The sequence below is a fragment of the Xanthomonas sp. NCPPB 1128 genome, assembly GCF_001043115.1.
Lineage (GTDB): Bacteria > Pseudomonadota > Gammaproteobacteria > Xanthomonadales > Xanthomonadaceae > Xanthomonas_A.
In genome coordinates, this window is the sequence record NZ_LFME01000018.1 from 1 (window position 1) to 55,654 (window position 55,654).

General features: G+C 69.4%; 49 protein-coding genes and 1 pseudogene (1 of these 50 cut by a window edge). 22 read left to right on the forward strand and 28 right to left on the reverse strand.

The window, feature by feature from the left end; all coding sequences use genetic code 11:
* Positions 1 to 50: 50 nt before the first annotated feature.
* From ACP93_RS12155 to ACP93_RS12180, 6 genes are all read right to left on the reverse strand, one after another.
* Complete coding sequence (locus tag ACP93_RS12155; RefSeq protein WP_048490951.1) at positions 51 to 413, reverse strand: hypothetical protein; 363 nt, start codon at positions 411 to 413, stop codon at positions 51 to 53.
* Entirely contained in the window at positions 410 to 955 is a 546-nt protein-coding gene (locus ACP93_RS12160) for a bactofilin family protein (RefSeq protein WP_048490952.1), read from the reverse strand. The genes ACP93_RS12155 and ACP93_RS12160 overlap by 4 nt, the downstream gene beginning before the upstream one ends.
* A gap of 105 nt (positions 956 to 1,060) precedes the next feature.
* Entirely contained in the window at positions 1,061 to 2,770 is a 1,710-nt protein-coding gene (locus ACP93_RS12165) for a sensor domain-containing diguanylate cyclase (RefSeq protein WP_048490953.1), read from the reverse strand.
* A gap of 130 nt (positions 2,771 to 2,900) precedes the next feature.
* Positions 2,901 to 3,254, reverse strand: a complete 354-nt coding sequence (locus tag ACP93_RS12170; protein ID WP_048490954.1) for an XAC1346 family secretion chaperone — start codon at positions 3,252 to 3,254, stop codon at positions 2,901 to 2,903.
* A gap of 620 nt (positions 3,255 to 3,874) precedes the next feature.
* Positions 3,875 to 4,216: a hypothetical protein gene (locus tag ACP93_RS12175; RefSeq protein WP_048490955.1), complete on the reverse strand. Its 342-nt coding sequence runs from the start codon at positions 4,214 to 4,216 to the stop codon at positions 3,875 to 3,877.
* Between the two features lie 122 nt (positions 4,217 to 4,338).
* Positions 4,339 to 5,514 carry a thiolase family protein gene (locus ACP93_RS12180; RefSeq protein WP_048490956.1) on the reverse strand — a complete coding sequence of 392 codons (1,176 nt, stop codon included), beginning with the start codon at positions 5,512 to 5,514 and terminating at the stop codon, positions 4,339 to 4,341.
* A gap of 202 nt (positions 5,515 to 5,716) precedes the next feature.
* On the opposite strand from ACP93_RS12180, the gene ACP93_RS12185 reads away from it, so the two are divergent.
* Positions 5,717 to 8,479, forward strand: coding sequence for an autotransporter serine protease (locus ACP93_RS12185; RefSeq protein WP_228136025.1), 2,763 nt, complete (start codon positions 5,717 to 5,719; stop codon positions 8,477 to 8,479).
* 115 nt (positions 8,480 to 8,594) lie between these two features.
* Here ACP93_RS12185 and ACP93_RS12190 read toward each other — a convergent pair whose 3' ends face one another.
* Both ACP93_RS12190 and ACP93_RS12195 read right to left on the reverse strand, forming a co-directional pair.
* Entirely contained in the window at positions 8,595 to 9,695 is a 1,101-nt protein-coding gene (locus ACP93_RS12190; protein WP_048491026.1) for a Glu/Leu/Phe/Val dehydrogenase dimerization domain-containing protein, read from the reverse strand.
* A gap of 778 nt (positions 9,696 to 10,473) precedes the next feature.
* Entirely contained in the window at positions 10,474 to 10,791 is a 318-nt protein-coding gene (locus ACP93_RS12195) for a YXWGXW repeat-containing protein (protein ID WP_048490957.1), read from the reverse strand.
* Positions 10,792 to 11,009: 218 nt separating this feature from the next.
* Between ACP93_RS12195 and ACP93_RS12200 the strand changes: the two genes are divergently transcribed.
* The 3 genes from ACP93_RS12200 to ACP93_RS12210 all read left to right on the forward strand — a co-directional run bounded on the left by ACP93_RS12200 (position 11,010) and on the right by ACP93_RS12210 (position 16,604).
* Positions 11,010 to 14,582, forward strand: a complete 3,573-nt coding sequence (locus ACP93_RS12200; protein ID WP_048490958.1) for a methylmalonyl-CoA mutase family protein — start codon at positions 11,010 to 11,012, stop codon at positions 14,580 to 14,582.
* A 156-nt stretch (positions 14,583 to 14,738) separates the two neighbouring features.
* The gene (locus ACP93_RS12205; protein WP_048490959.1) at positions 14,739 to 15,224 is read left to right on the forward strand and encodes a nuclear transport factor 2 family protein; all 486 of its coding nucleotides are present in this window, start codon (positions 14,739 to 14,741) and stop codon (positions 15,222 to 15,224) included.
* A 321-nt stretch (positions 15,225 to 15,545) separates the two neighbouring features.
* Positions 15,546 to 16,604 carry an HDOD domain-containing protein gene (locus tag ACP93_RS12210; RefSeq protein WP_048490960.1) on the forward strand — a complete coding sequence of 353 codons (1,059 nt, stop codon included), beginning with the start codon at positions 15,546 to 15,548 and terminating at the stop codon, positions 16,602 to 16,604.
* Positions 16,605 to 16,753: 149 nt separating this feature from the next.
* On the opposite strand, the gene ACP93_RS21770 is transcribed toward ACP93_RS12210, so the two are convergent.
* Complete coding sequence (locus tag ACP93_RS21770; RefSeq protein WP_131721621.1) at positions 16,754 to 17,017, reverse strand: hypothetical protein; 264 nt, start codon at positions 17,015 to 17,017, stop codon at positions 16,754 to 16,756.
* On the opposite strand from ACP93_RS21770, the gene ACP93_RS12215 reads away from it, so the two are divergent.
* Positions 17,010 to 17,924 (forward strand): zinc metalloprotease, encoded by a 915-nt coding sequence (locus ACP93_RS12215; RefSeq protein ID WP_131721622.1) that lies wholly within the window; start codon positions 17,010 to 17,012, stop codon positions 17,922 to 17,924. The genes ACP93_RS21770 and ACP93_RS12215 overlap by 8 nt on opposite strands.
* A gap of 54 nt (positions 17,925 to 17,978) precedes the next feature.
* Here the strand turns inward: ACP93_RS12215 and ACP93_RS12220 are convergent, their stop codons facing one another.
* Positions 17,979 to 18,467 carry a pyridoxamine 5'-phosphate oxidase family protein gene (locus tag ACP93_RS12220; RefSeq protein WP_048491027.1) on the reverse strand — a complete coding sequence of 163 codons (489 nt, stop codon included), beginning with the start codon at positions 18,465 to 18,467 and terminating at the stop codon, positions 17,979 to 17,981.
* A gap of 322 nt (positions 18,468 to 18,789) precedes the next feature.
* Here ACP93_RS12220 and ACP93_RS12225 point away from each other — a divergent pair, with 322 nt between their 5' ends.
* From ACP93_RS12225 to ACP93_RS21175, 3 genes are all read left to right on the forward strand, one after another.
* The gene (locus tag ACP93_RS12225) at positions 18,790 to 19,761 is read left to right on the forward strand and encodes a lipase family protein (RefSeq protein ID WP_048490962.1); all 972 of its coding nucleotides are present in this window, start codon (positions 18,790 to 18,792) and stop codon (positions 19,759 to 19,761) included.
* A 105-nt stretch (positions 19,762 to 19,866) separates the two neighbouring features.
* Entirely contained in the window at positions 19,867 to 20,442 is a 576-nt protein-coding gene (locus ACP93_RS12230) for a glycoside hydrolase family 108 protein (RefSeq protein ID WP_048490963.1), read from the forward strand.
* Between the two features lie 163 nt (positions 20,443 to 20,605).
* Positions 20,606 to 20,779 carry a DUF1328 family protein gene (locus ACP93_RS21175; protein WP_048490964.1) on the forward strand — a complete coding sequence of 58 codons (174 nt, stop codon included), beginning with the start codon at positions 20,606 to 20,608 and terminating at the stop codon, positions 20,777 to 20,779.
* 104 nt (positions 20,780 to 20,883) lie between these two features.
* Here ACP93_RS21175 and ACP93_RS22140 read toward each other — a convergent pair whose 3' ends face one another.
* Both ACP93_RS22140 and ACP93_RS12240 read right to left on the reverse strand, forming a co-directional pair.
* Positions 20,884 to 21,051: a hypothetical protein gene (locus ACP93_RS22140; RefSeq protein WP_204243682.1), complete on the reverse strand. Its 168-nt coding sequence runs from the start codon at positions 21,049 to 21,051 to the stop codon at positions 20,884 to 20,886.
* Between the two features lie 135 nt (positions 21,052 to 21,186).
* Positions 21,187 to 22,587 carry a trypsin-like serine peptidase gene (locus ACP93_RS12240; RefSeq protein ID WP_048490965.1) on the reverse strand — a complete coding sequence of 467 codons (1,401 nt, stop codon included), beginning with the start codon at positions 22,585 to 22,587 and terminating at the stop codon, positions 21,187 to 21,189.
* A 732-nt stretch (positions 22,588 to 23,319) separates the two neighbouring features.
* Between ACP93_RS12240 and ACP93_RS12245 the strand changes: the two genes are divergently transcribed.
* Positions 23,320 to 26,232 (forward strand): TonB-dependent receptor domain-containing protein, encoded by a 2,913-nt coding sequence (locus ACP93_RS12245; RefSeq protein ID WP_048490966.1) that lies wholly within the window; start codon positions 23,320 to 23,322, stop codon positions 26,230 to 26,232.
* A 240-nt stretch (positions 26,233 to 26,472) separates the two neighbouring features.
* On the opposite strand, the gene ACP93_RS12250 is transcribed toward ACP93_RS12245, so the two are convergent.
* On the reverse strand, positions 26,473 to 28,074 hold the full coding sequence (locus tag ACP93_RS12250; protein ID WP_082143452.1) for an outer membrane protein assembly factor BamB family protein: 1,602 nt from the start codon (positions 28,072 to 28,074) through the stop codon (positions 26,473 to 26,475).
* A 504-nt stretch (positions 28,075 to 28,578) separates the two neighbouring features.
* Here ACP93_RS12250 and ACP93_RS12255 point away from each other — a divergent pair.
* Entirely contained in the window at positions 28,579 to 29,385 is an 807-nt protein-coding gene (locus ACP93_RS12255) for an SGNH/GDSL hydrolase family protein (RefSeq protein ID WP_048490968.1), read from the forward strand.
* Positions 29,386 to 29,479: 94 nt separating this feature from the next.
* On the opposite strand, the gene ACP93_RS12260 is transcribed toward ACP93_RS12255, so the two are convergent.
* Together ACP93_RS12260 and ACP93_RS12265 are read right to left on the reverse strand one after the other, a co-directional pair.
* Positions 29,480 to 30,190: an rRNA pseudouridine synthase gene (locus tag ACP93_RS12260; RefSeq protein WP_048490969.1), complete on the reverse strand. Its 711-nt coding sequence runs from the start codon at positions 30,188 to 30,190 to the stop codon at positions 29,480 to 29,482.
* A 71-nt stretch (positions 30,191 to 30,261) separates the two neighbouring features.
* Positions 30,262 to 30,768, reverse strand: coding sequence for a YgjP-like metallopeptidase domain-containing protein (locus tag ACP93_RS12265; RefSeq protein ID WP_048490970.1), 507 nt, complete (start codon positions 30,766 to 30,768; stop codon positions 30,262 to 30,264).
* 115 nt (positions 30,769 to 30,883) lie between these two features.
* On the opposite strand from ACP93_RS12265, the gene ACP93_RS12270 reads away from it, so the two are divergent.
* The gene (locus tag ACP93_RS12270) at positions 30,884 to 31,417 is read left to right on the forward strand and encodes a DUF2058 domain-containing protein (RefSeq protein ID WP_048490971.1); all 534 of its coding nucleotides are present in this window, start codon (positions 30,884 to 30,886) and stop codon (positions 31,415 to 31,417) included.
* A gap of 115 nt (positions 31,418 to 31,532) precedes the next feature.
* Positions 31,533 to 31,799 carry a DksA/TraR family C4-type zinc finger protein gene (locus tag ACP93_RS12275; protein ID WP_048490972.1) on the forward strand — a complete coding sequence of 89 codons (267 nt, stop codon included), beginning with the start codon at positions 31,533 to 31,535 and terminating at the stop codon, positions 31,797 to 31,799.
* 3 nt (positions 31,800 to 31,802) lie between these two features.
* Here ACP93_RS12275 and ACP93_RS12280 read toward each other — a convergent pair whose 3' ends face one another.
* The 8 genes and pseudogenes from ACP93_RS12280 to ACP93_RS12315 form a co-directional block, all read right to left on the reverse strand.
* Positions 31,803 to 32,066: a DUF2789 domain-containing protein gene (locus tag ACP93_RS12280; RefSeq protein ID WP_048490973.1), complete on the reverse strand. Its 264-nt coding sequence runs from the start codon at positions 32,064 to 32,066 to the stop codon at positions 31,803 to 31,805.
* A gap of 109 nt (positions 32,067 to 32,175) precedes the next feature.
* Positions 32,176 to 32,754, reverse strand: a complete 579-nt coding sequence (locus ACP93_RS12285) for a mechanosensitive ion channel family protein (RefSeq protein WP_048490974.1) — start codon at positions 32,752 to 32,754, stop codon at positions 32,176 to 32,178.
* A gap of 94 nt (positions 32,755 to 32,848) precedes the next feature.
* Positions 32,849 to 33,643, reverse strand: a complete 795-nt coding sequence (locus ACP93_RS12290) for an EAL domain-containing protein (protein ID WP_048490975.1) — start codon at positions 33,641 to 33,643, stop codon at positions 32,849 to 32,851.
* A 221-nt stretch (positions 33,644 to 33,864) separates the two neighbouring features.
* A complete protein-coding gene (locus ACP93_RS12295) occupies positions 33,865 to 34,065 on the reverse strand; it encodes a hypothetical protein (RefSeq protein ID WP_048490976.1) in 201 nt (66 codons plus the stop codon).
* 16 nt (positions 34,066 to 34,081) lie between these two features.
* Entirely contained in the window at positions 34,082 to 34,408 is a 327-nt protein-coding gene (locus ACP93_RS12300; RefSeq protein WP_048490977.1) for a YkgJ family cysteine cluster protein, read from the reverse strand.
* Between the two features lie 327 nt (positions 34,409 to 34,735).
* Positions 34,736 to 36,094 (reverse strand): Hsp70 family protein, encoded by a 1,359-nt coding sequence (locus tag ACP93_RS12305; protein ID WP_048490978.1) that lies wholly within the window; start codon positions 36,092 to 36,094, stop codon positions 34,736 to 34,738.
* Between the two features lie 121 nt (positions 36,095 to 36,215).
* Positions 36,216 to 36,686 carry an FKBP-type peptidyl-prolyl cis-trans isomerase gene (locus ACP93_RS12310; protein WP_017908237.1) on the reverse strand — a complete coding sequence of 157 codons (471 nt, stop codon included), beginning with the start codon at positions 36,684 to 36,686 and terminating at the stop codon, positions 36,216 to 36,218.
* A gap of 125 nt (positions 36,687 to 36,811) precedes the next feature.
* A pseudogene (locus tag ACP93_RS12315) lies at positions 36,812 to 37,753 on the reverse strand (cation diffusion facilitator family transporter); the annotation flags it as partial.
* Between the two features lie 97 nt (positions 37,754 to 37,850).
* Here ACP93_RS12315 and ACP93_RS12320 point away from each other — a divergent pair.
* On the forward strand, positions 37,851 to 38,192 hold the full coding sequence (locus ACP93_RS12320) for a zinc ribbon domain-containing protein YjdM (protein ID WP_048490980.1): 342 nt from the start codon (positions 37,851 to 37,853) through the stop codon (positions 38,190 to 38,192).
* 337 nt (positions 38,193 to 38,529) lie between these two features.
* Complete coding sequence (locus tag ACP93_RS12325) at positions 38,530 to 41,064, forward strand: alpha/beta hydrolase family protein (protein WP_048490981.1); 2,535 nt, start codon at positions 38,530 to 38,532, stop codon at positions 41,062 to 41,064.
* Positions 41,065 to 41,105: 41 nt separating this feature from the next.
* Here the strand turns inward: ACP93_RS12325 and ACP93_RS12330 are convergent, their stop codons facing one another.
* Positions 41,106 to 42,194 (reverse strand): alkene reductase, encoded by a 1,089-nt coding sequence (locus tag ACP93_RS12330; protein WP_048490982.1) that lies wholly within the window; start codon positions 42,192 to 42,194, stop codon positions 41,106 to 41,108.
* A 264-nt stretch (positions 42,195 to 42,458) separates the two neighbouring features.
* Between ACP93_RS12330 and ACP93_RS12335 the strand changes: the two genes are divergently transcribed.
* Entirely contained in the window at positions 42,459 to 43,661 is a 1,203-nt protein-coding gene (locus ACP93_RS12335) for an MFS transporter (protein WP_048490983.1), read from the forward strand.
* Positions 43,662 to 43,740: 79 nt separating this feature from the next.
* Here the strand turns inward: ACP93_RS12335 and ACP93_RS12340 are convergent, their stop codons facing one another.
* Positions 43,741 to 44,784, reverse strand: a complete 1,044-nt coding sequence (locus ACP93_RS12340; protein ID WP_228136026.1) for a tetratricopeptide repeat protein — start codon at positions 44,782 to 44,784, stop codon at positions 43,741 to 43,743.
* Between the two features lie 577 nt (positions 44,785 to 45,361).
* Between ACP93_RS12340 and ACP93_RS12345 the strand changes: the two genes are divergently transcribed.
* From ACP93_RS12345 to ACP93_RS12365, 5 genes are all read left to right on the forward strand, one after another.
* Complete coding sequence (locus ACP93_RS12345) at positions 45,362 to 45,817, forward strand: PA2169 family four-helix-bundle protein (RefSeq protein ID WP_041500455.1); 456 nt, start codon at positions 45,362 to 45,364, stop codon at positions 45,815 to 45,817.
* Positions 45,818 to 45,960: 143 nt separating this feature from the next.
* A complete protein-coding gene (thpR, locus tag ACP93_RS12350) occupies positions 45,961 to 46,581 on the forward strand; it encodes an RNA 2',3'-cyclic phosphodiesterase (RefSeq protein WP_048490984.1) in 621 nt (206 codons plus the stop codon).
* Complete coding sequence (locus tag ACP93_RS12355; RefSeq protein ID WP_048490985.1) at positions 46,578 to 47,177, forward strand: HD domain-containing protein; 600 nt, start codon at positions 46,578 to 46,580, stop codon at positions 47,175 to 47,177. The genes thpR and ACP93_RS12355 overlap by 4 nt, the downstream gene beginning before the upstream one ends.
* A gap of 78 nt (positions 47,178 to 47,255) precedes the next feature.
* Entirely contained in the window at positions 47,256 to 47,441 is a 186-nt protein-coding gene (locus tag ACP93_RS12360) for an oxidoreductase-like domain-containing protein (RefSeq protein WP_048490986.1), read from the forward strand.
* A 123-nt stretch (positions 47,442 to 47,564) separates the two neighbouring features.
* Positions 47,565 to 48,989, forward strand: a complete 1,425-nt coding sequence (locus tag ACP93_RS12365; RefSeq protein WP_204243683.1) for a virulence factor family protein — start codon at positions 47,565 to 47,567, stop codon at positions 48,987 to 48,989.
* Positions 48,990 to 49,613: 624 nt separating this feature from the next.
* On the opposite strand, the gene mprF is transcribed toward ACP93_RS12365, so the two are convergent.
* On the reverse strand, positions 49,614 to 52,178 hold the full coding sequence (gene mprF / locus ACP93_RS12370) for a bifunctional lysylphosphatidylglycerol flippase/synthetase MprF (RefSeq protein WP_048490987.1): 2,565 nt from the start codon (positions 52,176 to 52,178) through the stop codon (positions 49,614 to 49,616).
* A gap of 501 nt (positions 52,179 to 52,679) precedes the next feature.
* Between mprF and ACP93_RS12375 the strand changes: the two genes are divergently transcribed.
* Together ACP93_RS12375 and ACP93_RS12380 are read left to right on the forward strand one after the other, a co-directional pair.
* Entirely contained in the window at positions 52,680 to 53,372 is a 693-nt protein-coding gene (locus tag ACP93_RS12375) for a DUF998 domain-containing protein (RefSeq protein WP_048490988.1), read from the forward strand.
* Positions 53,369 to 53,713 (forward strand): RidA family protein, encoded by a 345-nt coding sequence (locus ACP93_RS12380; protein ID WP_010342343.1) that lies wholly within the window; start codon positions 53,369 to 53,371, stop codon positions 53,711 to 53,713. The genes ACP93_RS12375 and ACP93_RS12380 overlap by 4 nt, the downstream gene beginning before the upstream one ends.
* A 227-nt stretch (positions 53,714 to 53,940) precedes the next feature.
* Here ACP93_RS12380 and ACP93_RS12385 read toward each other — a convergent pair whose 3' ends face one another.
* Positions 53,941 to 55,017 carry an SAM-dependent methyltransferase gene (locus ACP93_RS12385; protein WP_048490989.1) on the reverse strand — a complete coding sequence of 359 codons (1,077 nt, stop codon included), beginning with the start codon at positions 55,015 to 55,017 and terminating at the stop codon, positions 53,941 to 53,943.
* Positions 55,018 to 55,038: 21 nt separating this feature from the next.
* On the reverse strand, positions 55,039 to 55,654 hold the 3' portion of the coding sequence (locus ACP93_RS12390; protein ID WP_048490990.1) for a DUF1295 domain-containing protein. It continues 167 nt past the right edge of the window; only the last 616 of its 783 coding nucleotides appear in the window; its start codon lies off the right edge, out of view; it ends in the stop codon at positions 55,039 to 55,041.

Here is a 55,654-nt window from a genome sequence, read left to right on the forward strand (position 1 = left end):
CCAATCCCCAATCCCCAATCCCCAATCCCCAATCCCGGCGCCGCAAGGCGCTAATGCCTGCCGCGCTTCCCAGTCCGCACCGGCGTCGCCTCGACCGAAAGCGTGAAGCTGCGCTCCTCGCCGTCGAGCATGGCGCCGACGCCGACCAACTGGCGTTTGATCTCCTCGCCGCGACCGTTGCGGATGCTCACCAGCACGGTGTACTCCCAGGCACTGCCGTCGTCCGGATGGCGGATGCTGCCCTCCACGCGCAGCGGCACCAGCGCCGACGGCGCCGACTGCTGCAGCACCGCCGAATCGAAGCGCAAATGGTGCTTGCACGCCGGGCACACGCTGGCGCTTTCGAGGATGGTGGCCTTGCAGTGCGGGCAGGTCCGGGTCGCCCCCGGACTGCCGGGACGCGGGCTGCTCATGCGCCGGCGTCGGACTCCGCGGGCTTGCCGCCCTTGCGGGCATGTTTGTCGTCATCCCAGCCGAAGTCCGCCTGGCCGCGCATGCGCGATCCGGCGGCCACGGTCAGCGAGCCGGCCTTGACGTCGCCGATCAGCGCGCCGGAGGCGAGCAGCTCCACCCGCGAGGCCGATTCGATGTTGCCCTCGAGCTCGCCGGCGATCACCACCTTGTCGGCGCGCACGCCACCGCTGAGCTTGGCGCCGGTCTCGATGGTGAGATCGCCCTGCACGTTGACGTCACCCTTGAACTTGCCAGCGATGCGGATGTGACCGGTGCCCTCGATCTTGCCTTCGATGCTGATGTCGGCGGCGATCAGCGATTCCTTCGCGGCCGGGGCGGGCGCGGCGGTGCGGGCGGCAGGAGCGGCGGCGGCGACCGCGGCGAGCGGTTCGCCCGCGGCGGCATCGCCCGGCGGGCGCGGCTCCGGCGGCAATGCGCCGTTGCCGGGAACGGGCGGCAGGCCATCCTTGCGCGCGGGACCCTGGTCTTTCCAGATGGACATGGGCTGTCGTCTCCAGTCGGGGGAAGCGCGACTATCGCCGCTCTATCGCGTCGGTTTTGTGACGCTTTCTTCAAAACAACGGCTCGGCCGGGTACCGCCGCCGATTCAGCCCATGCCGTCCAGCGCCGGGTCGTAGGCCTGCACCTGGTTGCGGCCGCAGCGCTTGGCCCGGTACAGCGCCGCATCGGCCTTGCGCAGCAGGGTGGTGGCGACCACGCCGTCGCGCGCATAACTGGCCACGCCGATCGACATGGTCACCGCCGGCAGCGCCTTGCCGTCCACGCTGGCGCTCAGTTGCTGGGCAGCGCCGCGGATCTGTTCGGCGATGGCCAGCGCTTGTTCCGGCCCGGTCTCCGGCAGGATCACCGTGAACTCCTCGCCGCCGTAGCGGCAGGCGATGTCCTCGCCGCGCAGCCGCGTCGACAGCATCTGCCCGAACGCGGCCAGCAGGCTGTCGCCGCCGCCATGGCCGTGCAGGTCGTTGAACTGCTTGAAGTGGTCCACGTCCAGCATCAGCAGCGACAGCGGCATCTGCCGGCGCCCGCAGCGGGCCAGTTCGTGGTTGAGCGATTCTTCCAGATAGCGCCGGTTGAACAGGCCGGTGAGTGGGTCGCGGATCGACTGCAGGCGCAGCGACTCGCGCAGGCGTAGGTTGCTCAAGGCCAGCGACAGCTGCTCGGCGGCGGCCTCGGCGATGGCGATGCGCGGCAGCGGGCCGCTGCCGCGCCCGGCCAGGAACACGAAGCCCAATTGCGTGCCCTGCGCGGAAAGGGGAATGCAGGCGGTGCTGGCCCCGGCGGCGTAGGGATCCTCGCGCAGATGCGCGCACGCCGAGTCGTGGCCCTGTGCGTGCACGAAATGGCTCTTGTCGCGACGCAGGGCCCAGCAGTCCTGCGGCGCCACCGCCGGCTCGCTGCCGACCGGCGGCTGGCCCCAGCTGACGATCTCCTCGGCACGGCCGCGCGAGGCGCGCAGCAGGTAGACGCTGCCGCCGGTGTCCGGCATCAGCGCGGCGAGCAGGCGCGCGGTCACCGTCAGTGCCTCGGCCGGCTCCACGCAACTCTGCAGCAGGCCGGTATACCGGCTGAGCGCGTTGAGGTCCGCACTGGTGCGCTCTAGCTCGTTGATGCTGGCTTCCATCTTCTCGTTGGCGACCGAGGCGGCCTGTTCGGCGTTGCTGCGGTTGCGCAGTTCGCGCAACAGCAGCGCGTACACCACGACGACGCTGCCCAGGCCGAACGGGATGCCGGCGAGGGCGAGCGCCAGCAGCATGTCGGCACTGCGCTGGTTGGACGTATCGCGGCTCTGCAGCAGTTGCAGTTCCACGTCGGTCATCTGCTGCACCTGGTCGCGGACCGCGCTGGAACTCTGGTACACGCTGGGCGCCATCGCCCGCTGCAGCGCTTCCAGACCGTCGCGCTGGTACACCGCCAACATCTGCCGCATCTGCACCAGCCGCGTGTTCGCCAGTTGCTGCAGCATCTGGACATTGGCGATCTGCACGGGATTGTCGGAGACCAGCATGCGCAACTGTGCCAATTGCCGCGGCACGCGTTCGGCACTGTCGTAGTAGAGGCTCAGATAGGCCTGGTTGTTGGTCAACTCGTAGCCGCGCAGCGAGGATTCGGTCATCAGCAAGGTGGACTGCACCTCGTCGATGTTGCGCAGCACTTCGTGGGTGTGGGCGACACGCGCGGCGTCGGAGATCGCGCGCTGCGCGCCGTAGAACACGCCGGCGCCGACCAGCACGAAGACCGCGGCGGAGAACAACAGGGCTAGGCGGGTCTTGGCCCGCACACGTTGGAGAATCGGCATCGCGAAAGTCTACTGTGACGCCGCAAAAGCCCTGGACCGGCGTCACAAAAATACCCGCCACGCCGGCACAGCGCGCGGCACGCGCTGCGCGACAGTGACCGCCCCCGCATGCGCGGGGACGGCCGATGACTCAGTGCTGCTCGCGGTCGCCGTTGTGCGGATCTTCGTTGGCGTTCTCGCGGGCCTTGTCGGCGACTTTCTGCGCCGCATTCGCGGTGGCCTCGCTGGCATCGGCCGCCATTTCCTTTGCCGCCGCCGAGGCATCCTGCACGGCCTCGGAATTGGCGGCGCGGTGTGCGGCGTCGCGCGCGTCGGCGGCGACCTCGCGTCCGGCCTGCGCGACCTGGCCCGCGGCTTCCTTGGCGGCCTCGCCGGTTTGTTCGGCGGCGACCTTGGCGTCGCGTTGCGCCTGCTGCGATTCGGGACCCTGGCAGCCGGCCAGTGCGAGGGCGCCCAGCAGGGCCACGATCGGGGTCTTGTTCATGCGACTTCTCCGTCCACGGGTGGGTGACGCGGCGCAGCCTAGGCGGGGGCGCATGCAGCCTGCGTCAAGGCGGAGCCGTGGCGCGGGGCAATGTTCAGGAAGGCGCTATCGCCGGTGGGAAGGCGCCGCGGGTGTGGGCGCCCGACACTGCGAAGCGCGTGTCCGCGGGCGGGCGCCGGTCACGCGGGCAATGCTGATGTTCGGCTTGGGCTTGGGCTTCGGTTTCGGCGTGCACGCGCCTGCACTTGCGTGGCGCGCGGCGGTGATGCGCATCGAACGCGTCGCTCACCGCTGGCGTCCGGTAGGTCGCGTGGCCGCTGCCGGCAGTGCGATGCGTCGTCCAGTCATGCGGAGGACTGCATGCGCGCAACGCGGTGGCGAGGCGATGGCGCGGGCGAAATCCTGCGCAGGCGCGCGTTGCGAGGCGGTGTCAGCGGCGGACGACGGCGCGGCATTCGCGCGAGGGGAGCATGGATGCGTCGTTGCCCACCCGCCGTTCGGAGACACGCTGCGCCGGTACGGTGGTGGCCCCGTTGCCGCGTTCCCTGACAAACGTCAGGCAAAGAAAAAGCCGCTGGCGGACCAGCGGCTCTTTCAGGACTGCAAAAAGCAAGAAGTGATTACTTCTTGGCTTCCTGAGCAGCGTCCTTCGCCTTGTCGGCGGTGTCTTCCGCAGCCTTGGCGGTGTCGGCAGCCTTGTCGGCAGCGGCATCGGTCGGGGCAGCGGCGGCAGCGGCCGAAGCGTCGGCAGCGGTGTTGGCGGCGGTCGCGGCGGTGTCGGCAGCGGCCTGAGCGGCGTCGGCGGTCGGGGCGCCGGCGGCAGCCGACTGGTCGGCAGCAGCCTGCGCGTCGGTGGCGGCTTCGTTAGCCGAAGCGGCGGCGTCCTGGGCCTGCTCCTGCTTCGAGCACGCGGCCAGGGCCAGGCCCAGGGCCATTGCGATCAGCAGCTTGTTGATGCTCATTGTGTCTATCCTCGTCGTTTAGTTAGGCAACGCGCGAATGCGCGCCCTCAACATGATGACAAGCCAAAGTCGGCTGTCAAGCGCACGCGCATTCATTTTTGTGTTTCAGGGGTTAATCCCAATCAAATCAATTCGATGGCGACTGCTGTCGCTTCGCCACCACCGATGCACAGCGTCGCGATTCCGCGGCGGCCGCCACGGCTGCGCAACGCATTTAGCAATGTCACCAGCAGCCGCGCACCGGAGGCGCCGATCGGATGGCCGAGCGCACAGGCGCCGCCGTGGACGTTGACCTTGGCGTGGTCCAGGCCCAGTTCCTTGATCGGCACCATCGCCACCACGGCGAAGGCTTCGTTGATCTCGAACAGGTCGACGTCGTCCAGACTCCAGCCGACCTGATCGAGCAACTTGCGGATCGCGCCGACCGGCGCGGTGGTGAACCATTCCGGCGCCTGCGAGAAGGTCGCGTGGCCGACGATCCGCGCCAGCGGCGCGACGCCGCGGCGTGCGGCCTCGTCGGCGCCCAGCAGCACCAGCGCGGCGGCGCCGTCGGAGATGCTCGAGGAACTGGCCGCGGTGACCGTGCCGTCCTTCTTGAACGCCGGCTTCAGCGCCGGGATCTTGGTGACGTCGGACTTGCCCGGCTGCTCGTCGCTGTCGACGCGCACTTCGCCCTTGCGGGTGGCGACGGCGACCGGAACGATCTCGTCGGCGAAGGCGCCCTCGCGCTGTGCGGCCTGCGCACGGTTCACCGATGCGATCGCGAACGCGTCCTGATCCTGGCGGCTGAAGCCGAACTTCTCCGCGGTGGCCTCGCCGAACACGCCCATCGCCTGGCCGTCGTCGGGATTGGTCAGGCCGTCCCAGGCCATGTGGTCGACCGCCTGGAAGTTGCCGTAGCGGTTGCCGGTGCGCGAGTTCGGCAGCAGGTGCGGCGCGTTGCTCATCGATTCCATGCCGCCGGCGACGACGATGCTGGCCGAACCGGCCTTGATCAGGTCGTGGCCCAGCATCACCGCCTTCATGCCCGAACCGCAGACCTTGTTGATGGTGGTCGCGCCGGTGCCGTCGGGCACGCCGGCCGCGCGCGCGGCCTGGCGCGCCGGGGCCTGGCCGAGGTTGGCCGGCAGCACGCAGCCCATGATGACTTCGGAGACGTCGGCGGCGGGGATGCCGGACTGCTCCAGCGCGGCGCGGATGGCCGCGGCGCCCAGCGTCGGCGTGGGCACGCCGTTGAACTGGCCCAGGAACGCGCCGATGGCGGTGCGCTTGGCCGCGGCGATGACGATCTCGGTCATGGCAAACCCTTACGAAAGAGGTGCGCCGATTATCGGCCGCGGCGCAGATTCTGCCAATCGCAGGGTCCTGGGCGGGCGTCCCGCGAATGCGGTTTCGGTGTAGATTGGCTTCGGGTCATCGCCGTCGCCGACGGCCGATGAATGGGAATGGCACCGGCCGGTGCGGCAGATCAAGGCAGAGGGGAAGGACATGCGGGTATTGATGGCACGATCGCTGCTGGCGGCCGCGGTGGCGGTTGCGCTCACCTCGTGCGGTGGTGGCGGTGGCGGTGGCGGCAATCTGGTCCACGGCAGTCCGCCGCCGACCTCGCCGCCCCCGCCACAGCCGGCGTTCGACGCGCATCTGACCCTGACCAATACGCTGGCCGCGCACAGCGCCGGCTACGACGGCAGCGGCTACCGCATCGGCGTGGTCGACACCGGCGTCAATCGCAACCATCCCGCGTTGGCCGGGCGGGTGGTGTCGAACCTGATCTACGTCGATCCCAGCCAGAACAACACCCAGGTCGACGACGTCGACGGCCACGGCACCACCGTGGCCCAGCTGGCGGCGGGCAAGTCGGTCGGGCAGTGGCCGGGCGGCATTGCGCCGGGCGCGCAGATCGTGTCGGCGCGCATCATTTCCGACACCCCGCCCAAGGACGACGGCAGCGGCAGCGGCAACCAGGTCAGTGGTGGACTGGGCCTGACCCAGGTGCACCAGGACCTGATCAATGCCGGGGTCAAGGTGATGAACAACTCCTGGGGCGGGATCTACTGGACCGACCTGAGCTCGACCAACGCCATCGCCGCCGAGTACCGCCCGTTCGTGATCGGCAACGGCGGCCTGGTGGTGTTCGCCGCCGGCAACGAATCCAAGTCCACGCCCTCGGACATCGCCTCGCTGCCCAGCAAGTCCGGCCCCAACGGCACGCTGCCGGCGGCGGATCTGGAGCGCGGCTGGCTGGTGGTGGCGGCGACCGATTCGAGCACCGGCACGCAACTGGCCTCGTATTCCAACGCCTGCGGCGCGGCGATGCGCTATTGCCTGGTCGCACCCGGCACCGAGGTGTTCGTCGATCCCAAGGCGACCACCTCCACCAGCAACCCCGACTACTACTACGGCAGCGGCACCTCGTTCGCGGCGCCGCTGGTGTCCGGCGCGGCGGCACTGGTCTGGCAGGCCTTCCCGTACTTCAGCAACGACCTGGTTCGGCAGACCCTGCTCGGCACGGCCACCGACCTGGGCACGCCCGGCGTGGACGCGACCTTCGGCTACGGCCTGCTCAACGTCGGCAAGGCGGTGCAGGGACCGGGCCGCTTCGACTGGGGCGACGTGACGGTGGGGTTCACCGGCAGCTCGACCTGGGCCAACAACATCGCCGGCAGCGGCGGCCTGATCAAGCAGGGCAGCGGCACGCTGACCCTGAGCGGCACCCAGAACACCTACAGCGGCGACACCCAGGTGCAGGGCGGCACGCTCAGTGCGGCCAGCCTGGGCAGTTCGAACGTGGCGATCAGCAATGGCGCCACCTTCGTCGGCACCGGCGCGCTCGGCGGCAGCGTCGCCAACGCCGGCACCTTCCAGGTCGGCGTGGCCACCCTGAGCCTGAGCGGCAACTACGTGCAGAGCAGCAACGGCCGCCTGGCCCTGCTGGTCGGCGACAAGCTCTCGGTCGGCGGCAGCGCCGCTCTGCAGGGCGGTTCGCTGTACGTGCTGGGCAAGCGCGACTACGTGGTCAACAACACCGCCTACAAGGTGCTGGAGGCCAGCGGTGGACTCACCGGCACGTTCGCGTCGGTGACCACGCCGTCGAACGTGTTCCTGACCTCGTTCCTGTCCTACGACGCCACCAGCGCCTCGATCACCGTGCAGTCGCTGAGCGTCACCGCCGCCGCGGCCAGCTTCGGCAACATCACCGCGGCCACCCTGGCGTCGGCGACGCGCGTGGATGCGGCGTTCGCGCAGCTCAACACGCAACTGAGCCACGACCCGGCCACGGTCGACGGCGCCCTGCTCAAGGCGGCCGGCGCGGTGCAGCAGTCGCCGAGCGTGGCGGCGGCGTCGGCCACGCTGCGCAGCCTGTCCGGCGAGGCGCATGCCGCGGCCACCGCCATGACCTTCGACACCATGGACCTGCAGCGGCGCGCGCTGTCCAGCCGCTTCGACATATTGGTCGATCAACCGCGCGTGGTCGGCGCCTGGAGCCAGCGCCTGGGCGAGACCGGGCAGGGCAGTTTCGCCGGCAGCCAGTTCCAGCTCGATGGCTGGCTGATGGGCCAGGACCTGCGCCTGAGCGATCACCTCGTCGCTGGCGTCGCGTTCGGCGAGAGCCGTGCCAGCGACGCCGGCAGCCTGGACCGCAGCCGCAACCGCCAGGTACAGGGCCAGGCCTATCTGGGGGCGATGGCCGGCAATGCCTATGCGCTGGCGCAACTGGGCAGCGGCCAGTACCAGCGCCAGCTCGACCGCAGTTTGCTGCTCGGCGACACCGTCGCCGACGCGTCCAGCCGTTATGCCGGTCGCTTCCTGTCCTCCAGCGTCGAGGTCGGCTATCGGTTCGGGCGTGGCCCGGCGTGGCTGACCCCGTATGCCGGTGCCGACTACAGCCGCATCGACAGCGATGGCTTCCGCGAGCAGGGCGGCGACGGCTTCGGGCTGATGGCCGGCGCCGCCAGTTCCTCGCGCAGCCAGGCGCTGGCCGGCCTGCGGGGCGGGTTCGGCGGGCGCGGCTGGTCGCTGCAGGGGTATGCCGAGTGGCAGCAGACGTTGGCTGCACAGGGACTGGACCGGCAGGCCAGCTTCGTCGGCGTGAACGCCTGGGCGCCGCTGGTGGACCTGCAGCCGGCGCGCTCCGGCGGCCTGTTCGGCGCCAGCCTGCAGACGCGCTGGAACGGGGCGTTGCTGGGGCTGGGCTACGACCAGCGGTTCGGCCCGCGCGGCGACGACCGCGCGGTGTCGCTGCGCTATCGCCTGGGTTTCTGAGTCCGGGTACCCGGTCCGGCGCGTGCTGCGCCGGATCGGGGTCGATCGGTCACATAGGGCCAGGACATCTCAGGCCCTGCGGCATTCCGCCTGCGGCGCAGGCTGCGCGCGCGCGTCACTCGCCGCGCAGATGGCCCATCGAGCGCGGTGCGGTGCGGCCCAGCGGCAGCTTGAGCTTGCCGATCGCCTGCATCCGCGCCTCGGCGATGCGGTCGGCGGCCTGTTGCGGCGGAATGTTCTCGCGTTCGGACAGGTCGAAGATCTTGCCGAGGTTGTGGTACATGCTGCGGATCAGCCGCATCGCGCGTTCGCGGTTGTAGCCGTCGATTTCCAGCGACACGTTCATCACCCCGCCGGCGTTGACCGCGTAGTCGGGCGCGTAGAGGATGCCGCGGCGGTGCAGTTCCTCGCCGACCGCGGGATTGGCCAGCTGGTTGTTGGCGGTACCGCAGACGATCTTGACCTTGAGCCGCGGCAGCTTGGCCTCGTCGAGCGCGCTCTCCATGGCGCATGGCGCCAGCACGTCGGCGGCGACGTCGTAGATGTCGTCCGGGTCCACCGCTTCGGCGCCGTATTCGGCCACCGCGCGCGCGACCAGCGCCGGGTCCAGGTCGGTCACGTACAGCTTGGCGCCGCGTTCCTTGAGCAGCTTCACCAACTCCATGCCGATATGGCCCAGGCCCTGCACGGCGATGCTGGTCTTGCCGATCTCCTCGTGGCCGAACTTGCGTTGCAGCGAGGCCATCAGCGCCTGCAGCGCGCCGTAGGCGGTGAACGGGGCCGGGTCGCCGGAGCCGCCGTGCACCTGGTGCACGCCGGTGACGTACTCGGTCTCCAGGTAGATCTGTTCCATGTCGTTGACGTCGGTGCCGACGTCCTCGGCGGTGATGTAGCGGCCGCCCAGCGAATCCACGTAGCGGCCGAAGGCGCGGAACAGCGCTTCGGACTTGTCGCTCTTCGGGTCGCCGATGATCACCGCCTTGCCGCCGCCGATGTTGAGACCGGCCAGCGCGTTCTTGTAGGTCATGGTGCGGCTGAGCCGCAGCGCGTCCTGCAAGGCCGATTCGGTGTTGGCGTAGGGGCGCATGCGCACGCCGCCCAGCGCAGGGCCGAGCACGGTGTTGTGGATGGCGATGATCGCCTGCAGTCCGACGTCGCGGTTGTGGCAGAAGACGACCTGTTCGTGGCCGGTGTTGGCTAGCGTTTCGAAAAGCATGGGGGCTCCGCTGGCGTTGCAGGTGTCGGACACCATGGGTCCAGGAACGTGCCTGGGGGTGGCGCAAAACAAAAACGCGACGGTTCCGGAACAGGCCCTGAGCGTCGCGATGGCGGCATTTTAAAGCAATTGCCGGCCGCCCGCGCGCCGCCGTCGCGGCCCGCGGTATGGGCATCTCGCCGCTCCGTGCGACGCCAGGGGGCAGCAGCGCGCCCGTTTGCCCGGGCGATGCCTGAGATCGCGGAACAGGGTGGCCCTCGGCGGAGACGGCGGCCGCCACACGAGAACGAGCCGGGCGAACGGTGCCGGTCGGGACCTTGTCCACCCGTGGTGGTGGCCGACAAATGCGATCGCAGTGTGGGAGGGGCTTCAGCCCCGACGGCGTTCAGTCCCACGCGCCGGGACTGAAGTCTCTAAGGAGCAGCGCAGCGGGAGTCAACTGTCATGCAGTCGCGACAGGCGAAGCAGAAAGCCGACTGACACCCTCCGTCGTCGGGACTGAAGTCCCTCCCACAGTGCAGTCCTCCAACAAGGCTGAAGCTGCATCTGTGGGAGCGGCTTCAGCCGCGACGAGCGATGTACAAAACCACCTGGCACCTTCATGCGTCGGGACTGAAGTCCCTCCCACAACATGGCCCCCGACGAGCTGGCGCCGCACCTGCGGGAGCGGCGTGGATTTGGCGGCGCGCCGCGCGTGCCGGCGGCCATGCAGGTATTGGGAACGCCGCCGCGCGTGCCGCCAGCACGGCGATCGCGCGCGGCGCTGCGGGACGCTGAATCAGCGGCGGACCCAGTACCCGGCGTGGAAGCGATAGGCGGGGCCGTGGTGCTCCCAGCGCGGACCGACGTAGACGTAGCCCGGCCGTTCCACCACGTAGCGGCCGGCGACCCAGACGTGGCGGCGCCCGTTCCACTGCCAGTAGCCGGGCATCCAGACATAGCCGGGCCGCACCACCACCCGTTCCACGCGCGGCGGCGGCGGCGCGGTGCGGACCGACAGTTCCACCACCTCGCGCGCCTGCGCGGGTGCGGCCGCCATGCCGCCGGCGAGCGCGCCGCCGAGCAGGGTGGCCAGCAACAAGGGACGAGCGAACATGCGAGTTCTCCGAAGGCATCGGCGGGGTGCCGACGCGGGAGGAAACGTCGCGACCGGCTCGGGTGTTGACGCGCCCCCGAGCGCGCATTCATGCAATGGATAGCCAGGCACGGCGGCACGTGCGCGGCCCGCGGCGCGGACGCGCATGCTGCAGCGCAACCTGCCCGCGTCGCGCTGCGCGCCTAGAATCGCGACATTCTCTTTTCGATGTCCGTACGATGAGCCTTCCCGCGTCCCGCGTTCCGTTGCCGCAGACGGACGCCAGTCCCTTGCGTTTCGTCACCGCCGCCAGCCTGTTCGACGGCCACGATGCGGCGATCAACATCATGCGCCGCCTGATCCAGGCGCAGGGCGCCGAGGTGATCCATCTCGGCCACAACCGCAGCGTCGAGGACGTGGTGCGGGCGGCGCTGCACGAGGATGCCGACGCGATCGCGCTGTCCTCCTACCAGGGCGGCCACGTGGAGTACTTCAAGTACATGGTGGACATGCTGCGCGAGCGCGGCGCCGGCCATGTGCGGGTGTTCGGCGGCGGTGGCGGCACCATCACCCCCGAGGAGATCGCCGAGCTGCAGGCCTATGGGGTGGAGCGCATCTACCATCCCAACGACGGCATGAAGATGGGCCTGGTGGAGATGATCGAGGACGTGGTGGCGCGAGCCGGGCGCGGGCGTGAGGCCGCAACCGACGCGCGCGGCGCGACGCCGGCCGGCTCGCCGCTGCCGGACATCGACGACGAGATCGGGATCGGCCGGATGCTGTCGGCGATCGAGGACGGGGCGTTCTCGGAGGCGGAACTGGCGCTGCTGCGCAAGCAGTGGCAATCCGGCGCGACGTCCGCAGCCGAGCCGCGTAGCCGGCGCACCGCACCGGTGCTCGGCCTCACCGGCACCGGCGGCGCCGGCAAGTCCTCGGTCACCGACGAACTGCTCAACCGCTTCCTGGCCAGCTTTCCGCAGATGCGCATCGCGGTGGTGTCGGTCGACCCCAGCCGGCGCCGCACCGGCGGTGCGCTGCTCGGCGACCGCATCCGCATGAACGCGCTGCGCAGCCCGCGCGTGTACATGCGTTCGATGGCCACGCGGCGCCAGCACGCCGCCACCAACCGGGTGCTGAAGGACTGCATCGCGCTGCTGAAGGGCATCGGCTACGACCTGGTGATCGTGGAAACCGCCGGCATCGGCCAGAGCGACTCGGAGATCGTCGACCTGGTCGATTTCCCGGTGTACGTGATGACCAGCGACTACGGTGCGCCGAGCCAGCTGGAGAAGATCGACATGCTCGACTTCGCCGAGCTGGTGGTGCTGAACAAGTACGACCGGCGCGGCGCCGAGGACGCGCTGCGCGACGTGCGCAAGCAGTGGCGGCGCAACCGTGCGGCGTTCCAGTTGGAGGACGAGGCGGTGCCGGTGTATCCGACCATTGCCAGCCAGTTCAACGACCCGGGCGTGAGCTGGATGTTCGTCAATCTGTGCCGTCTGTTGCGCGAGAAGCTGGCGACGCACGCGGACGCCGCGGCAAACGCGCCGGGTTCGCAGGCCAATTGCGATTTCCGTCCGCAACTCGACACCACGTTGAAGGAACCGCGCGCCACCGTGCTGATTCCCGGCGCGCGCGTGCGATACCTGGCCGAGATCGCCGAGCAGGGGCGGGCGATCAATGCCGGGGTGCTGCGCCAGGCCGAGGCCGCCGACCGCGCGCAGGCGTTCTGGCAGGCGCTGCACGAACTGCAGGATCCGCAGTTGCCGGCGCAACTGGAACTGTATGCGGCGCAGGACCTGCTGCCGGCGTCGCGCGCATCCACCGAGGCGTCCGATGCTGCCGTCGACGCCAGCCTGCTGTTGCTGCGCCAGCGCTACAACGATGCGCTGCAGTCGCTGTCCAGCGAATCGCTGAAGCTGCTGCGCGAGTGGCCGCAGCGGCTGAAGTCGATCACCGATCCGGTCACCGAATATGCGGTGCGCGGCAAGCCGATCCGGGTGGAGAACTACCGGGAGTCGCTGAGCCACCAGTCCATTCCGAAGATCGCCGCGCCGCGCTACAAGAGCTGGGGCGAACTGCTGACCTTCCTCGGCAAGGAGAACCTGCCCGGCAGCTATCCCTATACCGGCGGCGTGTATCCGTACCGGCGCACCGGCGAGGATCCGATCCGCATGTTCGCCGGCGAAGGCACCCCCGAGCGCACCAACCGGCGCTTCCATTACCTGAGCGTCGGCCAGCCGGCCGCGCGCCTGTCCACCGCCTTCGACAGCGTCACCCTGTATGGCGAGGACCCGGCGCCACGCCCGGACATCTACGGCAAGATCGGCAACTCCGGGGTCAACATCCCGACCCTGGACGACATGAAGAAGCTGTACTCCGGCTTCGACCTGTGCGCGCCGACCACCAGCGTGTCGATGACCATCAACGGCCCGGCGCCGATGATCCTGGCGATGTTCATGAACACCGCCATCGATCAGCAGGTGGAGAAACATCTCAAGGCCGATGCGCAGCGCTGGGCGCAGGCCGAGCAGACGCTGGCACGGCTGTTCGAAGGCCGCGAACGCCCGCGCTATCACGGCGCGTTGCCGCCGAGCAACGACGGCCTCGGCCTGGCCCTGCTCGGAGTCAGCGGCGACCAGTTGGTGGACGCGGAGACCTATGCACAGATCAAGGCGCAGACCCTGTCCAGTGTGCGCGGTACGGTGCAGGCCGACATCCTCAAGGAGGACCAGGCGCAGAACACCTGCATCTTCAGCACCGAGTTCGCACTGCGCATGATGGGCGACATCCAGCAGTATTTCGTCGAGCAGAAGGTGCGCAACTTCTACTCGGTGTCGATCTCCGGCTACCACATCGCCGAGGCCGGGGCGAACCCGATCAGCCAGCTCGCCTTCACCCTCAGCAACGGCTTCACCATCGTCGAGTACTACCTGGCGCGCGGCATGCACATCGACGACTTCGCGCCGAACCTGAGCTTCTTCTTCAGCAACGGCATGGACCCGGAGTACACGGTGATCGGCCGGGTGGCGCGGCGGATCTGGGCGCGGGCGATGCGCGAGCGCTACGGCGGCAACGAGCGCAGCCAGATGATGAAGTACCACATCCAGACCTCGGGCCGTTCGCTGCACGCGCAGGAGATCCAGTTCAACGACATCCGCACCACGCTGCAGGCGCTGTACGCGCTGTTCGACAACTGCAACAGCCTGCACACCAACGCCTACGACGAGGCGATCACCACGCCCACCGAGGAGAGCGTGCGCCGCGCGGTGGCGATCCAGATGATCATCAACAAGGAGCTGGGGCTGAACTTCTGCGAGAACCCCTGGCAGGGCAGCTTCATCGTCGAGCAGCTCACCGACCTGGTTGAGGAGGCGGTGTACAAGGAGTTCGAGGCGATCAGCGAGCGAGGCGGCGTGCTCGGCGCGATGGACACCATGTACCAGCGCGGCAAGATCCAGGAAGAGAGCCTGTACTACGAGCACAAGAAGCACGACGGCAGCCTGCCCCTGGTCGGGGTCAACACGTTCCTGCCCAAGGAGCACGCCGGCGAGACCGCGACCGAGATCGAGCTGATCCGCTCCACCGAGCAGGAAAAGGACCAGCAGATCGGCAACGTGCGCGACTGGCAGCAGCGTCGCAATGCCCTGGCGCTGGCCGCCGACGATGCCGGGCTGGGGACGCTGCAGCGCACCGCGCGCGAGCGCCGCAACGTGTTCGCGGCGCTGATGGAGGCGGTCAAGACCCATAGCCTGGGCCAGATCAGCCATGCGCTGTACGAGGTGGGCGGCGAGTATCGGCGCAACATGTAGGCGCCGACGGCGGTAGATGCCGATGGCGGCGCGCCGGGGGCGGCGAGGGCGACTGCGGCGCCTGCCGCTGCGGCGACGCTCCAGCGCATGCGGCGATCTTGCGGCCGCTGCCTGGGCAGTCCCATAGTGTCCCATCGATTCACGCGGAGGGTGCCGATGAAAGCCTGGGGAGTGTTGGCAATGTTGATGGCGTGCGCGGCGGCGACCCGCGCGGCGGAACCGGCCGAGGACGGCGCGGCGGGACCGCTGTTCGACACCGTCGCGGCGCTGGACCAGCGCCTGTTCGATGCCTACAACCGCTGCGACCTGGCCGCGTTCGAGTCCTTGTTCGTGCCGGACGTGGAGTTCTACCACGACACCGGCGGCGTCACCTGGGACCGCGCGAGCGTCGTCGACAGCACGCGCAAATGGATCTGCGGCAAGGTTCGTCGCGAATTGCTGCCCGGCACCTTGCGGGTCTACCCGATCAAGGACTTCGGGGCGATCGAGGAGGGCGAGCACCGCTTCTGCGAGCTGGCCAGCGGCCGTTGCGATGGCATCGCCAAGTTCGTGATGGTGTGGCGCCAGGATCCGGACGGTTGGAAATTGACGCGGGTACTCAGCTACGGCCATCGCGCGGCGCCGACGCCAGCGCCGCACTGAGCGTAGGGGGCGGTCGCCACCGAGAGGGCGGCGGTCAAGCCCCATCGCCTCGGCCAGATCGGCCACGCGTCGTACGCAGCGGGCAGCGGGCAGCGAGTGGCGGACGCGGCAGGCCCGCGGCGTGGTGAGGGGCGTTGTCGGCACGCCGCTTGCTTGCTGTTGAGTGGCGCGATCGCGCGTTGTCCATGACCGCCTCACGGAGGTCTGCGCTCGCATCACGTCGGCGTTGCGCAGAAACCTGCGCGGCGTGCTTGAATGACACGGCGTGCCGCGTGGGTGCGCACCGGTGGCCGGGCGCGGGGACCTGGCGATGTTTTGCGGATGACGACGATCGTGCCGATCATGTGGATTGCCATCAGCGCGGGTGCGTTGGTGCTGGGGGCCGGACTGTGGTGGTGGCTGCGCCGTGGCAGCGGCGATGCGGCGGAGGCGCCGCAGGCGCGTGCCGTTGCCGAGGAGGCCGATCTGCCCGCGGCGCCGGCAACGCCTGCACGCACCGTTCCGGCCGCGCCTGCTGCCGCAGCGGAGCCGGGCCTCGACCCGTTCGCCGACCCCGCCCTGATCGACCTGGAACCGGTGCCGGATGCCGCGATCCTGGCGCACCTGTGTGAACTGGCATTCGCCGGCCGCCCGGTGAGCGCGTCGGCAGCGGCCGCGCCGGCGGTCATGGCCGATGCCGCCGCGGTGCTGGCGCGCATCGACGCGCATCCGCGCTACACGCCGCGGCGTCCGCACCTGTTGCCGCAGCTGACCCGTGCGATCAACGATCCGACCGCCGGCGCCCATTCCATCGCCACGATCCTGGGCCAGGATCCGGCGCTGGCCGGCAACCTGCTGCGCATCGCCAACAGCGTCGTCTACCGCCGCCATCCCGAGCCGATCGAGAACCTGGAGCGGGCGGTGGCCCTGCTCGGCACCGAGGGCCTGCGCCAGATCGTGCTGGCGGCGCTGCTGCAGCCGGTCATCGTCGACGACAGCAGCGTCTTCGGCCGCTGTGCGGCGGTCCTGTGGGAACACACCCTGCTGTCGGCGCACGCCGCCTCCCAGGTGCCCGACCGCGAGGATGCGAACGCCGCGCAACTGCTGGCACTGCTGTGCGGGCTGGGCGCGGTCTCGGTGGTGCAGGTGCTGCGCGATGTCCATGCACGCCACGCCGAAGCAGCGCCCACGCCGGCGGCCATCACCGAGATGCTCGAGGCCTGGTCGGCGCACTGCGCCAAGTCCATCTCTGCGGATTGGGGACTGTCGCCGCGCGTGCAGCGCGCCCTGGAGGAGCAGGCGGGCGACGCCGATGTGGCGAGCATGAGTCCGCTCGGCCTGGCCCTGCGCCGGCATCGTGCCGCCGCGGCCGCGCAGCTGGCGGTGCGCTATCGTCGCTGATCGCGGCAGGTGGGCCATCGGACGGTACAGGCGAACCGTGCAAGCTCTCCGCAGATCGCGACGCAAGCGCTGCGGCGCAGGAGATGGGCGCGGCGAACGTGATCGCAGTGAACCGCTGCGCGAGGCGGGGCCAGGCGCGCTCCACGAGGTCAGGCGCGGATGACTGCCGTAGACCCGCCGGGCACGCCGCGGACCGCACGGTCCTGGCTCGACACCCTGCTCAAAGGCGTGCGCGGTGTGCTGATGATCGTCGGCAGCCTGACGATGCTCGCCGGCTGCCTTGCCCTGGCGCACGTGGTCACGTCCTCGCTGGCGCCTTTTCTGGCGATGTTGCTGATCTTCCCGCTGGCGGCGTTCGCCACGCTCGCCATCCACGAAGGCGGGCACGCATTGGCGGCGCGTGCGATGGGCATGACCGTGTGCCGGGTGCACATGGGGCCGCTGCAGTTGCTCGCGCGCCGTCGCGGCTGGCGGATCCGCTGGAAGCGCCTGCGTCCGGGCGGCAACGCGGGCAGCGTGATCGCGGTGCCGAATCCATACGCGGCGGTGCGCCGGCAGTACTTGGCGCTGATCGCCGGCGGTCCGCTGGCCAACCTGCTGGCAGCGGCGGGGTGCGGACTGCTGGCATGGCATCTGGGACTGGGCAGCAGCAGCGGCGCGTTCTGCACCGGCGCAGCCGCGTTCAATCTGGCAGTCGGGTTGTGCAACCTGGTGCCGTTGCAGAGCGCGCTGGGCGGCAGCGACGGTCTGAAGTTGCTCAAGCATGCGCGGCGGCGCGATCCGGACGCCCTGTCGGAGGTGCTGGCCGAACTCAATGGCCTCTCGCTTCGCGGCGTCACCGCGGACAAGCTGCCGGAACACCGCCTGGCGCTGCTCGCGGACGGTGAGGGATGGTTTTTCTATATCTGGTTCACACTGAAAGCCATGCAGATCCGTGGCGAGTGGGCACACGCCGCCGCCTTGCAGCCGGTTTTCGAAGCGCAGGTGGCGACCCTGCCTGGACCGGTCGCCGAATCCTGGCACAGCCTGATCGCGCTATTGCGCTGCGAACTCGCGTTCTCGCGGGTCATGGCCGGCGACGACGAAGCCGATCCCCTGGACGCGGCGCTGACGGCGGATCTCGACTGGTCGGTGCCGGCGTTGCGGCCGCGCTGCCCGGCGCTGATGGCGGCGCGGCGCGGCGACCACCGTGCCGCACTGGCGGCATTGGCGCGCGCCGAAGCATTGGCAGAGAACGACGTGGACGCGGCGACGCGGCAGTGCGAACGCGGACTGCGCCAGACCATCCGTCAACGTCTGCAGATGCCCATGGAGGCTTGATCGTGTCTGCCAGCCGGCGTGCGGCCGGCTGGCGTGCATTGCGCCGCGCGCCGCTCAGCGCAGCGGCACGTCGGCGACCTTGTCCTGGTAGTCGCGCTTGGGGTCGATGCCGAACAACACCTTGATGCCGGCCATCAGGCTGGAGCCGTTGAGCCAGATCTGTGCGTGATCCGGATCCAGGCGCAGCAATGCCAGCTTGGGATCTTCCTTGCCCTCTTCGTACCAGGCTGCGACATAGCCGTTCCACAGGCGCTCGATCACGGCCTGGTCGTTGTCCACGCTCAGCGTGCCGCTGATGCTGGCGAACAGATCGTGGCCCTTGGCGCTGAACGCCGCGATGACCCGCTGGCTCTGCGCCAGCTTCTGCACCAGCGCGTTGTCCTTGGAGGTGAAGAACCAGATCGGACCGCCGCGATCGCCCTCGAACTGCGCGGTCATCGGACGGGCGTGGCCGTCCTCGACGCCGTCCAGGCCCAGCATCACGGTGCGGTCGGACTTCAATGCCTTCCAGAATTTCTCTTCCAGTTCCTGCGGGCTGGCCATGCGGATCTCCGAGCGGGCGACAGTGCCCGCCTGCACTGTGCCGGGAGGGGCGCGCGCGGTCCGTGATGGAAGGGTGCAAGCGGTGTGCACAGGGGGTGCGGGCTGCGCGCGGAGCGCCGTAGACAAACGCTGTGGTGCGACGTGCGCTGCGATACGCATCGAAGCATTACCGCGATCGGCAGTGCTATCAAGCGATACGCCTCGCCCGCTGCGTTCATCGCCCGATGGACGTGGCCGCGTGGCGGACGGAGCACGGTTCCGCAGGAAGGCGTGTGCCGACCCTTCGCGGCGCATGCCGCACCGTCTGACAGGACGTTCAACGATGAGTGCGATTCCCGCGACGCAACCGCTGTTGCCGCCGCAACTGACCCTGGCGATGGCCGCCGCCAGCATCGCCGCCTACGCGGCCTACGAAGGCAAGCCGGTCTCGGCGCCGTCCGACTATCGCCTGGTCGCCCGCTGGTCCGGCTGGGACGGCGATCCGTTGGGCGGCAGCGAGGAGTTGTTCGGCCTGCTGTTCCGGTCCACCGTCGCCGCCGGTACCTATCTGTTCGCGTTCCGCGGCACCGATTCGGACCTGGACATCTACGAGGACCTGGACTTCTCCACCACCGCCTTCGTGCCCAGCGCCGGTACCGTCACGCCGATGCCGCAGGTGTCGGCCGGGTTCTACGGCATCTACAACGCCAGGGGCGGCGCCATGCGCGCCTCGATGCGCGAGCAGTTGTTCGCGCTGCTGGAGCACTTCGCGCCGACCCAGGTCTATGTCACCGGACATAGCCTGGGCGGCGCGCTGAGCCAGTTGTTCTCGCTGGACCTGGCGCTGAGCCGGCCGGCGTTGCCCAGCCGCAACATCAACTTCTGCAGCCCGATGGTCGGCGACGCGAGTTGGCAACAGGCCTATGCGGCGCATATCGCCGCAGCCGACAGCACGCGTTGCTACAACTACTGGGACTACGTGCCGTCGCTGCCGCCGTCCACCTTCGGCTATGCGCCGGTCGGGCAGGCGTTCCGGACCGCCTACGACGTCAATGGCGCCTGGTTCCCGCATCTGCTGCCGCGGCACTCCATCGCCAACATGCAGGTGGTGCTGCAGCATGCGCTATGGCAGACGCCGCAGGCCTGGAGCGGCACCTTCGCCGACCAGACCGATCCGCAGCGGCTGATGCGCAGCCAGACCCCGCCCACCACGCCGCATCCGGCCTGGGCGGACATGGCGTTGACCGCACGTGCGGCCGAGCAGGCGCTGGGCTTTCCGGAGGGCGCAGCGGCGCCGCCAGTGGTCGCGCCATGACGGCCCGCGCGGCCGCGCCGGTGCAGCGTCATGCCCCGGAGCACTGCGCGGCGTCGCCGCCGGTGTCATCCTGCCGGGGTGCACATCGTTCCCAAGGAGGTCGCCATGGCATCGTTCGATCTGTATCTCCCACAGCTGCTGCGGTTCGAGGGCGGCTTCGTCGATGACCCCAACGATCCGGGCGGCGCCACCAACTACGGCATCACCCTGGCCACCTTCCAGCGCTGCGCGCAGACCTTGCTCGGCGAAGCGCCGACCCTGCAGGCACTGCGCGCGCTGACGGTGCAACAGGCAGCGGCGATCTATAAGCAGGAATACTGGGAAAGACTCGGCGCCGATCAGATCGCGTCGCAGACGCTGGCCGAGCTCGTGTTCGATTTCTACGTCAATGCCGGCGATGTCGCCATCTCGCTGCTGCAGCGTGTCCTGCAGCAGTTGGGCGCGAGCGGATTGGCGGTCGATGGCGAAATGGAGCCAGCGACGCTGGCGGCCCTGGCCAGCGCCGATGCGGCGCAGGTCTACGCGCTGTATCGGCAGCAACGCATCGACTACTACCAGCGCCTGGTGGCGGAGCGTCCGGTCGATGCCGAGTTCCTGGCCGGCTGGCTGCGCCGCACCGAATGGTTCCCGGCGAGCCTGCCGGCCGATGCGTCGGCGCCGACGCAGACCGGCACCGCCTGAGCGATCGGCCCTGCGCCGCGGCGTGCGTGCACGGCGTGTGCATCCGCGTTTCACCGCGTGCGCATGCGGCGCTGGCTAGTCTGCCCGGCGAGCGTCGGCCGTGTGCCGGCGCCATCGCATGCCGTCATGGCGTGCGCCTGTCCTCGTTTCGGGAAGACCGCACATGATCAAGTGGGCCATCATCATCGCCATCATCGGACTCATCGCCGGCGCGCTCGGCTTCAGCGGCGTGGCGGGCGCGGCGATGGGCGTCGCCAAGTTCCTGTTCTGGGCCGGCCTGGCCATCGCCCTGCTGCTGTTCGTGCTGGGCACGATGCTGGCCAAGAAGGTCAGCTGAGCGCAAGACCGGGCGTGTCGCGTCGACGCGGGTGCCTCGCGCGACAGGGTCCGCGGGCGGAAGCCCTACCGTGACCGAAAGGAGTCTGCTGTGCCGCCGACGGCCTAGGCGTCGCTGGCGGTGTCCGCGTCGTTCGTTGCCGCGCTGTCGTCGGAGGCAGGCTTGGCCGCCGCGGCGCGCGCCTCGCGCTTGCGTGCTTCTTTTTCTTCCTGCTGTTTCTTCTTGGCCAGCTCGCGCTGACGCTTTTCGAAGGAGTAGTTGGGCTTGGCCAATGCGCATCTGCCGGTAAGGGGAATGCGTCGAGTGTAGCCGGTGTGCGCCATCGGCGTGCGAAACGGACAGGCCGCCCGTGTGAGACGGCCTGTCCTAGGCGCAGGTGCGGGAGTACGGCCCTCCCGGACCTTGGCTTACGGGCTCAGATACTGCTGGATCGACGAATACACGTCGGCGAAGCGCGAGTAGTAGTCCGGATCGCTCGGCGCGCTGCAGTACGAGGTGCCGCCATACAGGCCACCGCGCAACTGGTAGGTGCCGTTGCTGCTGACGGTGAAGAGGCCGGAGCCGGACGAGCCGCCTTCGGTGACGCCGGTGCTCCACTGCACGCGGTACAACGGCGACTTGCCGTCCGTGGAGGTGGACAGCGCAGTGACCTTGCCCAGCGAATACTTCTTCACGTCGCCGGCGGGGTGGTGGATGCCTTCGATCGCGGTGCCGGTCGAGCCGATCGCCGAGCTGCTCCAGCCCGCATAGAACGCGCCGCTGGGCGGAGCGCTCTTGAGCTCAAGCAGCGAAGTGTCGCGGGTGGTGTTGGCGTGGCGCAGGTAGGCGCCGCCACCGAGCGTGGTGTAGTTGGAATTGACCGTGGAGCCGCCGCAGGTGGTGGCGTCGTAGAACCAGTAGGTCTGCAGCGTGTTGGCCACGGTCTGGGTGCTGATGCAGTGCGCCGCGGTCCAGAACAGCGCCTTCTTCGGTGAGTTGCTGTTGTTGAGCAGGGTGCCGGTGCACAGGTAGGTGCCGCCGCTGGTGGTGAAGGTCATGCGTGCCACCGACTTGGCCGCCGAGGTGAAGCCGGAGGTCGGATTGGCGCGGCAGACGATGTCGCGCTCGCACGAATCGCTCTCGCCGATCATCGGCCGCATCATCGTGTCGCTCGCCACCGGGCTGATGTCCAGGTGCGAGAGCTGCGGGATCTTCAGCGCGAAGCCCTGCGGATACTGACCCGCCGGCAATTCGATCTCCACCACCATGCGTGCGCCGGCGATCACCGCCGACCAGCCGGGCTGGCTGCCGGCGAAATCGGCGCCGCTCTGCTGGAACACGCGGCCGTCCTCGCCGGCGAAGCGCAGCGTGGCCTTGCGCGGGTCGCCGGGCTGGGCGCCGCTGCCGCTGAGTTGCAGCGCCGCGCGCAGTGCCTGCGCATTGGTCGAGACGATTTCGAAACTGGTGACCTGCGCGCCGTTTGGCAGCGTCTGCCAGCGCAGGCGGCGCAGGTTGATGTCGGGCTTGGCGACGTCTCGGGAGAAGCCGATCTGCAGCGGCTGGCCGTTCTTGACCTGTTGTCCGCGCGTCTGCTTCATCGCTGCGGCCTTGCTGCTATCGGGCGCGGCCAATTCGATCAGGCGCGGTGCGTGCGCGCTGCCCGGGGGAAGGCTGCGCAGTTCCGCGCCACCGAGCGCGGCGGCATCCGGGCGTGCTTCGACCGGGGCGGAGTCCATCTCGGCTGCTGGGGGAATGGCAGCCATGGCGACGGGGGACATGCCGGCAATGCCGGCGAGCAACGCCACATACAACGCGTGCTTGCGATTCATCGATCTTCCTTCTGTGAAGAGGGACGAGACCATCCGGCAGGGGACCGGATGCCATTGCACTCGAGTTCAGAGTGCCTGCCGAGGCTACGGGCGACGCCACGACGATTGCGTGCCAGGCGTCACGCTCAGGAGGCCGGTTTCGTAGACAGCTGCTCACATTGCGTGTGATGGCGCGAAAGAAGCGCGCGGCGTTGCCGATAAGTCGACGCGTTTCGGCATGTATCGCAAGTGGCTGCGGATCCTGTCCCTCTGCATCCGGAAAAGCCACAGCGGCGGCCTTGCGACGCGGGGCAGATCGATGCGACACGCGTTCGCCGGCGATATCGCTGCTTCGCAGCCACCTGGCGCGCATACGTCGAAGGGTACCCACTCCCCCGCCTGACGAACCTGTTGAGGGGGGCGGGTCAGGCAGCCGCGGACCGGCAGTGACCTTTCTGTAATCTTTCCGACAAATTTCAGTAGATTCAATTACTTAAATCGGACCGTGGCGTGCTGCGATGCAGCTTGCATCGATTCAAATTCAGCCTATAACGCTGGCGTCACATATATGAACTTTTTGTTCGTGTATGCACCACCTTGCGGATGGCCCGCGCGAGGTCAGGGGAATCGGGCGGGCTCGGCATCACTTCGAACATCGATCGCTCCTGTGGGGGGAGACCAGTGAATAGAACCGCTTTCCGGCGTGGACTCATCGCCAGTTCCGTTGCGCTCGCGCTGTGGGCGCCTTCTCTCATGGCGCAATCCGCGCCCGACAGCGCGGCCCCACCCAGTGGCGCCGGCAAGGCCGACAAGCCGGTCGACCTCAAGGCGGTGACGGTCACCGGCTCGATGATCCCGCGCGTGGAGGTCGAAGGCCCCGCACCGGTGGTCACCATCACCGGCGAGGAGATCAAGAAGCAGGGCTACACCACGCTGTGGGAGTTCCTCGACTCGGTGCCGCAGGTGGGCCAGCAGGTCTCCGACCCGGCGTCGTGGGGGTCCAGTTCGGTCAACGCGCGCTCGGTGAACCTGCGCGGGCTCGGCCCCGGTTTCAGCCTGCTGATGATCGACGGCCATCGCGTGGTCGACTACCCGCAGCCGCTCAACAAGCAGAGCAACTTCCAGAACTTCAACAACATCCCCACCGGGATGATCGATCACATCGAAGTGCTCGCTTCCGGCGCCTCGTCGATCTACGGCTCGGACGCGGTCGCCGGCGTGGTGAACGTGATCCTGAAGAAGAACTACCAGGGTGACCAGCTGCAGGTCACCGCGGGCGGCGCGACGCGCGGTGGCCGCGACTACGGCGACATCAACTACTTCGGCGGCCGTGCGGGCAGCAACTGGCACGTGACCTACAACCTGGAGCACTCCAACCGCAGCGCGCTGTGGGGCATGGATCGGCCCTACCAGGATTCCGTGGCCGATGCGGGCTACGGCGCATGGGGACCGGCCTCGCGCATGTTCGGCTACCAGTACGACGCCGCCGGCGCGATCGCGCTGTCGGCCACGGACGCCAACGGCCGCTACATCACGCCGCCCGCCGGCACCTGCGACAAGTTCACCAACTCGCGCCTGACCCAGTCGCACTCGGTGACCACCAATGGCACCCAGGTCACCGGCGTCACCGACAACGGCTTCTACTGCGCGCAGCCGGCGCTGTTCCAGAACTGGGTGCTGACCCCGGGCAGCCGCAGCAACAACGGCTATGTGTCGGGCGAGTACGACTTCCAGAACGGCCTGCAGTTCTACGGCTCGGCTGCGCTGTACCAGACCGTGGGCATCTCCAACACGCAGCTCAATGTGTTCAGTGCCGGTCCGTTCTACGACCAGACCACTGGGCAGACGGTCAACCAGGTGATCCGCCAGCTCACCCAGAAAGAGATCGGCGTCAGCGCCAATACCTACGACCGCGAACTCAACTGGAACCTGCAGGCCGGCCTGCGCGGCACCGGCTTCGATGGTCGCTTCAACTGGGACCTCAACCTCAACACCCAGAAGTACATCGTCCGCGAGGAGTTCACCGGCTACAACGCCCAGGCCACCAACACCTTCTTCCTCGGCCAGCAGCAGGGCACCACCGCGAACGGCCTGCCGATCTACGCGTTCAACTGGCAGCAGTTCTGGAACCCGATCACGCCGCAGCAGTACGACCAGTTCGCGGTGACTGGCGTGAACACGGCGTCGTCCTGGCTCGACCAGGCGCAGCTGCGCGTCAACGGCGACCTGTTCCAGCTGCCCTGGGCCGATCGGTCGGTGGGCTGGGCCGCGGTGCTCGAAGCCGCGCACAACGGCTTCAAGCTGTCGCCCGATCCACGCGCGGCGGATCCGTCCACGTTCCAGAACCCGTTCGGCGCCTATCTCACCGGTGCCGGCACCCGCCAGCGCTTCTCGCTGGGCACGGAGTTCCGCGTGCCGGTGCTGGAGTCGGTGACCTGGACGCTCTCCGGTCGCCTGGACAAGTACAACGACGCCAGCCGTGCCGACATCGCCCGTACCTGGGGCTCGGGGCTGGAGTGGCGCCCCTACGACGGCCTGCTGCTGCGCGGCAGCTACGGCACCAACTTCAAGGCGCCGGACATGCAGGCGATCTACCTGACCGGTTCGACCTCGCCGGTGGGCTTCTATGCCGATCCGCTGCAGTGCGTGAACGCGATCAAGGCCGGGCAGAACAACAACACCTGGTGCAACAGCGTGCAGCGCCCCGGGTCGCAGTACTACACGCTCTACACCAATGGCAGCCGTCTGCTGCTGCCGCAGACGGGACACTCCTGGACCTACGGCTTCGTCTGGCAGGTGCCGGGCGTGCAAGGGCTTTCGGTGTCGGCCGACTACTGGAACATGGGCGTGGACAACGCCATCCAGTACCTCGGCCAGGACACCGTGCTCGCCGACGAGGCAGGCTGCCTGACCGGCCTGAAGCCGAACGGCACCTCGGGCCTGTCGCCGTACACGGCGCACGTGGCCGGATCGGAGTATTGCCAGATGGTCACCCAAATGGTGAAGCGCGACGCCAACGGCCAGATCGTCTCGGTGCAATCGGGCCCGATCAACGAAGCCTCGCTGTACGTGGCCGGCGTCGACGCGACGCTGGACTACAAGTTCCACACCGACGGCTACGGCGACTTCCGCGCCGGCATCAACTACACCAACAACCTGTCGTACAAGCAGCGCGTGCTGGCGTCCGATCCGTTGCAGAACACCCGCTACCAGAACGTGGCCAGCCGCATGACCTGGATCGCCGACTGGACCAAGGGCCGCTGGAACGTGTCGAACTCCGGCGTGCGCAACGGCCGCATGCGCGCCCCCAACTACGCCGGCTGCGACGTGCTGCCCAACGGCATCCAGCCCGGCATGGTCACGGTGGCCAATGGCGGCGAGACGGTCTCCACCGGTGTCTGTCAGGTCACCCAGGACGGCAACCAGGTCACCGTGCCGGACACCACCTATCGGGGCCATGCGCCGGCCTGGATCACCTGGAACGGCTCGGTCGGCCTGCAGATCACCCCGGATCTGCACGCAAAACTGGCCGTGTCGAACATCTTCGACAAGGTCGGCGCGATTCCTTACTACGCCGGCGGCTTCGAGTTCGTCACCACCGGGCAGACCGCGAGCGAATACAACGGCCGGGAAATGTTCCTGACGCTGGACTACACGTTCGACTGAGCGATCGGCTGATAGGCCGGCGGGTTCCGCGAGAAACGGAACCCGCCAGGGTTTTCATGGGCCTGGCGTGCGTCTTGCCATCTCTCATCGCAGCGCGTGCCGTGCGAAGCGTGCGGACGTCGGGTGATTCTCGCCGGACGTTGGCGCTTCGCGAGGCGATACGCTCTAGCACGATGCGACAACGCCTCTCCCGCTTGCGCAGGAGAGGCGATGCCACCGCGGAGACGACGCCGTGTGCGCTCAGCGGCGCCGGTTCGACGGCACGAACTTGTACAGCTTGTTGACGCCGGTGCCGAAGTTGAAGCGGCTGTAGCCGGCGCCCCAGTACACCGCACCATCGACGATCGCCGGTGCGCTGGACACCGAGCCGCCGGCGTCGAAGCTCCACAGCGTGGCGCCGGTCTTGGCATCGAGCACGGTCATCGCGCCGGACATCGAGCCGGCATAGACCAGGCCTGGCGACGAGGCCAGCGGGCCTCGGCCGCCGGCGCCGAACGCGGTCTGCACCGGGTCGGTACCCGGCACCTTGACCTGCCAGAGGATCTTGCCGCTGATCGCATCCAGCGCGGCCCAGGAGCCGGCGTTCCAGGTTTCGGTGTTGCCCGGCGCCAGCGTGTACGGCTTATGCTCGTTGTTGTTGATGGCCACGTACACGCGCGCGGAGAACGGATCCACCGACGAACCCCATTCGATGCCGCCGGCGGTACCGCCCGGGCCGACCTGGGTCGACCACACGGTCTGCCCGGTGTCGGCATCGAACGCCCAGTAGACGCCACTCTTCTGGCCGGCGCCGACCAGCGCCTGCGGCTTGCCGTTGCGGATCGCCGTGAACAGGTTGGCGCCGCCGCCGCTGAAGTCGTAGTCCGGGCCCTGCGGGTCCTGGCACAGGCCGTTGGTCGGCGCGACCAGGCACGACAGCGACCAGGCGTCGGCGCCCTGCAGGCGGCGCGTCCACACCGGCTTGCCGCTGCGCATGTCCAGCGCCAGTACCGAATCGACGTAGTTGTCCGGCGCCATGCAGGCCAGTTGCGCGGTCTTGTCGCCGTTGGCGTTCTTGACGCAGCTGGCCACCTCGGTCGGCACCGAGTAGTTGTTGCCGGTGGTGGCGTAGACGCGCTGGCGCAGCGGATCGATCGCCAGCGTGCCCCACACCGACGCACCGGTGTAGCCCTCCGGCGTGGTGCGGAAGCTCCACAGCAGCTTGCCGGTCTTCAGGTCCAGCGCGGCGACGCTGCCACGGAAGGAGTACTTGTAGCCCGGCGTCAGGCCGCCCCAGTCGCCGGAGGACACGCCGACGTACACGCGGTCGCCGTAGATCACCGGCGAGGCGGTGATGCGCGCCTGTGGGTTGGACTCGACCAGGGTCTTCCACAACAGCTTGCCGGTGGCCTTGTCGATCGCCAGCACGGTGCCGCTGGCCTGGTCGCCGACCAGCACGCTGTCGCGCGCGATCGCCGGGCTGTTGCGCGACAGCGAACCGGCGATGCCGGTGTAGTCGGCCAGCTTCACCTGCCACACCGCCTTGCCCAGGTCGGTGTCGATGCGATAGAGCTGGCCGCCCCAGTCCGGCACGTACAGCGCCGTGCCCTGCACGGTCGGCGTGGCCGAGACGTCGCCTTGCGTGGTGAAGGTCCACGCGGTCTTCAGGCGCGCGGCGTTGAACGGGGTGATCTGCCATTCGCCAGGCGCGAAGCGGGTGTTGAGGAAGCCGCCGCCGGCGCTGTCCCAGAGGCTGTGCGTGGCGAACGGCGTGCCGCCGGAGAAGGTGCTGCGCCATTGCGCGCTTGCGGCGCTGCTGTCGGTCGTCGCCGCTGCGGTGCCTGCGGACTGCGCCATCGCCATTGCGCTGAACATCAAGCCGGGAATCAACGCCAGCCGCAGGCGGGAGTGGTTCTGGTGTGCATCACGCGTTTTCATGGATGTCCTTCGGGCTTGGGTGAGGATCCCCCCGTCACGTCCGCGGCCATCCTAGAAGTGGAAATCCTTGTGTGTCATGTACTTACGAAAAAGTTAGGGCGTTCGCAAAAGGTTGCGGCGATAGCAAGAAACGATGGCGGTGGCATCGCCCGGTCATCGTGCCGGCATGTGCGTGACGCACGCCGAGGGTTGCTGCGATCGCCGTCGCAGCAGTGTGTTGCTGCGCATCCAGCGGGTGCTGCGACGCATGCCTCGCTGGCGCCTAGCGATATGCGGGATCGATGCTGCGCGCAGGATCCGTGGCGTGAGCGCTGGCTGAATCGCGATGCGAAGCAGGCGATGTCGGCACCGCTCCGGCGACGCCGCATGGGCGACGCGAGCGGTTGGTTACACTGTGCGATCACCGTTGTCCGCACAAGGAATGCCTCGATGAACTGTCCCTCGCTGTTGTCCCTCGCCATCGCACTGTGCGCCACTGCCGCCGGCGCCGCGCAGGCGGCGACGCCCGCGTCCACCGCGGCGCTGGAGGGCAAGGTCGATGCGCTGTACACGCGGGCGCCGGACACGCTCAAGCCCGACGAAGTGAAGGCCATGCAGCAGCGCCTGCTGGACTGGGCGCAATTGCAGCGCTATCGCGCCGACAACGCGTCGCTGCCGGCACCGACTGCGGACGCACCGCGCGTGGTGTTCTACGGCGACTCCATCACCGATGCCTGGGGCCGTCGCGAAGGCACCACGTTCTTCCCCGGCAAGTCGGCCTACGTCAACCGCGGCATTTCCGGGCAGACCACCGCGCAGATGCTGGTGCGCTTTCGCCAGGACGTGATCGAGCTGAAGCCGGCGGTGGTGGTGATCCTGGCCGGCACCAACGATCTGGCCGGCAACACCGGCCTGTCCACGCTGGAGATGATCGAGGACAACCTGCGTTCGATGACCGAGCTGGCCCAGGCCCACCACATCAAGGTGGTGCTGGCCTCGGTGCTGCCGGTCACCGACTATCCGTGGCGCCCGGGCCTGCAACCGGCGCAGAAGGTGCGTGCGCTCAATGCCTGGATGCAGCAGTACGCGCAGCAGCACGACGCGGTGTACCTGGACTACTACAGCAAGCTGAGCAACCGCGATGGCGGCATGGACAAGACCGTGGCCATCGATGGCGTGCACCCCAACAACGCCGGCTATGCGGTGATGGCGCCACTGGCCGAGCAGGCGATCCAACGCGCGCTGGCAAAGCCCTGAGTCACCGCGCGCACTCTAGCCCCTCTCCCCCCGGGAGAGGGGTTGGGGTGAGGGTACGGCTGCCGGTAAAGATTGTCGTCGAGCGCTCGCAACCTCAGAACCGCTCGCCGCTCGGCAGATAACGCCACTCGCCCGGCGCCAGCTTGCCCAGTGGGATCCGACCGATGCGCAGGCGGCGCAGGCCGATCGCCTCCAGTCCCACCTCGGCGCACATGGCCTGCAACTGGCCGGGCTGCACATGCTTGATCGCAAAGCGCAGGCGGTCCTCGTTCTGCCAACTGACCTTGCACGGCGGCAGGCTGCGCTGCTGGTAGACCAGGCCATGCGCCAGCCGCAGCATGCCGTAGGGGCGCAATTCGCCGCGCACTTCGACCACGAATTCCTGTTCGATCGCACTCGCGTCCTCGGTCAGGCGGCGCAGCACGCGGCCGTCCTGACTCAGCACCAGCAGGCCGCTGGCCGCCGGCTCCAACGGCAGCGGCGCGTTCAGACGCAGGAAGTGGCGTTTCAGGACGCGCACCTCGCTCGTGTCCAGGGCGCTGCGCGTGTCCGGCCTGACCAGCGCCAGCGTCGCGTCGAGCTCCAGGCCGGCCGGCTTGTGCAGCAGCAGGGTGGCCGGTTCGACCGCGCCCAGTTCCGCGTCGGCGGCCAGGGTCACCTGCTGCGTGGTCACCGCGGCTTGCGGCTCCTCGACCACCACGCCGTCCACGCTGACCCAGCCGCCCTCGATGTATTGCTGCGCTTCGCTGCGCGAGCACGGCAGCATGGCGGCCACGTATTTGTCGAGGCGGGTGGGGGCGGACATCGAAACGCTCGGCGATCAGGGCAGCGCAGTGTACGTGCTGCTGCCGCTGCGCTGCCACGCGCGGCGCCGCCTCAGCGGTCGGCGCCGCCGACCAGCTCCAACTGCGTCAGGTACAGGCGCAGGTCGAATTCCAGCCGGTGGTAGTCCGGCACCATGTGCGCGCACAGCTGGTAGAAGGCCTTGTTGTGCGCGCTTTCCTTCAGGTGCGCCAGTTCGTGGGCGACGATCATCGGCAGGAACGCCGCCGGCGCATCGCGGAACACGCCGGCGATGCGGATCTCGCGGCTGGCCTTGAGCTTGCCGCCCTGCACCCGCGACACCGTGGTGTGGGTGCCCAGCGCGTGCTTCACCGCCTGCAGGCGGTTGTCGTAGATAACCTTGTGCAGCGGCTCGGCGCTGCGCATGCAGCGGTCCTTCAGCGCCTGCGTGTAGTCGTACAGCTGGCGATCGGTGCGCACCGCATTGGCCTCGGGGTAGCGGCTGCGCAGCCAGTCGCCCAGGCGCTGGCGCGCGATCAACTCACGCACCTGGTCCAGGACCTGGGGCGGGTAGCCGACGAGATAGCGCAGAGTGTCCATGCCGCTACCTTAGCGTGCCACGCGGCGTGGCACCCGCCGTGGGCGGCCTTCGCGGGCGTGCGCCGGCGCTGCGGGTATCATGCGCCTCCCGATTCCGAGTCCGTGGACGCTTCCGATGCGCAATCCCCTGCAGGAGCAATTGCTCAAGGCCGGCCTGGTGAAGAAGAGCCAGGTGGCGCAGGTCGCGCGCGAGCAGGCCAAGGCGCGCCAGCGCAAGACCCCGCCGCCGCCCAGCGCCGAGCAGATCGAGAGCGAGCGGCTGCGGCAGGAGAGGGTGGAGCGCGACCGGGCGCTGTCCGCCGAGCGCAACGCGCAGGCCCGCGCGCAGGAGCAGCGTGTGCAGGCACGGCAACTGGTCGAGAGCCACAAGCTCAAGGCCGACGGCGAGATCGACTACCACTTCACCGACGCCGGCAAGATCCAGCGGCTGCGGGTAGATGCGGCTTTGCGCGCGCACCTGATCGCCGGCAGCGTGGTGATCGCGCGGCTGGATGCCGGCTACGTGCCGGTGCCGCGTGCGGTGGTGGAAAAGATTGTCGCGCGTGACCCGGCGACCATCGTGTTCGATGCGCTGGCGGCAGCGCCGGCCAGCGGCGAGGACGATCCGTACTACAGCCAGTTCCAGGTGCCGGACGATCTGATCTGGTGAGGTCTGGCGCGCCGAGTGGCGCGCCATGAACGTCTTGGAAAGGTGAAGCCGGCGTGCATTGCATTCGCCGGTGCTGGCCGCATCATCCAGGCAAGGCAACAGTGCGGAGACGACCATGGCCACTGGGTGGGCAGGCGACGGCGCGGTGCAGGACCAGATCGATGCGACCGTGGAAGATGCGATCAAGCGGGCGCGCAGCCAGTTGCCGCAGGGCCCGGGATTGAGCCACTGCGAAGATTGCGATGCGCCGATCCCCGAAGCGCGGCGCAAGGCGGTGCCGGGCGTACGTCTGTGCGTGGCCTGCCAGGAGGCGCAGGACCGCGCGCAACACGAGCACAGCGGCTACAACCGCCGCGGCAGCAAGGACAGCCAGCTGCGCTGAGGCTCAGCCGGCGCGATCGGTATCCAGCGCTGGCTTTGCGTGCAGCGCGATGTTGAGCTGATCGACCACGATCGCCCAGTCGGCGTCTTCCAGGCGTTCCTCGCGCAGCAGCTGCGCCTGCGCCGGGGTCCAGAACGGTGCTTCTTCCAGGCGCATGGCATCGGGCAGTGGCGCGTGCCGGGCGATGAACTGGCGGATCTCGCTTTCGCTGTTGGGCAGGCCGAGCTGGGCGAAGAGATCGGCGAACGGGGGAATGACGGGTTCCATGCAGTACCTGGTCGGGAAGAGAGGAGTGCCGCACGAGGCGGCTGGCGTCGACCATAGCGGCTGCGCCATGTGCATGGCGTCAGCATCGGCGTGGGACGCGTGGCGGCGATCAACCCAGTCCGGATGGAACCGGATGACCGCGCCAGCGGCGCGTGCTGCGCTGGAAGAACAGGCTGTTGGGGATCTGCAGCACGCTCCCGCCGTCGCCGTCGCGTTCCTCGCGCAGCGTGGTGTAGATCAGGTTGATGTCGATCACCTGGCCCTTCAGACCGGGTTTCTCGCCATTCTCCAGCAGCTCGATGTGGTCGTGCAGACGGAACGGACGCGTGGTGAAGATCAGCAGCGTGCAGAAGATGTTGGACAACACGCTCCAGGCGGCGAAGAACGCCACCGCCGCGACCGCGGCGAAGCCGGTGAAGGCGGTCCACAGCACCGTGCCGGACACGCCGAAGCGGTCCAGGATCAGTAGCAGCGCCGCGGCGTAGATCACGAAGCCGCTGCCGCGGCGCGCCATCAGCACCAGTTCCGGCGGCAGCGCATGGTGCTCGCCCAGGCGCCGGATCAGCCGCCGCAGCAAGGTCCGCAGCAGCCACGCGCCAAGCACGATCAGCACGATCTGCGCGCCGGGCACGATCACGTCGAGCCAGCGGTGCGTCCATGGCGGCAGCAGGGTATGGAGCGGGGGCATCGCACATCGGAAAACGCAGGGGGAATGCGATGGTCGCAAGCGTGGCGGCCGTGGGCAAGTCGCGCTGATGCCGCGCGCTGCGGCAGCACATCGCTCAGCCGGCGTGCTCCAGCGCGTCCCACTGCGCCTCGGTGATCTCCGGCAGCGCCTCCAGCGCCGGCCTGGCGAACAGATAGCCCTGGTAGAGATCGATGCCCAGCGCGCGCAGTGCGCGGTACTCGGCGGGCGTCTCCACGCCCTCGGCGAGGATGCGGCAGCCCAGTGGCGCGGCCATCGCGACGATGCCGCCGACGATGTGGCGGCGCGCGGCGCTGCCGTCGATGCCGCGGATCAGTGCCATGTCCAGCTTGATCAGGTGCGGCTGGAAATCGGCGAGCAGGTTCAGGCCGGAGTGGCCGGCGCCGAAGTCGTCGATCGCGGTGAGGAAGCCGCGCTGCGCGTAGTCGCGCAGGATGCGCACGACCTTGGGCAGGTCGGCTATGCGTTCGGATTCGCTCAACTCGAAGATCAGGTCGCCGGTGGGCACACCGAAGTGCTCGGCCGCCCTCAGGGTCAGGCGGATGCAGGTCGCCGGCTCGTACACCGCATTGGGAATGAAGTTGATCGACAGGCGCGTACGCAGGTCCAGGCGCGCGGCGGTGGCGATCGCCTGCACCCGGCAGGTCTGGTCGAAGCGATACAACTGCTGCGGGCGTACCCGCGCCAGCACCGCCGCGGCGCCGCTGCCGTCCTCGCCGCGCACCAGCGCTTCGTAGGCGTAGATCGAGCGGGTGGCCGCATCGACGATCGGCTGGAACGCCATGCGCACGGCGAAATCCAGCGGCTCGCCATCGCGACAGTTGCCGCAGGCGGGCTGGCCGAGTTCGGCGGACAGGGAGCGCAGGAGCATGCCGAGGCGAGACCGTGGACGAGATCGCAGTATGCGCTTTCGCCGTGAAGACGGTGCCGTGCTTCCGGGCCGGCGCTGGCATCCCGGGGACGCCGTAATGGGTGTGGTCGGTGCGGCGGCCCGAAACGCCGACGTTGCGCCCGGCGCCGCGTCGTCGCAGGGCGCGCGTGGTTGCGTGCCGCGGGCGCCCGCGCTGGCCGCGCGGGAAGCCGCGGTGGGCGTCAGCCCGCGTCGGCGACGTCGACCTTTTTCAGCACGCGGGTGGTGCCGAGTACCTCGACGCGGCCGCCGGCCTGGTGGAAGGCGGCCAGGTCGGCCTCGATGCGCTCGCGGCTGAGGCCCTTTTGCGCCTTGTCGGCGGCGCTGGCGCCGCGTGCGTTCCTGGCGTTGGGCGAAGCGGTGTTGCCGGTGGGTCGTGCCATGCTGGAACTCCTGCAGTCAGTACATCGTCAGGGGAATGCCACGGGTCAGTTGCTCGTGGTGGGTGCGGCGGATCTCGCGGCAGTACGGGCCGGCCATCGCGAACTTGCGGCAGACCGCCGGGCGCTGCGCATAGATCGAACAGCACATGCGTGCGCCGTCCACCGCCACGCACCAGCCGTCCTCGTCGCGCGCCATCACGTGCAGGCCCTCGCGGGTGTACTCGGTGAGATGTTCGGGGACGTGGTCGTCCGGCATCACCAGCACGGTCAGGCGGCAGCAGATCGCGTCGCAACGGTCGCAGGCGATGCCTGGGTCGGCCGTTTCCCGCGTGGTCTCGCTCATGCGTCGCTACCGCGATCGCGACCTGTCGGCCGGCACGGCAACTGAAGCGGCGACGCCAGGCGCTCGAGCTGGAGCGTGGCAGGGGCGGGGGACATGGCGCTCCGAAGGAGCCGGCCTGTAGCAGGACGGAGGTTGGCGCGAGAAGGAAGCGAGTCGGGCGCCAGGAACGGCCGGACGAGACGCGCGTAGCGACGTGACGCTGAAGCGTGCACCCATGCTACGCCAGTCGCGCGCCCGCTGCATGAACAATGCTGGCCGCAGGCGCTGCGCCGGCCTGGAGCGGCCAGGCGGGTGCGTGGCACCGGCGCCTGGGCTGCCCGTGCTGCGCTAATCCTGCGCGGCGGCCAGCGCCAGGCCCTGCACCACGCCGAACGAGGGGTCGCCGTGGACCAGGCGCGCCTGCGGGAAGGCCGCGGCGACCAGGCGCTGCAGGTAGCCGGCGCGCGACATGCCGCCGGTCAGGAACACCGCGGCCGGATCGCCGCCGATGTCCTGGCGCACCTGCGCCAGCAGCTCCTGCAGCGCCTCCAGGTAACTGCGTGCGGCCTGCACCAGTTCCTCGGCCTGCACCTGCACCTGCAGCCCGGCCTCGATGTAGTCCAGCGTCTCGGCGTGCCGCTCGGCGTCGCTGAGGCGGATCTTGCTGCGCTCCACCGCGCGGTACAGGCGCGCGGTGTTGCCGGGTTCCTGCAACGCCTGCAGGCGCGCCTCGTACGGCGCGGGGACGGCGTCGTAGCGGTGCTGGCGGAAATCGCGCTGGCGGGTGGTGTCCTGCACCATCGCCGCTTCGACGTAGTGGTGCGAAGGCACGCGGGTGATGCCGCGGCCGAACTGCGGCATGAACCCGGCCAGGCTCAGCGCCAGGTCGATGTCGGTGCCGCCGCGCGGGATGCCCCAGGCGCGGTGCACCTGCGGTGCGGCGTCGCCGCCGACGCTGGCGTGGGCGATGTCGGTGGTGCCGCCGCCGATGTCCACCACCACCGCGGCGTGTCGCTCGCGGCTGACCGCGTGGTAGTGCATCGCCGCGGCGGCCGGTTCCTCCAGGAAGGCGACGTCGTCGAAGCCGGCGGTGATCGCGGCGCTGTGCAGGATCTCCAGCGCCTGCGCGTTGCCGGCCTCGCCGATCGAGCTGCGGAACTGCACCGGACGGCCGAGCAGCGCGCGGCGCACCTGCATGCCCAGTTGCTGCGAGGCGGTCAAACGGATGTGTTCGAGGATATGCGCGGCGATGCCGGTGATGGTCTGGCGCGCGCGCGGATGCAGGTTGTAGCCCAGCATCGATTTGGGGCTCTGCACGAGGTTGCCTTCGCCCTCGACGAAGTAGGCGTCCAGCGCGTCATCGCCGTAGACGGCGTTCTGCAGCAGCGCCGCGGAACTGCGCGGCTCGCGCATCTGCGCTTCCATCCATTGCCGGCGCACCACCCGGATCGCATCGCGGCGCAACGCCTCGGGACTGCGTTCGCGCCCGGCGGCGAGCGCATCGCGGCGGCCGGATTCGATCAGCTCGTCCACCTGCCGTTCCAGCGCCGGGGTCAGGTCGAACTCGGCGGGGTCGCGCATCACCTCGGGGAAGTACACCGTGGTGCGGAACTGCTGCTGCGCGCCGAAATCGATCGGCACCACGCGGCCGTCGATCACCGCGGCGACGGCGGAATTGCTGGTGCCGAAGTCGATACCGAGGCGCATGACGGGGGCGGGCGGCGGAAGGGCCGCGCACTGTGGGGCAAGCCGCGGCGCGACGCAAGCGCGGCCCAGAACGCACGAGGCCCGCATCGGCGGGCCTCGTCGGAACAGGAAACCGGGCCGCTTACAGTGCGGCGCCGGCGTGGCCCTGGTTCTTTTCCTGCTCGGTGGCCTCGCGCACGCCGGCCACTTCCACCGCGAAATGCAGCACCTGCCCGGCCAGCGGGTGGTTGCCGTCGATGGTCACCAGTTCTTCGCCGACCTCGGTGACCGTGACCAGCAGCGGACCCTGGTCGGTCTGCGCCTGGAACTGCATGCCCGGCGCCAGCGACCCGGCATCCGGGAACGAACCGCGCGGCACCTGCTGCACCAGCTGTTCGTGACGCGGGCCGTAGCCCTCGGCCGGGATCACGTCGGCGGTGACCGACTCGCCGGTGCGCTTGCCGGTCAGCGCCTTCTCCAGGCCCGGCACGATGTTGCCGGCGCCGTGCAGGTAGCTCAGCGGATTGTCCGGCGAGGACTGGTCGATCACTTCACCGGCGTCGTCGGTGAGGGTGTAGTGGATGGTGGCGACAAGCCCGTTGGCGATCTCCATGGGAAACCTCGTTCAGTGAGTAAGGGGGATACGCCGGCACAGTCACAGCGCGATGAGAGGGGTGCTACCCGGCTACCCTAACGAAAAGCGGCGCAGGGCCGCAAGTCGCGCCGGCGCGCCGCCATTCAGGGCGCCGGCGGCTGGCGCAGCGCGGTGCGCCGGGCCAGCCAGGTCTCCGGGGTCTGCGGCTTGACGAACAGCGCCTGCAGTTCCGGGTGCTCGGCGCGCGCGGCGGCCTCGATGCGTTCGATGCACGCTTCGATCTGCGCGGTGCTGCGCTGGTCCTCGAACTCGGCGCTGAGCGCAGCGACCACCTGGTCCGGCCCCATCTGCACGCTCAGCACGCCGTTGACCGCGCGCACGTCCGGATCGGCGGCGGCGATGCGCCGCAGTGCGTCGCCGAGCGGGCGCGCCGCCGGCTCGCCGATCAGCAGGCCCTTGGTCTCGCGTGCCAGCACGAACGCCGAGCAGGCCAGCACCGCGGCGATGCCGATGGAAGCGACGCCGTCCAGTTCGGGCGTGTCCAGCCACTGCGCGGCGAGCAGCCCGGCCAGCGCGATCAACAGGCCGATCAACGCCGCGCTGTCTTCCACCAGCACGGTGAACAAGCTCGGGTCCTTGCTCTCGCGGAACGCCTGCACGTAGCTCAGGCGGCCCTTGCGCGCGCGGAACTCGCGCAGCGAGATCCACCACGAGCCGCCCTCGAACAGCAGCGACAGTCCCAGCACGATGTAGTTGAGGGTGTGGTCGCTGGCCGGCTGCGGATCGCGGATGTGGGCGATGCCCTCGTACAGCGACACCCCCGCGCCGAGCGCGAACACCAGCAGGGCGACGATGAAGCTCCAGAAGTACAGCTCGCGCCCATGGCCGAACGGATGGGTGGCGTCGGCCGGGCGCGCGGCGCGGCGCAGGCCGTACAGCAGCAACAGCTCGTTGACCGTGTCCACCAGCGAATGCACGCCTTCGCTGAGCATCGCCGAACTGCCCGAGATCGCCGCGGCGACGAACTTGGCGATGGCGATGGCCAGATTGCCGGCAAGCGCGGCGTAGATCGCGAGGCGCGACCCGGACGAAGCGGACATGAGATTCCTGCGGCTGGCACGGCGGCACGGGGCGGGCGGCTACAATAGGCGGCTCGCCGTCGTCGCCGTATCAAGGACTCCCATGCCCGCCGCACCCGCCTGCCCGCAATGCACCCTGGAAAACACCTATGTCGACGGCGCCAACTGGGTGTGCGCGGACTGCGGCCACGAGTGGCCGGCCGCGGCCGAAGCCGCCAACGACGCGGCGACGGTGGTGCGCGACAGCAACGGCAACGTGCTGCAGGCCGGCGATACGGTGGTCGTGATCAAGGACCTGAAGGTCAAGGGCTCGTCGATCCCGCTGAAGCAGGGCACGGTGATCCGCGGCATCCGCCTGGTCGAGGACGATGCCGAACACATCGAAGGCAACTCGGACAAGATCAAGGGCCTGGTGCTGAAGACCTGCTTCCTGCGCAAGGCCTGAGGCTGGCGCGACGGTGCCGCGCGCCGGCGGCGTTCGGCGCCTGTAGGGAGGCAGGTGACCCGTAGGGCGGCTTCAGTCGCGACTGACGTCATCAGGACCGCCCTTCGCGGCTGAAGCCGCTCCTGCACGCGCTGCTTCCGTTAGCCGATGGAGGCCGCCGTCCGGGCGCCAGCCGCGCACGGCGTGCGTCCTGCCCGCGAAGGGAGAGATGCGATCACCCGCGGCGTGGCGTCGTCGCCCCCGACGCCCAGCGTGCGCGGTGCGGCGGCTATCATGTGCCACGGCGCCGGGGGGCGTCGCCGGCCGGACCGGCGCAGATACGGAACAGGGGATGCACATGCACACGTACACAGGGGCGACGGCTGCCGGCCGTCTGGCGCGCACGTTGATCCTGGGCTGGGCGCTATGCCTGCTGGCGCTGCCGGCCTGGGCGCGGATGCAGGAAGTCAAGCCGGGACAGACGCCGGAGCTGGCGCCGGGCGAAGGCCTGGTGGTGGTGGCGGTGGACACCGACGTCGCATTGAGCGGCGTGGAGTTGAACAAGGACGGCAAGGTCTTCGGCGGCGGCACCCTGTCCGGTCTCAAGCCGGGCATCAGCTACCGGCTGTACATTGCGCCGGCCGGCGACTACGCCTGGCGCCGGGTGCTGCTGATCTCGCAGTTCGGCTACAACCTGCGCGACAACGACGAGTTCCGCTTCCGGCTCGAGCCGGGGCAGATCACCTACCCGGGCGACCTGCTGTTCCGGCCATCCTCGTTCTTCAGTGGCGACATGGGCATGGTCAATCGCGCCTTGGCGGCGATGGACTGGTTGCAGCAGACCCATCCGGTGCTGTCGGCGCGCTACGCCCTGCGTTACGCCGGGCACTACCCGGATCCGTTCCCGGAGTTCTACCGCAAGGCGCTGGCGCAGCACCCCGACGCACGTCCCGCGGCGCAGGTGGCGCTGCGCGCACCGCCGGCGCCGGGCGCCCTGCCGATCGCGCCGGCCACGCTGTTCCGCGATAGCCGCATCACCGACCTCAGCCTGAATCCGCGCGGCGATCTGCTGGCGTTGCAGGTGCACGAGCGCAAGGACGAATGGCGCATCGAACTGCTGGACCTGACCAGCGATCAGCAGCGCCTGCTCGCCACCAGTGTCGATCCGATCAAGCAGATGCTGTGGGCCGGCAACGACGCGTTGCTGTTCACCGTGCCGGTGAAGAACGGGCGCGACGTGGTGCGCGGCATCCGCGCCGATGTGGCGGCAGACGGCAAGCGCAAGTGGAGTCCGCTGACCTTGCCCGACGGCGGGTTCCTGGTCGATGCCCTGCCGCAACGCCCCAACCAGGTGCTGTACGCCACCACCTTGAGCAACGGCGACAACGCCGTGCAGGTCCTGGACGTGTCCAGCCAGGCGGCGATCGATCGCTGGCGGCCGCGCCTGCGCGACCGGGTCAACGTCGGCCTGGAGCGGGACGTCGGCTGGCTGACCGACGGGGAAGGGCGGCTGCGCCTGGCCATCGTGCGCCGCGACGACGGCTACGTGCTGCGCTACCGCGACGGCGAAGGAACCACCTATCGCGACGTGATGACGCTCGACCACCTGCGCGATTTCCAGCCGGTGGGCCTGTCCTATGCGGCGGACCAGATCTATGCGGTGACCGACGACGGACGCGCGCAGCGGGACCTGATCGCCTACGACGTGGCCACGCGCAAGATCGTGCGCACGCTGTTCAGCCGCAGCGGGGTCGACGTGGTCGACATGATCCAGGGCCCGCAGCGCACTCCGATCGGCGTCACCTACTACGAGAGTGGACGCCTGGTCAGCCACTACTTCGAGAGCGCCGACGAGCGCCTGGGCCGCGCGCTCAGCGCGGCCTTGCCGGGGCGCAACCTGCAGATCGCCGCGCGCAATGCGGACGGCAAGCAGATGGTGCTCTGGGCCGACGCCGCCGACCAGCCGCCGCAGCTCTACCATCTCGACCTGGACAAGCGCGTGGCGCGGTCGATCGGCGAGACCATGCCGTGGCTGCACGGCATGGCCTTCGCCCCCAGCGAGGTGTTCCGATTCAAGGGCCGCGACGGACTGCCGCTGGAAGCCTTTCTGACCCTGCCACCTGGTGCCGGACGCAAACCGCTGGTGGTGTTCCCGCACGGCGGGCCGATCGGCGTCGCCGATGCGCTGGGCTTCGACCCGGAGACGCAGTTCCTCGCCTCGTTGGGCTACGCGGTGCTGCGGGTCAACTTCCGCGGGTCGGACGGTTACGGTCGCGCGTTTCGCGAAGCCGGACGCGGCAGCTTCGGCACGTTGATCGAGGACGATATCGATGCGGCGATCGTGCAGGCGCAGGCGCGCTATCCGCTGGATCCGCAGCGCATGTGCGTGGTCGGCGCCAGCTACGGCGGTTACTCGGCGCTGGTGATGACGATCCGCTGGCCGCAACGCTTCCGCTGCGCCGTCTCCATCGCCGGCGTGGCCGATCGCATCCTGTTCTATACCGCCAGCGACGGCGCGCGCAGCGCCGAGGGACGCGCGAACCTGGAAAAGCACCTGGGCGATCCCAAGGCGGAGCTGGCGCAGATGATCGACACCTCGCCGCTGTACCACTACGACGCGATCAAGGTGCCGGTGATGCTGGCGCACGGCCTGGAGGACCGGCGGGTGGACTACGAGCACACCCGGCGCATGCTGCGCATGCTGGACATGGCCGGCAATCCACCGGTGGGATTGAGCTTCCAGGGCGAGGGCCACGGTTTCGCCGACGTCGAGCATCGCGTCGCGTTGTGGAGCGGCGTGGCCGGCTTCCTGCAGGCCCATCTCTCGGGCCCGGAAGGCAGTCCAGCGCCGACACCAGCGCCGACACCGGGCGCTGTCGCGACGGCGCCCTGACCGCGGCGGCGGCACCATGGCGGTGCCGCCGCAGGACGCGATCACTCCAGGGTCGGGTAGTCGGTGTAACCCTTGGCACCGCCGCCGTACAGCGTGTCGGCGTCCACCTGGTTCAAGGGTGCGTCGCGGCGCAGCCGTTCCACCAGGTCCGGGTTGGCGATGAACGGGCGGCCGAACGCCACTGCGTCGGCGCGGCCGGAGGCCACGGTCTCTTCGGCCAGCGCCTTGTCGTAGCCGTTGTTGACCAGCCACGGGCCATGGAACTTGGCGCGCAGCGCGGCATAGTCGAAGGCGATGTTGTCGCGCGGGCCGCCGGTGGCGCCCTCGATCACGTGCACGAAGGCCAGGCCCAGCGGATCCAGCCGTTCCACCGCGCGCTCGAACAGCGGCTGCGGGTCGCTGTCGCGCGCATCGTTGGCCGGGGTCACCGGCGACAGACGCACGCCGGTACGGTCGGCGCCGATCTCCTGCGCCACCGCCTGCACCACTTCGAACAGCAGGCGCGTACGGTTCTCGATGCTGCCGCCGTAGGCGTCGTCGCGGTGGTTGCTGCCGTCGCGCAGGAACTGGTCGATCAGGTAGCCGTTGGCGGCATGCACTTCCACGCCATCGAAGCCGGCGGCGATGGCGTTGCGGGCGGCACGACGGAAGTCCTCGATCAGCCCAGGGATTTCGTCCAGGCGCAGCGCGCGCGGCGCGGAGACATCGGTGAAGCCCTCGGCGGTGAAGGTTTTGGCGTCGGCGCGCAGCGCGCTCGGCGCGACCGGCGCCGCGCCGTCCGGCAGCAGGCTGACGTGCGAGATGCGGCCGACGTGCCACAGCTGCAGCACGATCTTGCCGCCGCGGCGATGCACTTCGTCGGTGACCGTCTTCCACGCCGCGACCTGCGCGTCGCTGTAGATCCCCGGGGTGTCCTTGTAGCCCTGGCCCATCGGGCTGATCTGGGTCGCCTCGGCGATGAGCAGGCCGGCGCTGGCGCGCTGGCCGTAGTACTCGGCGGCCAGCGGCGAGGGGATGCGACCTTCGCCTTCGGCGCGGTTGCGGGTCAGCGGCGCCATCACGATGCGGTTGGCCAATGCGATCGCGCCCAGGCGCAGCGGCGTGAACAGCGGGGAAGCGGTGTCGGTCATCGGTGGGTCTCTCGGTGGTGGAGTGGGGCGGGCGACCCTACAGCGTGGCGCTGCAAGGCGGCGTGCGTGCAGGACATGGGGACGCACGCGGCGGTTTCGCGGTGGTGCGATGGGACAGTGCGTTGCTGCCGCGGCGTGTTCGCGAGGGCATCGCCGCGCCAGGTGCCGCCAGCGGCCCACGCAACGCGGCGTTGCGCGCGCGGTGGCTGCAGGATGTGCTGCAATGCACAATAATGGGCGGCCCTTACTTTTCGGGACGTGCGCATGACCTCATCCGCCACGGCGCCGCTGTCGCGGCGCGGCTACGTGCTGATCCTGTTCGCGCTGGCGATGGGCGGTTTCGCGATCGGCACCAGCGAGTTCTCCACCATGGGCCTGATGCCGTACATCGGCCGTGGCCTGGTCATCGATGCGCCGCAGGTCGGGCATCTGATCAGCGCCTACGCGCTGGGCGTGGTGGTCGGCGCGCCGCTGCTGGCGATCCTCGGCGCACGCTGGTCGCGGCGGGATCTGCTGCTGGCGCTGATGGGCTTCTATGCATTCGGCAACCTCGCCAGCGCAGTGGCGCCGGACTATCACAGCATGCTGCTGGCGCGGTTCGTCGCCGGCCTGCCGCACGGCGCCTACTTCGGCGTGGCGACCCTGGTGGCCGCGTCGATCGGTCCGCCCGACCAGCGCGGCGCGGCGGTCAGTCGGGTGCTGCTCGGCCTCAACCTGGCAGTGCTGGTCGGCAACCCGTTGGCGACCTGGCTCGGTCAGGTGGCGCAATGGCGCTACGCCTACGCCCTGGTCGCGGTGATCGCGGTGCTGACGGTGGTGCTGGTGTGGCGCCTGCTGCCGGCCGATCCGCAGGAGTCGCGGCCCTCGCCGTTGCGCGAGCTGCGCGCCTTCAACCGCACGCAGGTGTGGCTGGCGCTGGGCATCGGGTCGATCGGTTTCGCCGGCATGTTCTGCGTCTTCAGCTATCTGGCGCCGACCCTGATGGAGGTCACCGGCGTGTCCGAACACTGGATCCCGGTGGCGATGGGCGCGTTCGGGCTGGGCGGCTTGCTCGGCAACCTGGCCGGCGGCTGGCTGTTCGACCGCATGCAGTTCCGCGCGGTGCCGCTGGTGCTGCTGTGGTCGCTGGCGGTGCTGCTGGCGTTCCCGCTGGCGGCGACCTCGCCGTGGGCGGTGCTGCCGGCGGTGGTCGCGGTCGGCAGCATGGGCGCGCTGGCGCCGGTGTTGCAGACCCGCTTGATGGATGTGGCCAGCGATGCGCAGACTCTGGCGGCGGCTTCCAACCATGCGGCGTTCAACCTGGCCAACGCGCTGGGACCGTGGCTTGGCGGCATCGCGATCGGCGCCGGCCTGGGCTGGACCTCCACCGGCTATGTGGGCGCGGCGATGGCCGTGGGCGGCCTGCTGATCTACCTGTGGGCGCGCCAGGCGGCACGGCGTGCTGCCTGCGCGCACGCGGCCGGCTAGGGCGTGCCCAAACTCACTGAGCGCGCCTGCCAGACCCAACGCGGCGCATTCGGGCAGTGAGGACTTGCCCTAGGCTGCGCTAGCGCGGCGGCCGCACGGTCGAGGACAACCGCCGCAGCGCGTCCAGCTTGCCCTGGTAACGTGGTTGGCTGGCCGGATCGGCGTGCGCCATGGCCTCGCGCAGCGCCGCGGTGGCGCGGCGGGTGTCGCCGTTGTGCAGGTAGGCGCGGGCCAGGGCGAAGTACAGCAGGTGGGCGCCGTCGTACAGGTGCAGCGCATGCCGGTAATAGGCGATCGCCGCGGCGTAATCCTGGCGCCGCTCCGCCTCGTTGCCGAGCAGGTATTGCTGGAACGGATCGCGCTGGCGCACGCGTTCCATCTGCCGCTGCAGGGCGGCCTCGCGCGCGCTGTCGCCCACACGCCGGGCCAGGCCCACGGCATTGGATAGCGCCGGCAGATGCTCCGGATCGATCTCCAGCGCCTTGGCGTAGTCGCGTACGGCGGCGGTGCTGTCGCCATCGCGCATCGCCAGTACGCCCTGGTTGTTCCAGGCCCCGGCGAAGCGCGGATCCATCTGCAGGGCCATCGCCAGATGCGCGCGCGCGCCGTCGAGGTCGCCGTCGACCATCAGTTCGGCGCCGCGGTTGTTGTAGTAGTGGGCGAGGGCGCGGCGGTCGGAGATCGGCTGCGGCCCACGCCGGTCCATCAGCACGCTGCGGTCCAGGTCGATGCTGCCGCGGCCGCTGTCCACGCGCACGCCGGCGTTGACGTGGCCGACGTTGTACAACGCATTGCCGTCTTCGTACCAACTCAGGACGCGGCGCACTTCCTGGACCTGCGCCTGCAGCCCGACGTCGCGTGCCATCGCCACGAACAGCAGGGTGAAGGACAGGCAATTGACGCGACGGCTGGCGTAGCTCTCGGCGACGCTGTGGGTGGCCTTGGGGTCGTACTGCAGGTTCAGGCCCTTGGCGTCGAAGGCCAGCGCCACCAGTTGCTGCAGGCGGTGTTCGGCATCGGCGCCGCGGTCGATGCGTTGCTGCAGCAGCGCGTGCAGGGCCGCTGGCAGCTGCATGATCTGTTCCGGCGTCGGCGTCGGCGTGGCGGCTGCCGCGACGGTCATTGCAGGCGCTGGCGGTGCCGTCTCCTGCTGTGCCGCCGCTGCCAAGCGCGATGACGACATGGACGGGGAAGGGGACGATGGGACGGCCATAGCGGCGGCGAGCAGGGCGAACGCAGTCCAGGCGAACATGACGCACCTCGCGGTGCCCTGCAGTGGCGAGGGCTCGCCTGCACTATAGGCCCTCGCTGGCGATATGGGACGGTCATCGTAGTGGTGCCGACAAGCGGTCTCCGGCCGATGCGATCGATGGCGGCGGTGATCCACAGCCGCTGTGGACGAACGTGGGACAAGCGTGTGGATAAGTCCCTGCCGGCCAGGCGCCGCAATGCGCACAGACAGGATGGTGAAAACTTCACCACATGTCTGACTGCGCAGTGCTGCCCATGAACGCGTGTTCACCGCTGGCAATGCGGCGTGACGAGCGAGCGCCGATGGCTCACGTGCGCTTTATGCCGTTCTGCCCAGCATCGCCAACACCACGCAACGCGGCAATCCTCTCGACCGCGCCGTGCTATATCCAGGTTCACCCCCGTGTGCCCGTTGCGCGATATCGCCGGCCTCGCTACAGGAGTTTTCCATGAGCATCCAGAGCAAGACCACGCACAGCCTCAACGACCTCATCGCCATTTCCCGCGACGGCAAGGACTTCTACGAAGAAGCCGCGAAGAAGGTGGGCGACGCCGAGTTGTCCGCGCTGTTCCTGCGCATCGCCGGCGTCAAGTCGGACATCGTCAGCAGCCTGAGCGCGGTGGTGCAGTCGGTCGGCGGCAAGCCGGAAGAGCACGGCACCATGGTTGGCAGCATGCAGCAGATGTATGGCAAGGTCCGCGCCGCGCTGGGCGACACCAAGTACGGCTACGTCGCCGAACTGGAAGAATCCGAAGATCGCCTGCTGAAGGCCTTCAACGAGACCATCGCCGACGCCGATACCCCCGTCGCCGCGCGCGATGCCGCCACCCGCCTGCTGCCGGAAGTGCGCGCCTGCCACGACGTGATGCGCACCCGCAAGCACGCGATGAAGAACGCGGCGTAATCGCTGCCTGCCGCCGGCCCGGCGCGCCGCCATCGCGGCGATGGCCGGGTCGGCGTGCCGATGGTCTGCAGCGGGACAGTGCGCTTGCTACCATGCGTGCTCGACCGTTGCCCGACCCGATTGCGGCGTTTGCCGCTTCTGCCATGTCTCCCGATACTGCGCCTGCTGGCGCCCAGTTTTCGCTCGGCTTCGACGCGCCCGCCGCGCGCGAAAGCCTGTTCTTCGCCTTGTTGCCGGACGCGCAGACGGCGCAGGCAGTGCACCATCTCGGCCAGCAAATTTGCCATGACCATGGATTGCACGGACGCGCGCTGCCGCCCGAGCGGCTGCATGTGACCTTGCACTATCTCGGCGAGTACGCCGGCATCCCGCCACGCTTGTTGCAGCAGGCCTGCGCCGCTGGACAGGCGCTGGCGGCCGCGCCGTTCGCTCTGGCGTTCGACCGGGCGGCGACCTTCGACAGCCGCGCGCGCAGCCGGCCGCTGGTGCTGCGCGGCGACGGCGAGCCTGCGCCGCTGCTTGCGCTACGTCAGGCGCTGCAGCAGCAGTTGGCCCGACACGGCGTGGCGCCGCGCGCCGACGGTGCCTATCTGCCGCACATGACCCTGGCCTATGTCGATCAGGCGCTGGCACCGCAGCACGTGCCGGCGCTGCATTGGCAGGCGACATCGCTGAGCCTGATCCGCAGCGTACAGGGCCAGGGCCGTTACCTGCACGAAGCGCGTTGGCCGTTGCGCGCCGATCCTGCGCAGCGCGGCGCATGAACGCGGCGCCGCTGACCCTGCCCGACGCGCAATGGGCGCAATTGCGCGCGGCCTACGCCGAGCCGCCGCGGGCGTATCACCATTTCGGCCATGTCGAAGCGGTGCTGGCGCACTACGCCGAGGTCGCCGCCGACACCGGCTGGCAGCAGCCGCGCGAGGTCTACCTCGCCGTGCTCTATCACGATGCGGTGTACCGCGCCGGCCGCGGCGACAACGAAGCACAGTCGGCGCGCCTGGCCGAGGCGGCGATCGCGCAGTGGCTGCCGGACGCCGCGGTGGATGCGGCACGGGTGGCCGCGCTGATCGAACTCACCGCGCGCCACGGGCAACTCACCGTCGACTCGGTGGATGCGGACGCGGCGCTGTTCCTGGATTGCGACATGGCCATCCTCGGCGCCGCGCCGGAGGCCTTTGCCGCCTACGATCGTGCCATCGCCGAGGAGTACCGCGGGGTGGTGCCGGGCTGGTTGTACCGGCGCAAGCGCCGCGCTTTCCTGCGCACTGTGCTGGCGCAGCCGCGCATCTTTCTCAGCGAGCGGTTCCACGCGCGCTACGACGCGGCGGCGCGCGCCAACCTGCGCCAGGCCATCGGCTGACGGAGCAGTGACCGCGGCCGGCACCGCCTTCTTCCACACTGCCGCGCCGGTCTGCCCCGGCCGCTGCCACGGAGCCTCATGTCCGACCCTGCCGCCAATGCCGATCCCCGCCCGCAGGCGCCGCTACCCCCCGGCCCCAGCGACTGTTGCGACAGCGGCTGCCCGCTGTGCGTCTACGACCTCTACCACGAGGAACTGGCGCGCTATCGGCAGGCGCTGGCCGCCTGGCGGCTGCGCCATCCCGGCGCCGACGCAGACGTCTGATGGGCCTCTCCAACGCAGGTGATGGCCCAGGTCCGGCGTACCCGGCATGAACCGCGGCGCGCGTCGCGCTTCGCGCCGCCGCCGTTCGGGATTATCTTTAACGCGCCTTTTCAGGATGGCTGGATGATGCAGAAGCGTGGCGGTTGGATGTGGGGATGTGCATTGGGCGGACTGCTCGCGGCCGGCGTCGCCGGTGCGGCACCGGGGGCTACGACCGCCGCCGCGCCGCGTGCCGGCGCACCGGCAGCGGTGCCGGAAAAGCTCAACCATGGCCGCTTCGAGCAAGTGCCGGTGCTGCTGCCCAAGGGCAATGCGCAGCGCGTGGTGCTGTGGTTCGCCGGCGGCAAGCACGCCGATGTCGAGCGCATGCGCCAGATCGAGGCGCTGCGCGACGACGGCGCCATGGTCGCGGTGATCGACAGCGCACACCTGCAGGCGGTGCTGGCCAAGATCGACGGCACCTGTGGCTTTTCCGCCGGCGACGTGGAGAACTTCTCGCGCTACGTCCAGGCCTATTTCCACGTGCCGACCTACCACCTGCCGTTGCTGGTCGGCGACGGCGATGGTGCCGCGCTGGCCTACGCGGTCGCCGCGCAGGCACCCAAGCATCTGCTGGCGGGCCTGCTGACCGAGGATTTCTGCCCGGTGCAGGTGCTCGACGACCAGATCTGCGGCGCCGGCATCACCGCGCCGGCGCGTGCGTTGAAGCCGACCGCGCTGCCGGTGCCGTGGCTGGCCGCGCTCGACGCCAAGACCCGCCGCGATCGCTGCAGCCAGCAGAGCGATGCGTTCCTGCAGAAGGTGGCCCAGGCACGGCAGTTCCGCCGTAGCGCCAGCGGCGATGCGCTGCCCGGCCTGCGCGCGGCAGTGCGTTCGCTGGGCGACCGGCCCGGCGTCAGCCTGCCGCCGACCCCGGCCGACCTGGCCGGCCTGCCGGTGGTCGAAGTGCCGGCCGCCGCGGGTGCGGGCGATGCCGACAACGGCAATGTGTTCGCGATCTTCGTCTCCGGCGACGGCGGCTGGGCCGGGCTCGACCAGCAGGTCGCCGGCGCCCTGGCCAAGGCCGGCATCCCGGTGGTGGGCGTGGATTCGCTGCGCTACTTCTGGAGCGAGCGCACGCCGCAGGGCTTCGCCACCGACCTGGATCGGATCTACCGCCACTACAGCCACCTGTGGCAGCGCGGACGGGTGGTGCTGATCGGCTTCTCGCAGGGCGCCGACGTGTTGCCGGCGGCCTACAACCAGTTGCCGGAGGCGATGCGCGACCAGGTGCAACTCACCGCCCTGCTGTCGGTGGGCAAGACCGCCGACTACGAATTCCACGTGTCCAACTGGATCAGTTCCGGCGACGACGGCCTGCCGATCGCCCCGGAAGTGGCGAAGATGCCGCCGGCGCAGACCCTGTGCCTCTACGGCGAGGACGACGACGACGCGCTGTGCCCGGACCTGCCCAAGGGCGGTGTGCAACTTGTCAAGCTGCCTGGCGACCATCATTTCCAGGGCGATTACGCGACCCTGGCCAAGCAGATCCTGCAGCGCATTGATTGACGGCTGGGATTGGGGATTGGGGATTGGGGATTCGGGATTCGGGATTCGGGATTGGCGGACTGGTCGCGTGACCTGGCTTGTCCGCTCGCGTCGTCGTAGGAGCGGCTTCAGCCGCGACGCCGATCGCTGAAACGTCGGTCCCGCGAGGGGGCACGCATCGCTCGCTTTCGCTGACTCCATGGCGGCCGTACCCTCACCCCAACCCCTCTCCCGGGGGGAGAGGGGCTAGCGCTCTCCCTTCTCCCATCGGGAGAAGGTGCCCCGAAGGGGCGGATGAGGGTACGGCGCGAAGCCGCGAAATGCTCCAGCAAACGCGGGGTGACCGGGGCGAATCCCCAATCCCGACCCCCCATCCCCGCCTCACTCCGCCTTGCGCGGATCCAGCGAGATCAACCGGGTCACGTCCAGCAGGGCCGCAGACAGGTGCATGCCGCCGGGCGAGCCATGGCGGCCGTATCCTCACCCCAACCCCTCTCCCGGGGGGAGAGGGGCTAACGCTCTTCCTTCTCCCACCGGGAGAAGGTGCCCCGAAGGGGCGGATGAGGGTACGGCGCGAAGCCGCGAAATGCCCAAGCAAACGGGGTAGCCGGGGCGAATCCCCAATCCCGACTCCCCATCCCCGCCTCACTCCGGTTTGCGCGGATCCAGCGAGATCAGCCGCGTCACGTCCAGCAGGGCGGCGGGCAGGTGCATGCCGCCGGGGGCGGCGAGGTAGCGGGTGCGCCAGGTGGGGGCGAACTTGGACTTGAAGCGGCGCAGGCCGGTGAAGCCGTAGAAGCGTTCGCCGTGGCGCACGATCAGGTTGCCGAAGCGGTTCCAGCGGCCGGCCAGGCGGTGCTGAGCCAGGCCCGACAGCGGCGCCATGCCCAGCGAGAAGCGCTTGTAGCCCTGGTCGCGGCCCCACAGGAACAGCTCGATGAACAGGAAGTCCATGGTGCCCTTCGGCGCGTCGGCGATGTGCCGCATCAGGTCCACCGACAGCCCGTGGCCGGCCGGGGCCTGCCACAGGTTGGCGAAGGCCACGACCTTGCCTTCGAACTCCACCACCGCGATCGGGAAGCGGCGCAGGTAGGCCGGGTCGAAGCTGCCCAGCGAGAAACCCTTCTCGGCACCGGCCTTGTCTTCCAGCCACTGCTGCGAGACCTCGGCCAGCACCGGCATCAGCGCGTCCACCGCGTCGGGTTCGACGATGCGGAAGCTCAGCCCGCTACGCTTGCCGCGGTTCCAGGCCTGGCGCAGGTCGGCGCGGTCGCGGCCCTCCAGGTGAAAGCCCTCCAGCGACACCATCGCTTCCTCGCCGAGCTTGACCAGGGTCAGGCCCAGGTCCAGGTAGGTCTGCCAGTGCTGCTCGCCGACCTGGTAGAACACCGGGCGCAGGCCCATGCGGTCGGCTTCCTCGCGGAAGCGCCAGATCAGCGCGCGCGCCACCTCCGGCGCGCCGACCGGGTCGCCCATCGCCACCAGCGAGCCGCCGTAGCGCTGCATCATCACGAAACCCGGGCCGTCCTCGGCCTGCAGCAGCGCCTTGTCGCCGGTCAGCACCAGGCAGGCCTGGGTGTCGGTGGCCTGCGCCAGCACCGGCGCCAGCGCGTCCAGTTGCGCGCCATCGGCCGGCGGCAACGGCGAGCGGGTGCTGTGCAGCAACCGCGCCAGCCCGAACACCACCACCGCCACGCTGACCAGCAGCACCGCGCGCAGCGCACGCGGCGCGTTGGCCGAGGTGGCGAATTCCCACCACAGCTCGTTCTGGTATTCGACGTGGCTGTAGACGAAGAACAGCAGCCAGATCGTGGCGATCAACACCAGGCCGAGGTTGCGCAGCCAGGGCCACGACCAGGCCTCGTCGAGCAGGGCGCCCTCGCGGTAGAACTCGCGGCGCGCGCCCCACAGGCCGACCGCCACCACCAGCGAGGACAGCGCCACCGAGACATGGCCGCCGCGCAGCCAGGCCGGCAGCGGCAGCAGTACGCAGATGCCGATCGCCAGCACCCAGGCGGCATGGCTGCGCCGCTGCAGGCCCTGGCCGATCAGCAGCAGCACCACGCCGCCGAGGCTGGCCAGCAGGTGCGAGGTCTCCATGATCGACAGCGGCGCCATGTCCTGGCGGCGCTTGGGGGTGGGCAGGGTGCCGTCGATGACCAGCGCCGCGCCGACCGCGAACACCGCCAGGGCGATGATCTGCGGCAGCCACGGGCGCAGCGTGCGCCAGGCCACGCGCACGCCGCCGGCACCGGCGACCAGCGGCCGGCGCAGGCCGGACAGCGAGGCCATCAGCACCGACAGCAGCAGTGGCACCACGTAGTAGGTGATGCGGTAGATCAGCGCCGCCGCCAGCACCGCCGCCGGCGCCACGCCGGGCAACAGCTTGAGCAGGCTCCATTCGAACACGCCCAGGCCGGCCGGTACGGTCGAGACCAGGCCCGCCACCACCGCGACCAGATACAGGCCGACGAAGCCGATGTACTCGATGCCCGATTCGTTGGGCAGCAGCACGTAGAACGCGGCACTGGCCAGGCCCAGTTCGACCACGCTCAGCGCGGTCACGCCCAGGGTGGTGCGCCGGTCCGGCAGCCACAGCTCATGGCTGCGCCAGCGCAGGGTGCGGCCGTCGCGGCCGGCCAGCAGCAGCATCGTCGCGAAGCCGACCAGCAGCGCGATGCCGATCGCGCGTACCGCGGTCGCGCCGACCGGCAGCGCCAGCGCCGCCGCGGCCGGCTCCAGGGTCAGGGCCAGCGCCAGCAGCAGCCAGGCGCCGAACACGAAGCCCAGCGTGCTCATCAGCACCACCTGGCCGATCTCGGCCAGGCTCAGCCCGACCCGGCCGTAGCCGCGCAGGCGTACCGCGCCGCCGGTCAGCGCGGCGAAGCCCAGGGTCTGTCCGACCGCATGCGCCAGGAACGCGGTGATGCTGATCCGCATCGGATGCAGCTTGCGGCCGCTGCGGCGCAGGCCGACGGCATCGAAGCCGATCAGGCAGGCGTAGCTGCTCAGGCCCAGCAGCAGGGTCAGCACGATCTGGCTGAGGCTCAGTTGGTTGAAGGCGTGACGGATCGCGCTGTAGCCGTGGGTACTGAACTCCGTGGCCAGCGCATGCAGCGCCAGGGCCAGGATCGCCAGGCTGGCCAGCACCGGCAGCGCACGGCGCCAGCCGGGAATGGGTGCGGGAGCGGAGGGCGCGGTGTCGGTCATTGTGGGCGGGCGGCGGCGAGGCGCGACGGCGCGCGGCGCGCGGTGCGCGGCGGGGCCAGAGCGGAACTGCAGGTGGAACGAAGACGGGCCATCGCGATACCGGTTGGATGAAAGCGTGTTACGAACATTGAGAAGGCGACGAACAGGTGGCTACGACGTGGTGTGTGGGCGCCGGGGCGAGGCAGGTTGCCCTGGCACGCCGCGCAGCGCCCTTGCTGGGACGCCACGCGCCACGTCCCGGCAGGGGAACGATCAGCGGCGCGAAGGCGATCCTGCGCGGGCGGGCTTGGCGCCATCCCGGGCTGCACCACGCAGCGCACGCACCGGATCCTTCCTTACCCATGCCGCTCCTCCCGCCGTGCATCGCCCGCTCCAGGCTATACCGGCCACGCCGGCGACGCGCATGATAGTGGAATCGTACGTCGCCACGGCGTCGGGACCGCGGCAGGGGCCGTGGCCGGTGCATGCGACGACGGTCTGTGTCGGTTCCGGAGCCTGTCGATGGCGTTGTCCGCATCTCCCTTTCCCGCGCCGCCGCGCTGGACGCGCCTGGCCGGTGCCGCGGCGCTGCTGTTGGCGCTGTCGTTCCTTGGCGTGGCCATCGTCTTGCAGGGCCTGCGCGCCGATCTGCACTGGCAGCAGGCCACGCTCAGCCAGTACCTGCATGGCCCCGGCGGCCTGCTGCTGCGCACCGTCTACGTCTTGCTGGCCGCCGGGGTGGTGGCGCTGGCGGCCGGGCTGTATGCGCAAGCACCGCCACGCGCACGCAGCGGCGCGCCGGTGTTGCTGTTCGGCTGCGCTGCGGTTGGCCTGTGCGGCGTGGCGATCGGCGACAGCTATTTGCCGCAGCGCGCACCACTGCTGGCCCCTCTGGTGCACGGGCTATCCGCGCAGACCGCGTTCCTGTGCGTGACCACGGCGATGCTGCTGCAAAGTGCGTGGCTGCGCCGGCAGGCAGCGTGGCGGGGCCGCGCCGGGCCGTTGCTGCTGCTGGCGGTGCTGGCGTTCGTCGCCTTGTGGGTGCATGTGCTGTGGCGCGCGCCGCCGCGCGGCCTGACCCAGAAGTTGGCGATCGTGCTGATCCTGGCCTGGCTGGTGCCGGTGGCGTACCGCGTGTGGCGCCCGGCGCCTGCAGCCGCGGCGCAATCGCGCGACAATGGCGCGGTCTTCCCACTACAGGACAGCGCATCATGATCCAGCGTTTCGATACCGGCCCACGCATGTCGGAGATGACCGTGCACAACGGCGTGGCCTATCTGGCCGGCCAGATCGCCGAGGACACCAGCGCCGACATCGCCGGCCAGACCCGCGAAGTGCTCGCTGCGATCGACCGGCTGCTGGCGCTCGCCGCCACCGACAAGAGCCGGATCCTGCGCGCCGAGATCTACATGACCGACCTGGCCGAGTTCGCCGAGATGAACAAGGTCTGGGAAGAATGGGTCAGCCCGGGCAACACCCCGGCCCGCGCCACCGTGCAGGCCAAGCTGGCCGACCCGGCCTGGAAGATCGAGATCGTGATTACGGCGGCCGCTTGAGCGGTCGGGATTCGTGATTGGGGATTCGTCTTGCCCGTCACGACGTCGCTTGCGTATCCCCTGATCTTCGTAGGAGCGGCTTCAGCCGCGACAGGCACTACCGGTAACGCCCGTCGCGGCTGAAGCCGCTCCTACGACAAGCGACAGGGTCAGAACGCCACCAATCGTTCAGGCGGCAGCACGCCGCCTTTGCCAATCCCCAATCCCGACTCCCCAATCCCAGCGCGTCAGCGCCTGACGAACCGGTAATGCGCCACGCCCCACTGCTGGCCCTGTTCGTAGCCGAACAGTTCCGCGCAGGCCATCCAGAACATGCGCCAGCGTTGCCACCAGATCTTGGCGTCGGCGCCGTAGGTGGCCTGCAGCACCGGCATCAGTGTGTCGCGGTGGCGGTCCTGGTTGTGCAGCCAGGCGTTGGCGGTCTTCTCGTAGTGCTGGCCGGACAGCAGCCAGCGGCGTTCGATCGCCAGGTCGTCCTGGAACTGCAGCAGGGTGTCGGCGGCCGGCATCAGGCCGCCGGTGAAGAAGTGCCGGCCCATCCAGTTGTCCTCGCCCTGCACCTCGAACGGGTAGGCCAGGTCGCGATGGCAGAAGATGTGCACGAACAGCCGTCCGCCCGGCACCAGCCAGTGGCTGACGCGCTTGAGCAGTTCGCGGTAGTTGCGCATGTGCTCGAACATCTCGATCGAGACCACGCGGTCGTAGCTCTCGGTCGGCAGGGTCAGGGTGTTGGCGTCGTGGGTGATCACCTTGACGTTGCTCAGCCCGCGCGCGCGGCATTGCGCTTCGATGTGCTCGCGCTGCGGCCGTGAGTTGGACACCGCGGTGATGCGCGCGCCGGGGAACTGCTCGGCCATCCACAGCGTCAGCGAGCCCCAGCCGCAACCCAGCTCGAGGATGCGCTGGCGGTCGCGCAACTGTGCGCGTTCGGCGTAGAGCTGCAGCATGCGTTCTTCGGCCGCGTCCAGGTCGGGCGTGCTCGCGTCCCAGTAGCAGCTGCTGTACTTCAGGCGCTTGCCCAGGCACAGCTCGAAGAAGCGTGGCGGTACTTCGTAGTGCTGGCGGTTGGCCGCATCCGTCTCGATCGCGATGGCGCTCTCGCGCAACGATTCGATCAGCAGGCGCTGGCGTTCCCAGGCTGCATCGGCGCCGCCGTCGCGCTCCTCGCGCAGGCGCTGTGCGCACAGCCGGCGCATCGCCGCGCGCAGCACGGCGTCGGGCAGCAGGCCGGATTCGGCCAGGCGCGTGCTCAGCGGCTCGGCCGGCGCGGCGGGCGGGGAAGAGGTGGCGAAGGTGCTGGACATGGCGGATCTCCTCGCGCGGGTTCAGTGCCGCGGCGGCATGGGGAAGAAGGCGCTGGTGCTGCGCTGGTAGTCGGCGTAGTCGCGGCCGCGCGAGCGCAGGGCTTGCTTTTCGGTGTAGGGAATGCCGGTGACGCGATAGAGGAAGGCGAACATCAGCAGCGGGCCCAGCGCGGCCACGCCGACCCACAGCGCGCCGCTGCCCACCGCCAGGAACACGTAGGCGAACCAGTGCACGAATTCGAAGAAGTAGTTCGGATGCCGCGAATAGCGCCACAGGCCTTGGCGACAGGTCTTGCCCTTGTTCGATGGATCGGCGCGGAACGCGGCCAGTTGCCGGTCGGCCAGGCTTTCCCCGCCCACCGCGACCAGCCAGGTCGCCACCGCCAGCGTGGTCCACACGCTCCACTGCGGTTGCGGATTGTGCGCGGCCACCGACAGCGGCACCGCGAATGCCAGCACCACCAGCGCCTGGCCGAGGAAGAACGCCAGGAACTTGCGCTGGTCGCCGTGCCAGTGCTCGCGCAGGGCGCGATAGCGGCCGTCCTCGTGCGTATCGCCGAACACGCGCACGCCCAGGTGCCAGGCCAGGCGCGCGCCCCACAGCCCGCCCAACGCGGCGGTCAGCACGCGCGGCAGC

What these genes read in the sequence shown, in the direction of transcription:
- ACP93_RS12155 (WP_048490951.1), bottom strand. Translation starts at nt 413, where the DNA reads ATGAGCAGCCCGCGTCCCGGCAGTCCGGGGGCGACCCGGACCTGCCCG.
- ACP93_RS12160 (WP_048490952.1), bottom strand. Translation starts at nt 955, where the DNA reads ATGTCCATCTGGAAAGACCAGGGTCCCGCGCGCAAGGATGGCCTGCCG.
- ACP93_RS12165 (WP_048490953.1), bottom strand. Translation starts at nt 2,770, where the DNA reads ATGCCGATTCTCCAACGTGTGCGGGCCAAGACCCGCCTAGCCCTGTTG.
- ACP93_RS12170 (WP_048490954.1), bottom strand. Translation starts at nt 3,254, where the DNA reads ATGAACAAGACCCCGATCGTGGCCCTGCTGGGCGCCCTCGCACTGGCC.
- ACP93_RS12175 (WP_048490955.1), bottom strand. Translation starts at nt 4,216, where the DNA reads ATGAGCATCAACAAGCTGCTGATCGCAATGGCCCTGGGCCTGGCCCTG.
- ACP93_RS12180 (WP_048490956.1), bottom strand. Translation starts at nt 5,514, where the DNA reads ATGACCGAGATCGTCATCGCCGCGGCCAAGCGCACCGCCATCGGCGCG.
- ACP93_RS12185 (WP_228136025.1), top strand. Translation starts at nt 5,717, where the DNA reads ATGGCACGATCGCTGCTGGCGGCCGCGGTGGCGGTTGCGCTCACCTCG.
- ACP93_RS12190 (WP_048491026.1), bottom strand. Translation starts at nt 9,695, where the DNA reads ATGCTTTTCGAAACGCTAGCCAACACCGGCCACGAACAGGTCGTCTTC.
- ACP93_RS12195 (WP_048490957.1), bottom strand. Translation starts at nt 10,791, where the DNA reads ATGTTCGCTCGTCCCTTGTTGCTGGCCACCCTGCTCGGCGGCGCGCTC.
- ACP93_RS12200 (WP_048490958.1), top strand. Translation starts at nt 11,010, where the DNA reads ATGAGCCTTCCCGCGTCCCGCGTTCCGTTGCCGCAGACGGACGCCAGT.
- ACP93_RS12205 (WP_048490959.1), top strand. Translation starts at nt 14,739, where the DNA reads ATGAAAGCCTGGGGAGTGTTGGCAATGTTGATGGCGTGCGCGGCGGCG.
- ACP93_RS12210 (WP_048490960.1), top strand. Translation starts at nt 15,546, where the DNA reads ATGACGACGATCGTGCCGATCATGTGGATTGCCATCAGCGCGGGTGCG.
- ACP93_RS12215 (WP_131721622.1), top strand. Translation starts at nt 17,010, where the DNA reads ATGGGCATGACCGTGTGCCGGGTGCACATGGGGCCGCTGCAGTTGCTC.
- ACP93_RS21770 (WP_131721621.1), bottom strand. Translation starts at nt 17,017, where the DNA reads ATGCCCATCGCACGCGCCGCCAATGCGTGCCCGCCTTCGTGGATGGCG.
- ACP93_RS12220 (WP_048491027.1), bottom strand. Translation starts at nt 18,467, where the DNA reads ATGGCCAGCCCGCAGGAACTGGAAGAGAAATTCTGGAAGGCATTGAAG.
- ACP93_RS12225 (WP_048490962.1), top strand. Translation starts at nt 18,790, where the DNA reads ATGAGTGCGATTCCCGCGACGCAACCGCTGTTGCCGCCGCAACTGACC.
- ACP93_RS12230 (WP_048490963.1), top strand. Translation starts at nt 19,867, where the DNA reads ATGGCATCGTTCGATCTGTATCTCCCACAGCTGCTGCGGTTCGAGGGC.
- ACP93_RS21175 (WP_048490964.1), top strand. Translation starts at nt 20,606, where the DNA reads ATGATCAAGTGGGCCATCATCATCGCCATCATCGGACTCATCGCCGGC.
- ACP93_RS12240 (WP_048490965.1), bottom strand. Translation starts at nt 22,587, where the DNA reads ATGAATCGCAAGCACGCGTTGTATGTGGCGTTGCTCGCCGGCATTGCC.
- ACP93_RS12245 (WP_048490966.1), top strand. Translation starts at nt 23,320, where the DNA reads ATGGCGCAATCCGCGCCCGACAGCGCGGCCCCACCCAGTGGCGCCGGC.
- ACP93_RS12250 (WP_082143452.1), bottom strand. Translation starts at nt 28,074, where the DNA reads ATGGCGATGGCGCAGTCCGCAGGCACCGCAGCGGCGACGACCGACAGC.
- ACP93_RS12255 (WP_048490968.1), top strand. Translation starts at nt 28,579, where the DNA reads ATGAACTGTCCCTCGCTGTTGTCCCTCGCCATCGCACTGTGCGCCACT.
- ACP93_RS12260 (WP_048490969.1), bottom strand. Translation starts at nt 30,190, where the DNA reads ATGTCCGCCCCCACCCGCCTCGACAAATACGTGGCCGCCATGCTGCCG.
- ACP93_RS12265 (WP_048490970.1), bottom strand. Translation starts at nt 30,768, where the DNA reads ATGGACACTCTGCGCTATCTCGTCGGCTACCCGCCCCAGGTCCTGGAC.
- ACP93_RS12270 (WP_048490971.1), top strand. Translation starts at nt 30,884, where the DNA reads ATGCGCAATCCCCTGCAGGAGCAATTGCTCAAGGCCGGCCTGGTGAAG.
- ACP93_RS12275 (WP_048490972.1), top strand. Translation starts at nt 31,533, where the DNA reads ATGGCCACTGGGTGGGCAGGCGACGGCGCGGTGCAGGACCAGATCGAT.
- ACP93_RS12280 (WP_048490973.1), bottom strand. Translation starts at nt 32,066, where the DNA reads ATGGAACCCGTCATTCCCCCGTTCGCCGATCTCTTCGCCCAGCTCGGC.
- ACP93_RS12285 (WP_048490974.1), bottom strand. Translation starts at nt 32,754, where the DNA reads ATGCCCCCGCTCCATACCCTGCTGCCGCCATGGACGCACCGCTGGCTC.
- ACP93_RS12290 (WP_048490975.1), bottom strand. Translation starts at nt 33,643, where the DNA reads ATGCTCCTGCGCTCCCTGTCCGCCGAACTCGGCCAGCCCGCCTGCGGC.
- ACP93_RS12295 (WP_048490976.1), bottom strand. Translation starts at nt 34,065, where the DNA reads ATGGCACGACCCACCGGCAACACCGCTTCGCCCAACGCCAGGAACGCA.
- ACP93_RS12300 (WP_048490977.1), bottom strand. Translation starts at nt 34,408, where the DNA reads ATGAGCGAGACCACGCGGGAAACGGCCGACCCAGGCATCGCCTGCGAC.
- ACP93_RS12305 (WP_048490978.1), bottom strand. Translation starts at nt 36,094, where the DNA reads ATGCGCCTCGGTATCGACTTCGGCACCAGCAATTCCGCCGTCGCCGCG.
- ACP93_RS12310 (WP_017908237.1), bottom strand. Translation starts at nt 36,686, where the DNA reads ATGGAGATCGCCAACGGGCTTGTCGCCACCATCCACTACACCCTCACC.
- ACP93_RS12320 (WP_048490980.1), top strand. Translation starts at nt 37,851, where the DNA reads ATGCCCGCCGCACCCGCCTGCCCGCAATGCACCCTGGAAAACACCTAT.
- ACP93_RS12325 (WP_048490981.1), top strand. Translation starts at nt 38,530, where the DNA reads ATGCACACGTACACAGGGGCGACGGCTGCCGGCCGTCTGGCGCGCACG.
- ACP93_RS12330 (WP_048490982.1), bottom strand. Translation starts at nt 42,194, where the DNA reads ATGACCGACACCGCTTCCCCGCTGTTCACGCCGCTGCGCCTGGGCGCG.
- ACP93_RS12335 (WP_048490983.1), top strand. Translation starts at nt 42,459, where the DNA reads ATGACCTCATCCGCCACGGCGCCGCTGTCGCGGCGCGGCTACGTGCTG.
- ACP93_RS12340 (WP_228136026.1), bottom strand. Translation starts at nt 44,784, where the DNA reads ATGACCGTCGCGGCAGCCGCCACGCCGACGCCGACGCCGGAACAGATC.
- ACP93_RS12345 (WP_041500455.1), top strand. Translation starts at nt 45,362, where the DNA reads ATGAGCATCCAGAGCAAGACCACGCACAGCCTCAACGACCTCATCGCC.
- thpR (WP_048490984.1), top strand. Translation starts at nt 45,961, where the DNA reads ATGTCTCCCGATACTGCGCCTGCTGGCGCCCAGTTTTCGCTCGGCTTC.
- ACP93_RS12355 (WP_048490985.1), top strand. Translation starts at nt 46,578, where the DNA reads ATGAACGCGGCGCCGCTGACCCTGCCCGACGCGCAATGGGCGCAATTG.
- ACP93_RS12360 (WP_048490986.1), top strand. Translation starts at nt 47,256, where the DNA reads ATGTCCGACCCTGCCGCCAATGCCGATCCCCGCCCGCAGGCGCCGCTA.
- ACP93_RS12365 (WP_204243683.1), top strand. Translation starts at nt 47,565, where the DNA reads ATGATGCAGAAGCGTGGCGGTTGGATGTGGGGATGTGCATTGGGCGGA.
- mprF (WP_048490987.1), bottom strand. Translation starts at nt 52,178, where the DNA reads ATGACCGACACCGCGCCCTCCGCTCCCGCACCCATTCCCGGCTGGCGC.
- ACP93_RS12375 (WP_048490988.1), top strand. Translation starts at nt 52,680, where the DNA reads ATGGCGTTGTCCGCATCTCCCTTTCCCGCGCCGCCGCGCTGGACGCGC.
- ACP93_RS12380 (WP_010342343.1), top strand. Translation starts at nt 53,369, where the DNA reads ATGATCCAGCGTTTCGATACCGGCCCACGCATGTCGGAGATGACCGTG.
- ACP93_RS12385 (WP_048490989.1), bottom strand. Translation starts at nt 55,017, where the DNA reads ATGTCCAGCACCTTCGCCACCTCTTCCCCGCCCGCCGCGCCGGCCGAG.